Origin of the sequence: Streptomyces sp. KMM 9044 (genome assembly GCF_024701375.2) — a bacterium.
In the GTDB taxonomy this organism is placed as follows: domain Bacteria; phylum Actinomycetota; class Actinomycetes; order Streptomycetales; family Streptomycetaceae; genus Streptomyces.
On sequence record NZ_CP113910.1, the window covers coordinates 4,190,262 to 4,247,276 of the forward strand.

The 57,015-nt window shown below is 72.7% G+C and carries 47 protein-coding genes and 5 pseudogenes (2 of these 52 running past the window's edge); 29 read left to right on the forward strand and 23 right to left on the reverse strand.

Annotated features, from left to right (window positions below; genetic code table 11):
- Positions 1–340: the 3' portion of an aldo/keto reductase gene (locus tag HUV60_RS18940; protein ID WP_257850151.1), read on the forward strand. It extends 650 nt beyond the left edge of the window; the window shows 340 of its 990 coding nt (coding positions 651–990); its start codon lies off the left edge, out of view; the stop codon is at positions 338–340.
- 135 nt (positions 341–475) lie between these two features.
- On the opposite strand, the pseudogene HUV60_RS18945 reads toward HUV60_RS18940, so the two are convergent.
- The 3 genes and pseudogenes from HUV60_RS18945 to HUV60_RS18955 form a co-directional block, all read right to left on the reverse strand.
- Positions 476–628: pseudogene (locus HUV60_RS18945) on the reverse strand (aldo/keto reductase); the annotation flags it as partial.
- 60 nt (positions 629–688) lie between these two features.
- Positions 689–1,276, reverse strand: coding sequence for a Uma2 family endonuclease (locus tag HUV60_RS18950; protein WP_257848444.1), 588 nt, complete (start codon positions 1,274–1,276; stop codon positions 689–691).
- A 114-nt stretch (positions 1,277–1,390) separates the two neighbouring features.
- Positions 1,391–2,068: a GDSL-type esterase/lipase family protein gene (locus tag HUV60_RS18955; protein ID WP_257848445.1), complete on the reverse strand. Its 678-nt coding sequence runs from the start codon at positions 2,066–2,068 to the stop codon at positions 1,391–1,393.
- Between the two features lie 198 nt (positions 2,069–2,266).
- Between HUV60_RS18955 and HUV60_RS18960 the strand changes: the two genes are divergently transcribed.
- Positions 2,267–3,271 (forward strand): WD40 repeat domain-containing protein, encoded by a 1,005-nt coding sequence (locus HUV60_RS18960; protein WP_257848446.1) that lies wholly within the window; start codon positions 2,267–2,269, stop codon positions 3,269–3,271.
- On the opposite strand, the pseudogene HUV60_RS18965 reads toward HUV60_RS18960, so the two are convergent.
- Positions 3,245–3,709, reverse strand: a pseudogene (locus HUV60_RS18965) (TetR/AcrR family transcriptional regulator C-terminal domain-containing protein); the annotation flags it as partial. The gene HUV60_RS18960 and the pseudogene HUV60_RS18965 sit on opposite strands and share 27 nt — an antisense overlap.
- On the opposite strand from HUV60_RS18965, the pseudogene HUV60_RS33965 reads away from it, so the two are divergent.
- Both HUV60_RS33965 and HUV60_RS18970 read left to right on the forward strand, forming a co-directional pair.
- A pseudogene (locus tag HUV60_RS33965) lies at positions 3,688–3,837 on the forward strand (ABC transporter permease); the annotation flags it as partial. The pseudogenes HUV60_RS18965 and HUV60_RS33965 sit on opposite strands and share 22 nt — an antisense overlap.
- 175 nt (positions 3,838–4,012) lie before the next feature.
- The gene (locus HUV60_RS18970; RefSeq protein WP_257848447.1) at positions 4,013–5,548 is read left to right on the forward strand and encodes a cellulase family glycosylhydrolase; all 1,536 of its coding nucleotides are present in this window, start codon (positions 4,013–4,015) and stop codon (positions 5,546–5,548) included.
- Positions 5,549–6,080: 532 nt separating this feature from the next.
- Here the strand turns inward: HUV60_RS18970 and HUV60_RS18975 are convergent.
- Positions 6,081–6,458, reverse strand: a complete 378-nt coding sequence (locus tag HUV60_RS18975) for an ATP-binding protein (RefSeq protein ID WP_257848448.1) — start codon at positions 6,456–6,458, stop codon at positions 6,081–6,083.
- Between the two features lie 182 nt (positions 6,459–6,640).
- Here HUV60_RS18975 and HUV60_RS18980 point away from each other — a divergent pair, with 182 nt between their 5' ends.
- Together HUV60_RS18980 and HUV60_RS18985 are read left to right on the forward strand one after the other, a co-directional pair.
- Complete coding sequence (locus HUV60_RS18980; protein ID WP_257848449.1) at positions 6,641–7,510, forward strand: helix-turn-helix domain-containing protein; 870 nt, start codon at positions 6,641–6,643, stop codon at positions 7,508–7,510.
- Positions 7,507–7,689 (forward strand): DUF397 domain-containing protein, encoded by a 183-nt coding sequence (locus tag HUV60_RS18985; RefSeq protein ID WP_042169081.1) that lies wholly within the window; start codon positions 7,507–7,509, stop codon positions 7,687–7,689. Before HUV60_RS18980 ends, HUV60_RS18985 begins: the two co-directional genes overlap by 4 nt.
- 69 nt (positions 7,690–7,758) lie before the next feature.
- Here HUV60_RS18985 and serC read toward each other — a convergent pair whose 3' ends face one another.
- The 7 genes from serC to HUV60_RS19020 all read right to left on the reverse strand — a co-directional run bounded on the left by serC (position 7,759) and on the right by HUV60_RS19020 (position 15,143).
- Positions 7,759–8,877, reverse strand: coding sequence for a phosphoserine transaminase (gene serC, locus HUV60_RS18990; protein ID WP_257848450.1), 1,119 nt, complete (start codon positions 8,875–8,877; stop codon positions 7,759–7,761).
- A gap of 128 nt (positions 8,878–9,005) precedes the next feature.
- Complete coding sequence (locus HUV60_RS18995) at positions 9,006–10,259, reverse strand: cytochrome P450 family protein (RefSeq protein ID WP_257848451.1); 1,254 nt, start codon at positions 10,257–10,259, stop codon at positions 9,006–9,008.
- On the reverse strand, positions 10,256–11,491 hold the full coding sequence (locus tag HUV60_RS19000; protein ID WP_257848452.1) for a cytochrome P450: 1,236 nt from the start codon (positions 11,489–11,491) through the stop codon (positions 10,256–10,258). Before HUV60_RS19000 ends, HUV60_RS18995 begins: the two co-directional genes overlap by 4 nt.
- Positions 11,488–12,123, reverse strand: coding sequence for a GTP-binding protein (locus HUV60_RS19005; RefSeq protein ID WP_042169088.1), 636 nt, complete (start codon positions 12,121–12,123; stop codon positions 11,488–11,490). Before HUV60_RS19005 ends, HUV60_RS19000 begins: the two co-directional genes overlap by 4 nt.
- Positions 12,104–12,451, reverse strand: coding sequence for a DUF742 domain-containing protein (locus tag HUV60_RS19010; RefSeq protein WP_042169091.1), 348 nt, complete (start codon positions 12,449–12,451; stop codon positions 12,104–12,106). Before HUV60_RS19010 ends, HUV60_RS19005 begins: the two co-directional genes overlap by 20 nt.
- Complete coding sequence (locus HUV60_RS19015; RefSeq protein WP_042169093.1) at positions 12,448–12,855, reverse strand: roadblock/LC7 domain-containing protein; 408 nt, start codon at positions 12,853–12,855, stop codon at positions 12,448–12,450. Before HUV60_RS19015 ends, HUV60_RS19010 begins: the two co-directional genes overlap by 4 nt.
- On the reverse strand, positions 12,852–15,143 hold the full coding sequence (locus HUV60_RS19020) for an ATP-binding protein (protein ID WP_257848453.1): 2,292 nt from the start codon (positions 15,141–15,143) through the stop codon (positions 12,852–12,854). Before HUV60_RS19020 ends, HUV60_RS19015 begins: the two co-directional genes overlap by 4 nt.
- 417 nt (positions 15,144–15,560) lie before the next feature.
- Here HUV60_RS19020 and HUV60_RS19025 point away from each other — a divergent pair, with 417 nt between their 5' ends.
- On the forward strand, positions 15,561–18,461 hold the full coding sequence (locus HUV60_RS19025; protein WP_257848454.1) for an FAD-binding and (Fe-S)-binding domain-containing protein: 2,901 nt from the start codon (positions 15,561–15,563) through the stop codon (positions 18,459–18,461).
- A 66-nt stretch (positions 18,462–18,527) separates the two neighbouring features.
- Here the strand turns inward: HUV60_RS19025 and HUV60_RS19030 are convergent, their stop codons facing one another.
- Entirely contained in the window at positions 18,528–18,980 is a 453-nt protein-coding gene (locus HUV60_RS19030) for an NUDIX hydrolase (protein WP_257848456.1), read from the reverse strand.
- Positions 18,981–19,115: 135 nt separating this feature from the next.
- Between HUV60_RS19030 and HUV60_RS19035 the strand changes: the two are divergent.
- The 11 genes and pseudogenes from HUV60_RS19035 to HUV60_RS19085 all read left to right on the forward strand — a co-directional run.
- Positions 19,116–19,397 (forward strand): annotated as a pseudogene (locus HUV60_RS19035) (STM4015 family protein); the annotation flags it as partial.
- Positions 19,398–19,617: 220 nt separating this feature from the next.
- Positions 19,618–20,580 (forward strand): EamA family transporter, encoded by a 963-nt coding sequence (locus HUV60_RS19040; RefSeq protein WP_257848457.1) that lies wholly within the window; start codon positions 19,618–19,620, stop codon positions 20,578–20,580.
- A gap of 769 nt (positions 20,581–21,349) precedes the next feature.
- Positions 21,350–22,156, forward strand: coding sequence for a hypothetical protein (locus tag HUV60_RS19045; RefSeq protein WP_257848458.1), 807 nt, complete (start codon positions 21,350–21,352; stop codon positions 22,154–22,156).
- A complete protein-coding gene (locus HUV60_RS19050; protein ID WP_257848459.1) occupies positions 22,135–22,959 on the forward strand; it encodes a TIGR03084 family metal-binding protein in 825 nt (274 codons plus the stop codon). Before HUV60_RS19045 ends, HUV60_RS19050 begins: the two co-directional genes overlap by 22 nt.
- Complete coding sequence (locus HUV60_RS19055; protein ID WP_257848460.1) at positions 22,956–24,644, forward strand: acyclic terpene utilization AtuA family protein; 1,689 nt, start codon at positions 22,956–22,958, stop codon at positions 24,642–24,644. Before HUV60_RS19050 ends, HUV60_RS19055 begins: the two co-directional genes overlap by 4 nt.
- The gene (locus HUV60_RS19060) at positions 24,641–26,239 is read left to right on the forward strand and encodes an acyl-CoA carboxylase subunit beta (protein ID WP_257848461.1); all 1,599 of its coding nucleotides are present in this window, start codon (positions 24,641–24,643) and stop codon (positions 26,237–26,239) included. The genes HUV60_RS19055 and HUV60_RS19060 overlap by 4 nt, the downstream gene beginning before the upstream one ends.
- 10 nt (positions 26,240–26,249) lie before the next feature.
- On the forward strand, positions 26,250–28,172 hold the full coding sequence (locus HUV60_RS19065) for an acetyl/propionyl/methylcrotonyl-CoA carboxylase subunit alpha (protein WP_443047532.1): 1,923 nt from the start codon (positions 26,250–26,252) through the stop codon (positions 28,170–28,172).
- Positions 28,169–29,338 (forward strand): acyl-CoA dehydrogenase family protein, encoded by a 1,170-nt coding sequence (locus HUV60_RS19070; protein ID WP_257848463.1) that lies wholly within the window; start codon positions 28,169–28,171, stop codon positions 29,336–29,338. The genes HUV60_RS19065 and HUV60_RS19070 overlap by 4 nt, the downstream gene beginning before the upstream one ends.
- A gap of 146 nt (positions 29,339–29,484) precedes the next feature.
- Entirely contained in the window at positions 29,485–31,068 is a 1,584-nt protein-coding gene (locus tag HUV60_RS19075) for a 4-coumarate--CoA ligase family protein (RefSeq protein ID WP_257848464.1), read from the forward strand.
- A complete protein-coding gene (locus tag HUV60_RS19080; protein WP_257848465.1) occupies positions 31,065–31,799 on the forward strand; it encodes an enoyl-CoA hydratase family protein in 735 nt (244 codons plus the stop codon). The genes HUV60_RS19075 and HUV60_RS19080 overlap by 4 nt, the downstream gene beginning before the upstream one ends.
- A complete protein-coding gene (locus tag HUV60_RS19085) occupies positions 31,787–32,419 on the forward strand; it encodes a TetR/AcrR family transcriptional regulator (RefSeq protein WP_257848466.1) in 633 nt (210 codons plus the stop codon). The genes HUV60_RS19080 and HUV60_RS19085 overlap by 13 nt, the downstream gene beginning before the upstream one ends.
- A gap of 76 nt (positions 32,420–32,495) precedes the next feature.
- Here the strand turns inward: HUV60_RS19085 and pdxH are convergent, their stop codons facing one another.
- Positions 32,496–33,182, reverse strand: coding sequence for a pyridoxamine 5'-phosphate oxidase (gene pdxH / locus HUV60_RS19090; RefSeq protein WP_257848467.1), 687 nt, complete (start codon positions 33,180–33,182; stop codon positions 32,496–32,498).
- Between the two features lie 355 nt (positions 33,183–33,537).
- On the opposite strand from pdxH, the gene HUV60_RS19095 reads away from it, so the two are divergent.
- Together HUV60_RS19095 and HUV60_RS19100 are read left to right on the forward strand one after the other, a co-directional pair.
- Positions 33,538–34,644, forward strand: coding sequence for a citrate synthase 2 (locus HUV60_RS19095; RefSeq protein WP_257848468.1), 1,107 nt, complete (start codon positions 33,538–33,540; stop codon positions 34,642–34,644).
- An 898-nt stretch (positions 34,645–35,542) separates the two neighbouring features.
- Complete coding sequence (locus tag HUV60_RS19100; RefSeq protein ID WP_257848469.1) at positions 35,543–36,970, forward strand: PAS domain-containing protein; 1,428 nt, start codon at positions 35,543–35,545, stop codon at positions 36,968–36,970.
- A gap of 35 nt (positions 36,971–37,005) precedes the next feature.
- On the opposite strand, the gene HUV60_RS19105 is transcribed toward HUV60_RS19100, so the two are convergent.
- Positions 37,006–37,761 carry an SIS domain-containing protein gene (locus tag HUV60_RS19105; protein WP_257848470.1) on the reverse strand — a complete coding sequence of 252 codons (756 nt, stop codon included), beginning with the start codon at positions 37,759–37,761 and terminating at the stop codon, positions 37,006–37,008.
- Between the two features lie 263 nt (positions 37,762–38,024).
- Here HUV60_RS19105 and HUV60_RS19110 point away from each other — a divergent pair, with 263 nt between their 5' ends.
- Positions 38,025–38,717, forward strand: a complete 693-nt coding sequence (locus HUV60_RS19110; protein ID WP_257848471.1) for a metal-dependent transcriptional regulator — start codon at positions 38,025–38,027, stop codon at positions 38,715–38,717.
- Positions 38,718–39,224: 507 nt separating this feature from the next.
- Complete coding sequence (locus HUV60_RS19115; RefSeq protein WP_257848472.1) at positions 39,225–40,088, forward strand: alpha/beta fold hydrolase; 864 nt, start codon at positions 39,225–39,227, stop codon at positions 40,086–40,088.
- 702 nt (positions 40,089–40,790) lie between these two features.
- Here HUV60_RS19115 and HUV60_RS19120 read toward each other — a convergent pair.
- Positions 40,791–41,450: pseudogene (locus tag HUV60_RS19120) on the reverse strand (bifunctional DNA primase/polymerase); the annotation flags it as partial.
- Between the two features lie 339 nt (positions 41,451–41,789).
- Between HUV60_RS19120 and HUV60_RS19125 the strand changes: the two are divergent.
- Together HUV60_RS19125 and HUV60_RS19130 are read left to right on the forward strand one after the other, a co-directional pair.
- Positions 41,790–43,175, forward strand: coding sequence for a transcriptional regulator (locus HUV60_RS19125; protein ID WP_257848474.1), 1,386 nt, complete (start codon positions 41,790–41,792; stop codon positions 43,173–43,175).
- A gap of 283 nt (positions 43,176–43,458) precedes the next feature.
- A complete protein-coding gene (locus HUV60_RS19130; protein WP_257848475.1) occupies positions 43,459–45,180 on the forward strand; it encodes a hypothetical protein in 1,722 nt (573 codons plus the stop codon).
- A 39-nt stretch (positions 45,181–45,219) separates the two neighbouring features.
- Here HUV60_RS19130 and HUV60_RS19135 read toward each other — a convergent pair whose 3' ends face one another.
- On the reverse strand, positions 45,220–46,530 hold the full coding sequence (locus HUV60_RS19135; RefSeq protein ID WP_257848476.1) for an ABC transporter substrate-binding protein: 1,311 nt from the start codon (positions 46,528–46,530) through the stop codon (positions 45,220–45,222).
- Between the two features lie 172 nt (positions 46,531–46,702).
- Between HUV60_RS19135 and HUV60_RS19140 the strand changes: the two genes are divergently transcribed.
- Positions 46,703–47,149, forward strand: coding sequence for an SCO4402 family protein (locus HUV60_RS19140; RefSeq protein ID WP_257848477.1), 447 nt, complete (start codon positions 46,703–46,705; stop codon positions 47,147–47,149).
- Positions 47,150–47,195: 46 nt separating this feature from the next.
- Positions 47,196–48,077, forward strand: a complete 882-nt coding sequence (purU, locus tag HUV60_RS19145) for a formyltetrahydrofolate deformylase (RefSeq protein ID WP_257848478.1) — start codon at positions 47,196–47,198, stop codon at positions 48,075–48,077.
- Positions 48,078–48,353: 276 nt separating this feature from the next.
- On the opposite strand, the gene HUV60_RS19150 is transcribed toward purU, so the two are convergent.
- Together HUV60_RS19150 and HUV60_RS19155 are read right to left on the reverse strand one after the other, a co-directional pair.
- Positions 48,354–49,748: a maleylpyruvate isomerase N-terminal domain-containing protein gene (locus HUV60_RS19150; RefSeq protein ID WP_257848479.1), complete on the reverse strand. Its 1,395-nt coding sequence runs from the start codon at positions 49,746–49,748 to the stop codon at positions 48,354–48,356.
- On the reverse strand, positions 49,745–50,326 hold the full coding sequence (locus HUV60_RS19155) for a sigma-70 family RNA polymerase sigma factor (protein ID WP_257848480.1): 582 nt from the start codon (positions 50,324–50,326) through the stop codon (positions 49,745–49,747). The genes HUV60_RS19150 and HUV60_RS19155 overlap by 4 nt, the downstream gene beginning before the upstream one ends.
- A 363-nt stretch (positions 50,327–50,689) precedes the next feature.
- On the opposite strand from HUV60_RS19155, the gene HUV60_RS19160 reads away from it, so the two are divergent.
- The 3 genes from HUV60_RS19160 (at position 50,690) to HUV60_RS19170 (ending at position 52,892) form a co-directional block, all read left to right on the forward strand.
- Entirely contained in the window at positions 50,690–51,070 is a 381-nt protein-coding gene (locus HUV60_RS19160) for an STAS domain-containing protein (protein ID WP_257850153.1), read from the forward strand.
- Positions 51,071–51,190: 120 nt separating this feature from the next.
- Positions 51,191–51,709, forward strand: a complete 519-nt coding sequence (locus tag HUV60_RS19165) for an EF-hand domain-containing protein (protein ID WP_257848481.1) — start codon at positions 51,191–51,193, stop codon at positions 51,707–51,709.
- Between the two features lie 739 nt (positions 51,710–52,448).
- Complete coding sequence (locus tag HUV60_RS19170; RefSeq protein ID WP_257850154.1) at positions 52,449–52,892, forward strand: ATP-binding protein; 444 nt, start codon at positions 52,449–52,451, stop codon at positions 52,890–52,892.
- A gap of 619 nt (positions 52,893–53,511) precedes the next feature.
- On the opposite strand, the gene HUV60_RS19175 is transcribed toward HUV60_RS19170, so the two are convergent.
- The 4 genes from HUV60_RS19175 to HUV60_RS19190 form a co-directional block, all read right to left on the reverse strand.
- Positions 53,512–54,714: a flavin-containing monooxygenase gene (locus HUV60_RS19175; protein ID WP_257848482.1), complete on the reverse strand. Its 1,203-nt coding sequence runs from the start codon at positions 54,712–54,714 to the stop codon at positions 53,512–53,514.
- A gap of 185 nt (positions 54,715–54,899) precedes the next feature.
- Entirely contained in the window at positions 54,900–55,568 is a 669-nt protein-coding gene (locus tag HUV60_RS19180; RefSeq protein ID WP_257848483.1) for a pyridoxine/pyridoxamine 5'-phosphate oxidase, read from the reverse strand.
- Positions 55,569–55,632: 64 nt separating this feature from the next.
- Complete coding sequence (locus tag HUV60_RS19185) at positions 55,633–56,058, reverse strand: pyridoxamine 5'-phosphate oxidase family protein (RefSeq protein WP_257848484.1); 426 nt, start codon at positions 56,056–56,058, stop codon at positions 55,633–55,635.
- A 486-nt stretch (positions 56,059–56,544) separates the two neighbouring features.
- Positions 56,545–57,015 carry the 3' portion of a TetR/AcrR family transcriptional regulator gene (locus HUV60_RS19190; protein ID WP_257850155.1) on the reverse strand. 165 nt of this gene lie beyond the right edge of the window, so 471 of the gene's 636 nt are visible here — the last part of the coding sequence; its start codon lies beyond the right edge, outside the window; it ends in the stop codon at positions 56,545–56,547.

The window sequence follows — 57,015 nt, forward strand, 5'->3', positions numbered from 1 at the left end:
GCACGGCGGGCTGCTCGGCGGAGTCCTCAAGAAGGAGGCCACGGAGGGGCGCCGGGCGAGCGGACGGGCCGCCGACGCCCTCAAGGACGCCCGCACGCGCGAGCAGATCCAGGCGTACGAGAACCTGCTCGACAAGCACGGCATCGAACCAGGCGAGGCCGCCCTGGCCTGGCTGCTCACCCGTCCCGGCGTGACAGGACCGATCGTCGGCCCACGCACGCAGGAGCAGCTTGACTCAGCGCTGCGCGCCCTCGATCTGGACCTGGGCGCGGAGCTCCTTGTGGCTCTCGACGAGATCTTCCCGGGGCCGGGACCGTCCCCCGAAGCTTTCGCATGGTGAAGTAACAAATCTGCATGTGGACCGCTGCCTCCTGCTCTGCGTGCAGGGCGATTTGGGGGTGGCGGTCGGCGCTCTCCGTGGTGCCACATGCGCGCTGGTGACACGCTACGATGCAGTTCGGCATCAAAATTGCTGATTGGCGGTGTCGAAGAGGTTGACGCCGGCGTCCAGCGCCGCGTCCATGATGGCGTGGCCGTCGGCCTCGTCGGTCTGCGGACCGAAGTTCATCGTCCCGAGGACGAGCCGGCCGACCTTGAGTCCCGTGCGTCCCAGCTGCGTGTACTTCATGCCCCAAGCCAACGTCCTGGAGTGCCCTCCAGGCAAGCGGGCCGGGGCGGGGGAGCGGGATCAGTCGCGGGGGAAGTCGTCGGTCCCGAGGGTCAGGTCGGCCACGGTGCCCGTCAGGTCGACGGTGTCGCCGAAGTCCACCCTCGTCCTCGTGACGTAGTCGCCGTTCTTGGGGTCGGTGTAGACGTAGCACCGTCCCTGGTACGGGTCGGCGATGACGTAGAGAGGGAGCCCGGCGGTCGCGTAGGCGGCCTTCTTCGGACCGTAGTCGTTGGCGGCCGTGCCCTCGGAGATGACCTCGAAGACGCACTCGACATCCTCGTACCGCCAGCGGCCCTCGTCGTCCTTCTCGGCGGAGGCTCGGAGCACGGCCACGTCGGGACAGAGGCCGTTCTCGTGCCCCGGGAAGTCGATGCGGACGTCCGAGAAGACCTTGGCACCCTTCCCGAACCGGTCTTCGACAGCCCTTGCGATCTTGAAGGTGATCCCCCAGTGAGTGTCCCGCTGCGGTGTCATGTAGACGTTGCCCCCGACGATCTCGACCCTGAATCCTTCGGGGACGGGCATCCGCTCCAGCCGCTCGAACCACTCGTCCAAGCGCTGCGTGTTGGCGTCGGCCATGGCGATCCTGTCGTCTACGACGGTCATCGTGGCACTCCTCCCCGGCCGCCCCATGGACGAGTGCGGCCGCGCGGTACAACGATACGCACGGTGGTCGGGACATGGGGCTGTGCGCAGGTGCCGGGTCTTCCCTGGCGGCGGCTACGCCGCGGTGTACGGCCCGCCCAGCTCCCAGCCCCGGTGCATCGCCTCCGCGAAGGCCTCCGCGATCCTGTGTTCGCCGTTCGCGTTGGGATGGGTGCCGTCGTACGTGTCGGTGTGGATGTCGTACGCGGACGGGAGGGTGGCCAGCAGGACGGGGGAGGCCGGGGTGTCGAGGTCGGCGGCCGCCTTCGCCAGGAGTTCGTTGAAGCGGGTGACCTGGGCGGCGAAGTCCGGGTCGGCCTCCGCCCGGATGTTGGGGATCACCGGGAGCAGGACCAGGCGGACGCGCCGGTTGGCCGTCCGTGCCTCGGCGACGAAGGAGGCGACGTTGTCCGCGGTCTGTTCGGCGTTCGTGTAGAAGCCGAGGTCGATCAGGCCCAGGGAGACCAGGAGGACGTCGGCGCGCAGGGTCCGGACGGCCTCGCCGATCAGCGGTGCCATGTGGTGCCAGCCCTCGCCCCAGCCGGCCAGGTGCCCGCGCGGGAAGTCCGGGTCGGCGTAGGCGTACGACGTGGGGGCGTCCGTCTGCTGGTCGTGCAGCGTCTCGCGCGGGCCGACGAGGGTGAACGGGCCGCCGTACTCCGCGCACAGGTGCTGCCACAGGCGGTAGCGCCAGGTGTGTTCACCCGCGCTCCCGATGGTCATCGAGTCGCCGACGGGCATGAACCTGAGCATCGGATCATCATGGATGATCCGCCCCGCCACCGCGATGTGAGTCCGGCCACCCGCCGTGGACCGCTCGGTCCCCCGGCGCGGACCGCTCGGTCCCCCGGCGCGGACCGCTCGGTCCTCCGCCGCGGACCGCCTGGTCCTCCGCCGCGGACCGCCTGGTCCCCCGCAGTGAACTGCGCGGCGTGGTGGCAGTCTTGGGTCATGCGCCGACCCTTCGCACTGCTCGCCGCGACCCTCCTCCTCGGGGCGGGTGCCGCACCCGCCTCCGCCGCCGACGGCGACGACGTGGGTGCCGGGAACGAGTCCTTCACGATCCGGGACCCGCGGATCACCGAGTCCAGCGGGCTCGCCGCCTCCCGGCTCCACCAGGGCGTCTACTGGACCCACAACGACAGCGACGACGGCGCCCACCTCTACGCCGTCGACAGCGCGACCGGCGAGACCGTCGCCCGGATCACCTTCACCGGGGTCGGCAGTCCCCGGGACGTCGAGGGCATCTCCATCGGGCCGGACAACCGGATCTTCGTCGGGGACATCGGCGACAACCTCGGCGGCACCTGGCCCCACGTGTGGATCTACGAGCTGCCCGAGCCGAAGGAGCTGCGGGACCAGACCGTGCGGGCCACGCAGTACGTCGTCACGTACTCCGACGGGGCCCGCGACGCCGAGTCCCTCGTCGTGCACCCGAAGACCGGGCGCGTCTACATCGTCGACAAGAAGGAGGAGGGCGGGCACCTGTACGAAGGGCCCGCCGAGCTCTCCGCCTCGGGTGGCAACGTCTTCCGGCCGGTCGCCCCCGTCGACCTGTGGGCCACCGACGCCGCCTTCTCCCCCGACGGCCGGGAACTCGCCGTCCGGTCGTACTTCGGCGGCATCCAGTACGCCTGGGACGACGCCACGGACGGGAAGATCGAGCGCAAGGGGCGGCTCAGCGTGCCGCTCGCGGGGCAGGGCGAGTCCGTCAGCTACTCCGCCGACGGCTCCCGGCTGATGTACGGGAGCGAGGGCGAACAGAGCCCGGTCGAGTCCCGGGAGGTGCCCGGCGGCGGCGCCGGTGGTGGGGGCGGGGAGTCGTCCGGGGGCGGGGGCTCGGCGGCGGACGGGGAGGACGGGGCCGGTGGGGACGGGCTCGGGGTCGGGGTGGTCGGGGTGGTCGTCGTGGGGGCCGTCCTGCTCGGGCTACGCCGGCTGTTCCGGCGGAGCTGACCGGTCCGGCCCGGCCGCCGGGGCGGACGGCGGGGCGCCCTTCGCGGTGCGGGCGGTCACGAGGACTTCCAGGCCGTCCAGGATGCGTTGCAGTCCGAACTCGAAGTGGTCGAAGTCGGAGCCGAAGGTGTCCTCGGAGAGCGAGGCCAGGACGGGGTAGCGTCCGCTGAGCATGGCCTTCTCCAGGGCCGGCCGCTGTGCCTCCCAGAACTGCGCGTCCGTCACTCCCGAGCGGTGCTCGGCCTCCGCCCCGTACAGCTGGGTGCGGGCGGCACCGACGACGTATCCGTCGATCATGACGATCGCCGACACCAGTTCGGGGTCGGACAGGTTCATCGGCTTGATCCGGGTGAGTACCTTCTCCATGCCGTCGAGCGCGCTCGGGCCGAGGATCGGGCGGGACTGGTTGACCTCCAGCAGCCACGGATGGCGGCGGTACGCCGGTCGGCGGCGGCGACTCCTGGGTCGAACAGCACGCGCTGCTGATGGCGGGGGTGTGGCCGCTCGTCCTGACGGCGGTCTTCCTGCCGCTCGCGGTGCGGAGGTTCCAGCGGCTCAGCCGGTGAGCGGCTGACCGGGTGTGACGCGGGCATGAGGCGGACACGGGGCGGGCGGTGTTCGAGAGGTGAATACCGTCCGCCTTCTTGACGTGTTCATGTGGCATGGCTTGCATGGAGGACGCGGGGTAGTGGGAGCGCTCCCATTCGTTCCGGGCCCGCCCCTCCGAGAGGAAGCAGCGACATGTTCCGCAGCTTGCGAAGAGTGCTGTGCGTGGCCGTGGCGGCGTTCCTGTTACCGCTGGCGGGTGTGCAGTCGGCCGGCGCGGCGGAGCCGGGCGACGGCACGGCCCGTACGGCGGCGGCCGGTGAAGGGTACTGGCACACCGACGGCCGTCGGATCCTGGACGCGTCCGGGCAGCCCGTACGCCTCGCCGGCATCAACTGGTTCGGCTTCGAGACCGACGTCCACGTGGCCCACGGCCTGTGGGCCCGCGACTACAAGGGCATGCTCGACCAGATCAGGTCCCTCGGCTACAACACCGTCCGCGTCCCCTACAGCGACGACATCCTCAGGCCGGGCACCCTGCCCGACAGCATCAGCCACGACGGCATCAACACCGACCTGCGGGGCCTGACCTCGCTCCAGGTGCTGGACCGGATCGTGGCGCACGCGGGGCGGGCGGGCCTGAAGATCGTGCTCGACCGGCACCGTCCGGACGCGGCAGCCCAGTCCGCGCTCTGGTACACCGACGCGGTCCCCGAGGCGACGTGGATCACCAACCTCAAGGCACTCGCCGCCCGTTACGCAGGCGACCCGACCGTCATCGGCATCGACCTGCACAACGAGCCCCGCGACCCCGCCTGCTGGGGCTGCGGCGACACGGCGCGCGACTGGCGGCTGGCCGCCGAGCGGGCCGGTAACGCGGTGCTGTCCGTCAACCCCGAACTGCTGGTCTTCGTCGAGGGCGTGCAGTCGTACAACGGGGTCAACGGCTGGTGGGGCGGCAACCTGATGGGCGTCGCCGAGCACCCGGTCCGCCTGGACGTGCCGGACCGGCTCGTCTACTCCGCCCACGACTACGCCACCAGCGTGGCCCAGCAGCCCTGGTTCGGCGACCCCTCCTTCCCCGCCAACATGCCGGGGATCTGGGACAGGTACTGGGGCTACGTCTTCAAGCAGGACATCGCCCCCGTCTGGCTCGGCGAGTTCGGCACGACCCTCCAGTCGGGCGTGGACCAGCGGTGGCTGTCCGCACTGGTGTCGTACCTGCGGTCCACCTCGGAGCACGGGGCCGACAGCTTCCACTGGACCTTCTGGTCCTGGAACCCCAACTCCGGTGACACCGGCGGGATCCTCAAGGACGACTGGACGACCGTGGACACGGTGAAGGACGGGTACCTCGCGGGCATCAAGGCGCCGGGATTCGCGGCGGGCGACCCCGGCGATCCGGGTGACCCCGGCGACCCCGGTGACGGGGCCGAGTGCGCCGCCGCCTACACCGTCAGCAGCGACTGGGGCGGCGGCTTCAACGCCGAGGTGAAGGTCACCAACACCGGGACCTTGCCGCTGAGTTCCTGGAAGGTGACGTGGACCTGGAGCGGGAGCCGGCGGGTCACCAGCATGTGGAACGCCTCCTACACCCAGTCCGGGGCGACGGTCACCGCCGTCAACGCCGGACACAACGGAGCGCTCGCGGCGGGTGCGTCGGCGAGCTTCGGCTTCGGGGGGACACCCGGCGGCGGGAGCGTACCGGGCGTGAGCTGCGAGGCGACGTGAGCGACGTCTGATCAGGACCCGGCACAGTATTCCGTACACGGTGCCGGGTTTCCTGCCGACGCAGGCCGTACGACTGATGCCAGGGGGCGTGAGTTCCAGGAAAGGTCCGATTCACCCGTCGCCGATACGCTGCCTGTATGGGGCAGCTGGTGCTTCCACCTGCGGATTTCCGGCTCTACGGGGAAAGTGGTCCTCACGGAGGGGGAGCTTTCGGTCACGTGTCCACACGGTGGCTGGATGGCTTGCTGTCTGGCTCAGGTGGCGCGACGCTGGGCAGGCAAGGTCCTATGCGTTCTCTGGAGAGCACTCAAAGGATCTTGCTCTCATAGTCCCCCGGTGTGCCGGGGGTTTCTGCGTTTCCAGGCACCATCCGTGTCGAGCCACACGATGCCATCGGTACCGTGCTCGGGAAGCCAGTGCTGTGACAACCGCCGGTAGGACTTCGCCACAGCCCCCACTGGATTCATCCACGGGGTCCCGGTCGTTCACCTCGTTCAGCGGCGCGCTCCGGGAGCGCCGACGGGGGAGTGCGTCAAGAAGTCGCCGGAGCATGAGCCCTCGTTGTCTCCGGGAGTGTGAAGCGGGCCCACGCGCACTTCGTGTACGGCTCCTGCCGGCATCCCCACGCGTCGGCCAGCGCCTCCACGAGGGTCAGTCCGCGTCCGCCTTCTCCGCCGGGTGCCGGGCGGTGCGGCCGGGGGAGCCGGTCCCGGTCGGGGTCGGTGACCTCGAGGACCAGTTCGGCTCCGTCCAGGGTGAGGGTGACGCGGACCTGCGCGCAGGAGACACGGCAGTGGAGCACGGCGTTCGTGACCAGCTCGCTCGTCAGCAGGACGACGGTGTCCGTGAGTTCCTCCGCGACGCCCCAGTCCGCGAGGGCTTCGCGTAAACGCCGCCGAGCCGCTGACACGTGTCACCTGTGCTTGGGGATGCGGAAGGTGTCGGTTGAGGGCATGGCGTGAAGGTAGGGCTGAAATCAGGGCGGATGCAATGCTCTCAAGTGAATGCATTCAGTTGTCCACTCGATCGAGTGATGGAATTTCGGAGCTGACGGCCCGTGTGGCATCGTTGCGTTCGGATGAGGGAGGTCTCATGCCCGCAGGTGGACGGCCGACGGTGCGCAGCAGGCGCCTGGGTACGGCGCTGAGGCAGTACCGGCTGGCCACCAAGCTCGACCAGCCGCAGGCCGCCGAGGTCATCGCGTCAAGCCAGGCCAGAGTCAGCCGACTTGAGACCGGACACGTCACCGCGCGCGTCATCGAGGTGCGGCTGCTGCTGGACGCGTACGGTGTCACGGACCCGGAAGCGCGAGCGAAACTCGAGGAGTTGGCCAAGCACTCCAAGGAACAGGGCTGGTGGCTGGAGCACGCGGCGCACCTGCGCCCGGACTACCTCGACCACATCGCGCTGGAGGACGACGCGACGTACATCCGGGAGTGGCAACCGGTGCTCGTCCCAGGGCTCTTGCAGACCCCGGCTTATGCCGAGGAGATCACGGCGGGAAGCCCCAACTACATCGCCCCGGACCGGGTTGCCCAGTTGCTGAAGGTCCGGGAGGCACGGCAGTCGAAGATCGAGGAGGGTGGGGCAACCTACTCCGCCATCCTCTGGGAGTCAGTCGTCGCACGTCCGCTGGTGCGCGTCGAGATTCATCGGGAGCAACTCGCGGCGATCCTGGAGATCGCCCAGCGGAAGAACGTCACCGTGCAGGTGCTGCCGTCCAGTACGGGCGTGCTCGGAGCGGTGACGTCTGCCTTTTCCACGTTCAGCTTCGACTCCGAGCCGGTGGTGGAAGCGGTGGCCCTGGAGAACCTGAGAGGGACGCCGGTCCTCGAGGGTTCGGAAGACCTCACCGCTTACGCCAATATGTACGACCTACTACGATCGTCGGCACTGGCGCCGGACGCGAGCGCGAGGCTCATCCGGAGCCTACTGCGGAGTTTGAAGGAAGACGCATCGTGACCGAGGTTATAGGCCCCTTCCGGAAGTCGTCCTACTCCCAGGCGGAGAGCAACTGCGTCGAGGTCGCCGAAACGGCCCCAGGCGGCCCGGCCGTCCGTGACAGCAAGCAGTGTGAAGGCGGCCCCCTGCTCACCGTCTCCCGCGAGAGCTGGCAGGCTTTTCTCCGCCAGTTCGCGTAGGCATCGGGTACACGCAGGGCGCCCGGCGGATCACCGCCGGGCGCCCTGCGTCGTTGTGCCGGGGAACGGCTACAGCTGTCCGATCACATAGTCGACGCACTTCGTCAGGGCCTCGACGTCCGCCGGGTCGACCGCCGGGAACATCGCCACGCGGAGCTGGTTGCGGCCGAGCTTGCGGTACGGCTCGGTGTCGACGACGCCGTTGGCGCGCAGCACCTTGGCGACCGCGGCGGCGTCGATCTCGTCCGTGAAGTCGATGGTGCCGATGACCTGGGAGCGCTTCGCCGGGTCGGTGACGAACGGGGTCGCGAACTTCGACTCCTCGGCCCAGCCGTACAGGCGGGTCGACGAGTCCTTGGTGCGGCCGGTGGCGAAGTCCAGGCCGCCCTGGCCGTTGAGCCACTTCAGCTGCTCGTTCAGCAGGAACAGGGTGGCCAGCGCCGGGGTGTTGTACGTCTGGTTCTTGCGGGAGTTGTCGATCGCCGTGGGCAGCGAGAAGAACTCCGGGACGTGGCGGCCGGACGCGTGGATCCGCTCGGCACGCTCGATCGCGGCCGGGGAGAACACGCCGATCCACAGGCCGCCGTCGGAGGCGAAGGACTTCTGCGGGGCGAAGTAGTAGACGTCCGTCTCGGCGATGTCCACGGGCAGGCCGCCGGCGCCGCTGGTCGCGTCCACGAGGACCAGGGAGCCCTCGTCGGCGCCGGGCACCCGCTCGATCGGCATGGCGACGCCGGTGGAGGTCTCGTTGTGCGTGAACGCGTAGACGTCCACGCCGGCCTCGGCGGCGGGCGTGGGGTGCGTGCCCGGGTCGGCGGCGACGACGGTCGGCTCGGCGAGCCACGGGGCGAGCCTGGCCGCCTGGGCGAACTTGGAGCTGAACTCGCCGAAGGCGAGGTGCTGCGACCTGTTCTCGATCAGGCCGTGGGCCGCGACGTCCCAGAACGCGGTGGAGCCGCCGTTGCCGAGAACGACCTCGTAGCCGTCGGGGAGCCGGAACAGCTCGCGGACGCCCTCGCGCACCTCGCCGACCAGGTTCTTCACCGGGGCCTGGCGGTGGGAGGTGCCCATCAGGGACGTGCCGGTCGCGGCCAGCGCGTCCAGCGCCTGTGTCCGCACCTTGGAGGGACCCGCACCGAAACGACCGTCGGCGGGCTTGATGTCAGCAGGAATCCGGATCTCAGCCACGACGGGAGCCTAGCGGCTCCGGGAAACCCCGGTGAAACCTCGTCCGTCGGCTGAGACGCGGATCCGAGGGGCGGTCGCACCGCTGGACGGGCGGGAAACGTCCGTCCAGCGGTGCGGCCCCGGGCGGGTCAGCCCAGCGTGACCGGAAGCTCGTACAGGTCGTTCTGCGTGACCATCGGCTTGTTGCGCAGTTTCTCCGCCCCGACGGCCAGGTCCAGCTTCGGGAAGCGCGCGTACAGGGCCGGCAGGGCCACGCCCGCCTCCAGACGGGACAGGGCCGCGCCGGGGCACACGTGCGGGCCGTGTCCGAAGGCGATGTGCCGGTTGGCGCTCTCGCGGGTGATGTCGAAGACGCCGGCGCTCGGGCCGTGCGCCCGCTCGTCCCGGCCGATCGCGGCGTACGACACGATCAGCGCCTCCCCGGCCGGGAGGACGGCGTCGCCGACCGGTACGTCCTCGGTGGCGAAGCGGATCAGTACGTGGGAGGTGGGCGTGGAGTACCGCAGGGTCTCCTCGACCACCGCCGACCAGTCCACCTCGCCGGACAGCACCCGGGCCCGCTGCTCGGGGTGGAGGGAGAGGTTGACCACCGCGTTGACGATGAGCGAGATCGTCGTCTCGTGACCGGCCGCGATCATCAGCTGGAGCGTGGAGACGATCTCCTGGTCGGTGAGCCGGTCGCCGTTCTCGGACGCCGCGATGAGCGCGGACGTCAGGTCGTCGCCGGGGTTCTCCCGCTTGTGCGCGACCGTCTCCGTCATGACCTGCGCCAGTTCGGTCAGTGTCGCGACGACCTCCTCGGGCGGGGTCTGCGTCGAGAAGAACTTCTCGAACAGTTCCTTCAGCCGCGGCAGCCGCTCCTCGGCGAGCCCCATCAGGTCGGCGACCACGTACATCGGCAGCGGGTAGGCGAACAGGGCCTTCAGGTCGACCGTCGGGCCCCGCTCCTTCGCCACCCGGTCCAGCAGGCCCTCGGTCAGCTCCGTGATCCGCTCGCGCATCCGCTCCACCCGGCGCACGGTGAGCGCCTGGGCGACCAGGGTGCGCAGGCGGCGGTGGTCGGCGCCGTCCACGGTCAGCATGGAGCGGCCCGGGTTCGCCAGTCCGATCAGCGGCCAGTCGTTCGCGATCTCGCCGCGCTGCCAGGCGCCCCAGACGCCGATGTCCTTCACCACCCGGGGGTCGGTGAGCAGTTTCTTCGCCTCGGCGTGGTGCGTGACCGCCCACACCGGCACGTCGCCCGGCAGCACCACCCGGGCGAGGGGGCCCGCGGCCCGTAACGCCGCGCTCTCCGCGTCGAGGTCGGTGACGAACGGGTCCAGGGGGATCGGGTTCCCCCCGGTGCCGGGCGCGGGTGTCTGTGTGTCCGTACCAGCCGTCATAGGTGCGAGCCTCCATGGGCGGGAGTGGGTGTGAACGTGACCGGGAGTTCGGACAGCCCGCGCAGCCACGGCGACGGGCGGCGGGTCAGGGACGCGGCCGGCACCGTGAGGTCGATGTCCGGCAGCCGGTCCAGGACCACCTCGATGCCGGTCCGCGCGATCACCTCGGCGATCTCCTGTGCCGGGAACGGGCACCGGTGCTCCCCGTGGCCGAAGGAGAAGTGCGCGCTGTTCCCGCCGGTCAGGGCCGAACCGTCGGGCCGCACCTGGGGGTCGGAGTTGGCGCCCTGGAGACCCAGGAGCACCAGGTCGCCGGCGCGGATGCGGCGGCCGCCCAGCAGGGTGTCGCGGGAGGCCCAGCGGCCGGCCACGTTCTGCGAGGGAGTGTCCTCCCACAGCACCTCGTTCATCGCCTCGGCGACGCTGTTGCGGCCGCCGAACAGGGACGCGGCGAACCGCTGGTCCGTCAGCATCAGGTGCAGGGAGTTGCCGATCCAGTCGGCGGTCGGCTGGTGCCCGGCCGCCATCATCACCATCAGGTCCTGGACGATCTCCTCGTCGGTGAACCCGGAGGCGTCGGCGAGCATCCGCGACGCCACGTCCTCGGCGGGTTCCTTCCTGCGCGCGGTGACCAGTTCGGTCATCGACGTGAACAGGTGGGTCTGCCCCGCCAGCGCCCGCTCCCGCCCGTCGATCATGTCGTTGAGGGCGGTGACGAGCGCCGGCCCCTGCTCGTCGGAGAAGCCGTAGAGCCGGGCCAGGACGCGTACCGGCAGCAGCATCGCGAACTCGCCGATGATGTCGGCAAAGCCCTGGGGACAGATGCCGTCGATCAGTTCGTCGGCGAACCTCTCCGTGTACCCGCGCAGTTCGAACGGGTCCACCGCTTCCAGCGCGTGGGCCAGCATCCCGGCCCGCTCGCGGTGCCGCTCGCCGACGGTGTAGAGGATGGAGGGCTGCTTACGGCCGATCATCGGAAGCAGCGGCCAGTCGTCGGGGATGACGTCCCACTGGTTCCACAGCTCGGAGTCGCGGCTGAACAGCACCGGGTCCCCGGTGATCTGGTGCAGTTCGCGGTAGCCGAGCACCAGCCAGGCCGGTACGCCGCCGTCGAGCAGCACCGGGACCACGCTGCCGTGCTCGCGCCGCATCTTCCGGTACGCCCCGGCCGGGTCGTTCTGGAGCAGGGGGCCGCCGAAGTGGACGACGTTGGGGACGGAGGCAGGGCTCACACCAGCTCCTGACGGGAGACTCGGGCCTGGTCGGCGTAGAGGGCCTGGACGTGCTCCACCAGCGTGATCAGCACCAGCTTGCTGGACTCCCGGGACCGCGCGTCGCAGGTGACCAGCGGTACGTGCGGGTCGAGGTCGAGTGCCTCGCGGATCTGCTGCGGGGCGAAGGCGGGACCGCCGAAGTCGTTGCAGGCCACGATGAACGGCGTGCCGTGCTTCTCCAGCCGGTCGATGGCGTACCAGGAGTCGTCGATGCGCCGGGTGTCGACCAGGACGACCGCGCCCAGCGTGCCCGAGAACAGCCGGTCCCACAGGAACCAGAAGCGCTCCTGCCCCGGTGCCCCGAACAGGTACAGCACGTTGTGCCGGTCCAGGGTGATGCGGCCGAAGTCGAACGCCACGGTGGTCGCGGTCTTGCCGCTCACCGCGCTGATGTCGTCGACGGCCTCTCCGGCCCTGGTCATCGTCTCCTCGGTGCTGAGCGGACGTATCTCGCTCACCGAGCGGACCATCGTCGTCTTGCCGGCACCGAAGCCGCCCACGACCACGATCTTGAGGCCGTTGTCGGCCGACGCGCCCAGCGGCGTACGTGTCTCGGACGGCGTACACGTCTCAGAGGTTGCGGAGTCCAACGAGCACCTGCTCCAGGATGTCGGGGTCGGGTAGGGCCGCCTTGCGGGGGTGACGGGCGCTGACGCGACCCGACGCCTGGAGGTCGGCGAGCAGGACGCGGGTGATGCTCACCGGCAGCTTCAGCTCGGCCGCGATCTCCACGACCGCCGTGGGCCGTTCGGTCAGCCGCAGGATCGCGGCGTGCTCGGACTGCATGCCGGGCACCGGATCGCACTCGGCGACGACCAGGGTGACCAGGTCGAAGGGGTTGTCGGCCCCGGACCGGCTGCGCCCGCCTGTGACGGTGTACAGACGATCGGGTGCGTCGTCCCTGCCCGGCCTGCTCATGAGCTGCGCGGGGGAGCGGTCAGGTGGTCCCCGAGTTGCTCCACGAGCTCGCTCATGTTGTGCCCGATGAGCCCGGCGTCGGCGTCCTCGCTGGTGACCAGGGCCAGATGCGCGCCCTGGCCGGCCTCCACGATGAACAGCACGCCGCCGTAGAACTCGGTCATCGCCGAGCGGACGCCTCCGCTGCCGTCGCCGAACTCCACGGACGCGCCGTGCGACAACGACTGGATGCCCGCGGCGATCGCGGCGAGCTGGTCGGCCTGGTCGGCGGAGAGTTCGGGGCTGCGGCACAGTTTCAGGCCGTCCCTGGACAGGACGAGCGCGTGCCGCGCGCCCGGCGTGCGCTCCAGCAGGCCCTCTATCAGCCAGGTGAGCTTCTCGTCGGCGGTCGTCGTGCCGGTCATGAGGTGGTGTCGCCTTCCGGGGTCGCGGGAGTGGTGGGGGTGGCGTGCGGGGTGGCCCCGGACGGGGCGTCTCCGGTGGCTTCGACGGCTTCGGTTCCCGGGGCTGCGTCCGGGACCGTGGCATGCGTGGCCGTGCCGTGTGCGGGGGTGGCGCGTACGGCCTGGCGGAAGCTGCTGAAGCGGGCCGTGCGGGCCTTCGTCTCCTCGGCGCTGGGCGGCGCCTGGCGCGGGGAGGCGGTACGGCTTTGGGAGCGGGCGCGCTCGGCCTCGGCGAGGGCCCGGCCGCGGCTGCGACGGGGGAGGACGAGCGGGGGTTCGGCCGTGTCCGCGCCGGCGCCGGTGGCCTTGCCGGTGCCCGGGGACTCGTGGGTGGGCACCGGGTCGGGGTCGAGGTCGGCCGCCGCGCGGGACGCCGCGTACGAGTGGCTGGGCGTGGAGGAGGGACCGGGCGCCTCCCGGTCCGTCTCGGTCCGGGGCACGGCGTGCGTGTCCCGGACGTCCCGGACCTCCTGGGTGCCGGGCCCCTCGCGCGGGGTGCTGCGGTCCGTCTCCGGGGCCGTCCCGTCGGCGGGGTGGGCCGCCGGTGTGCCGGCCGGCTGGGCGCGACGGCGCTGCGGTAGGCCGTCCGCGGTGGAGGGCCCGGGGCCCGTGGCCGTCGGAGTCCGCGGCTGCCCGGCCACGGGGGTCTCCGGCCCGGCGGCGGTGGGCGGCTGGGCGGACCGGGTGTGCGTCGCGGTGCCGGACGGGGTGCCGCTGCCGGTGGTGGCCGCCGTGGCGGTACGGGCCGCCGGGACCGTCGTGCGGGGGAGCGAGGGCTTGGGCGCGTCCTGCTGTACGAGGAGGTCCTGCGGTACGAGCACCAGGACGCCCGTGCCGCCGCGGGCCGAGGGGCGGTACGAGACCCGGAGTCCGTACCGCCGGGACAGCCGGCCCACCACGGCCAGACCGAGCCGTGTGCCGGTGAGGCCGCCGAGCCCGGCCGTCTCGCCGGCGACCGCGCGTTCGGCGCGCCGCAGCTGGGCCTCGCCCATGACGAGCCCGCTGTCCTCGACCGAGACGATGACCCCGGCCGGCACCTCCTCCACGTAGACGTGGACCTCGGCGGTCGGCGGCGAGAAGTTGGCCGCGTTGTCGAGGAGTTCGGCGAGCGCGTGCATCACGCCCTCGGCGGCGTGCCCGGCGACGGCGACGTCGGTGGCGGAGTGGACGCGGACCCGCCGGTAGCCGCTGATCCGGCCCATGGCGCCGCGCAGGATCGACTCCATGCTGATCGGCCGGGCCCAGCGGCGCCCGGAGCGGGCGCCGGTGAGGACGGCGACGGAGTCGGCGAGCCGGCCCGCCTGCGCGGTGCGGTGGTCGAGGTGGAGGAGGTCGGCGAGGATCTCCTCGTCGTGGTGCTTGTCCTCCATCGCGCGCAGGTCCGCGAGCATGCCGGTGGACAGGGCCTGCATCCGGCCGGCCGCGTTGGCGGTCGCGGACAGTGCGGCCGCGCGGGCGCTGTTGGCCTCGCGCAGCCGGACGGCGAGCCGGGCGTTCTCGTCGATGTGGCGTTCCCGGTCCCGGGACAGCCGCTCCCGCTCCTCGCCCAGCCGGTCACGTTCCTCGCGGAGCCGGTCGCGCTCGGCGGAGTGCTCCTGAAACAACGCGGCGGTGTGGGCGGCGTGTTCCTCCTCGCGTCGGCGCAGTTCCCCGGCGTGCTCGTCGGCGAGCCTCGCGAGCGAGGCCGCGTGGTCGTCCGTGAGCCGGGTGATCTCGGCGGTGTGCTGCCCGGTGAGCCGGGCCCGTTCGGCGATGTGGTCGTCGGTGAGCCGTGCCCGCTCGGCGGCGTGATCCTGCGCCAACCGGGCGGTGGCGATGTCGTGGTGTTCGTTCAGTCGATCGCGTTCCGCGGCCAGGGACTGTGCGAGGTGGGCCCGCTCCTGGTCCAGTTCGGCCGACAGGCGGGCCCGTTCCCGGGTCAGTTCGCCGGTCAGCCGCTCGTGCTGGCGGCGGTACTCCTCGGCCTGCCGGGTGCGTTCCTGGATCAGCCGGTCGACGTCCGCGTGGGCCGTTCCCAGCCGCGTGCGGAGCGCTCGCGCGGACAGGACGGCGTGGGTGGCCCAGGTGACCGCCGCACACAGCAGCAGGGCCGCCACCGTCCCGGTCGTCCCGACGGCGCCGCGTGCGGGTTCCGGTCCCAGCGTCACCGCGACGGCGACCGTGCCCGCGGCGAGCACCAGGGTAAGCAGGGGGACGGGCAGCAGGCTACGGGGCGTGGGCCGGTCGCCGGGGAGCAGGGGGGAGGTCATCAGTCAGGTCCTCGGTCGGGTCCTCGGTCGGTCCGCGGTCCGTTCGTGGTCGTGTGCCGTTCGGCCTGCGCGGCCTTCGGGCGGTTCGGCGGTTCCGGCAGCACACGGCCTCCGGCACCCGGGTCGCCGGGCATCCGCTCGCCCGTGTAGCCGCCCGACCACGTGCTCGGCCGCACGCGAGCGGCCGTCCACGTGCTCGACTGCCCGGCCCCGCTCGAACGCCACTGTACGAACAGGAGCCGTCACGGGTGCACAACCCGCGGTCACTATAGGGGAGTTCGTGATCCATTTGGGAACACTCCTGTTCCGTTTCCAGGATTTGACCCGACCTCGGGACAAGCGCGCCGTCGGCCGGCGGGCCGCGCGGTACGCCGCGCGGTCACCGCGGGGCCGCCCTTACGGGGGCATCCTGAAGGCATGACGGATCTCCGGGAACTGCGGGCCGGGCTGCGCGCGGACGTGCGTGGCGAGGTGGATTTCGGCACCACCGCGAGGGCGCTCACTACCATGGACGCCTCCAACTACCGCCGGGTGCCGCTGGGTGTCGTGTCCCCGAGGGACGCCGACGACGTGGCGGCGGCCCTGGCGGTGTGCAGGGCGCACGGAGTCCCCGTGGTGCCGCGCGGCGGCGGCACGTCGATCGCGGGGCAGGCGACCGGTTTCGGCGTGGTGCTCGATTTCACACGGCACATGAACCGTCTGCTGAGCCTCGACCCGAAGACGCGCACGGCCGTCGTCCAGCCCGGCCTCGTCCTCGACCGGCTCCAGGAGGCCGCCGCCCCGCACGGTCTGCGCTTCGGCCCCGACCCCTCCACCCACAGCCGCTGCACCCTCGGCGGCATGATCGGCAACAACTCCTGCGGCTCGCACTCCGTCGCCTGGGGCACGACGGCGGACAGCGTCCGCGAGCTGTCGGTCGTCACCCCGCGGGGCGAGCGACTGCGCCCCGGCCGGGGATGGGCCGGGGCGCCGGAGGGACTGCGGGAACTGGTCGGCGGCGAACCGGCCCGCCTGCGCACCGGTTTCCCCGAGCTGCCCCGCCGTATCTCCGGATACGCCCTGGACGCCCTGCTGCCCGAGAACGGTGCCGACGTCGCCCGCTCCCTCTGCGGCTCGGAGGGCACGCTGGGCGTACTGACGGAAGCGGTCGTGGACCTCGTACGGGCGCCCCGCGCGCGTGCGCTCGCCGTGCTGGCGTACGCCGACGAGACCGGGGCCGCCGAGGCGGCGGCCGGACTGCTGGAGCACGGGCCGCTGACCGTGGAGGGCATGGCGGCCGACCTGGTGCCGTCCGCGGCGGACCTCCCGCGCGGGGGAGCCTGGCTGTTCGTGGAGACCGGCGGGGACACGGAAGGGGAGGCACGCGCGCGTGCGGAGAGGATCGTCCGCGCGGCGGACGTCTCGGACTCCCTCGTGGTCACCGGCCCGGCCCGGCAGCGCACGCTGTGGCGCATCCGGGAGGACGCGAGCGGCACGGCGACCCGGATGCCGGACGGGACCGAGGCCTGGCCCGGCTGGGAGGACTGCGCGGTGCCGCCCGCCCGGCTCGGTGCCTACCTGCGGGACTTCCGCGGCCTGCTGGCAGCCCACGGGCTGCGCGGCGCCCCGTACGGGCACTTCGGGGACGGCTGCATCCACGTCCGGATCGACTTCGACCTGCTGACCACGCCGGGCATCACCCGTTTCCGGAGCTTCTCCGGGGAACTCGCCGACCTGGTCGTCGCCCACGGCGGATCGCTCTCCGGCGAACACGGCGACGGGCAGGCGCGCGCCGAACTGCTGCCGCGCATGTACGGCCCGGACATGGTGGCCCTCTTCGAGCGGGTGAAGGGCGTCTGGGACCCGGACGACCTGCTCAACCCGGGGATGCTGGTGCGCCCCCATCCCCTGGACGCGAACCTCCGCTTCTCCGTCCTGCCGAGGGAGCCGGTCGACGTCGCCTTCGGGTATCCGGCCGACGGCGGTGACTTCTCGGCGGCCGTCCGCCGCTGCGTGGGCGTCGCCAAGTGCCGTACGGCCTCGGCGTCGGGGCCGGCGGTGATGTGCCCCTCCTTCCGGGCGACGGGCGAGGAGGAGCACTCCACGCGCGGCCGGGCCCGCCTGCTGCACGAGATGCTCGCCGGCGAGCTGGTGACCGACGGCTGGCGCTCCGCGGAGGTGCGGGACGCGCTGGACCTGTGCCTGTCCTGCAAGGGCTGCCGCTCGGACTGCCCGGTCGGGGTCGACATGGCCACCTACAAGGCTGAGTTCCTCCACCACCACTACGCCGGCCGTCGCCGCCCGGCCGCGCACTACGCGATGGGACGGCTGCCGGTGTGGCTGGGCTGGGTGGCGCGGACCAGGTCGGCGGGGGTGGTCAACGTCCTGGCCTCGGTGGGCCCGCTCGCCCGGGTGGCGAAGCGGCTGGGCGGGATCGCGGGGGAGCGGGAGATCCCGCGCGTGGCAGGGGAGACGTTCACGCGGTGGTGGCGGGGGCGGGGAACCGCCGTGTCCCCAGGAGGAACCGCCGTGTCTCCCGGCGGCGACGGAACCCTGGTGGTCCTGTGGCCGGACACCTTCAGCGAGCACCTCTCGCCCTCCGTGGGCCGGGCCGCCGTACGGGTCCTGGAGGCGGCGGGTCTGCGGGTGTCCCTGCCTCCGACGCTGCGACCGGACGGGCGCCCGGTGGGGGACGGCCGCTCACGGTCGGCGCTCCGGCTGCTGGTGGCCCGCAGGGGCCGGGTCTGCTGCGGGCTGACGTACATCTCCACGGGCCAGCTCGACCGGGCCCGCGCGGTGCTGCGCCGCACCCTCGACCTCATGGAGCCGGTCCTGGCCACGGACGCCCCGGTCGTCGTCCTGGAACCGAGCTGCGCGGCGGCCCTGCGCACGGACGCACCGGAACTGCTGCACGACGACCCCCGCGCGGCACGGCTCGCCGCGCGGGTCCGCACCTTCGCGGAGACCCTGGAGCAGTACGCCCCCGACTGGACCCCGCCGGACCTGAGCCGCCCCATCACCGGCCAGACCCACTGCCACCAGCACGCGGTCCTGGGCGAGGGCCCCGACCGCCGCCTGCGCGAGGCCGCCGGCCTCACCGGCGGACTGTCCGGCGGCTGCTGCGGCCTGGCGGGCAACTTCGGCTTCGAGGAGGGCCACTACGAGGTGTCCGTGGCCTGCGCGGAGGATCAGCTCCTGCCCTCGGTACGGGAGGCACCGGACGGGACGGTGATCCTGGCTGACGGCTACTCGTGCCGGACGCAGCTGGAGCAACTGGCGGGGGTGCGGGGCAGGCACCTGGCGGAGGTGCTGGCGGAGGCACTGGAGGAAAAACCGTGAGCACTCGCGGCCGGTCCGTCCCGGGAGTGCTCGGACGAGCCGGTGCGGTGGGCACGACGGCGGCCGTCAGGGCGTGGTCTCGCCCCGTACCAGCGGCAGGCACACCGGCTGGATGTCCTCGGGCAGGTCGTCCGGGCGGCACCAGCGCGCCTCCAGGATCTCGAAGGGGTCGATGCGCAGCTCGCCGCCCAGCAGGCGGGCCTCGTAGGCCACTTCCAGGCGGGTGCGGAAACCGCTGTTCAGCATCACGAGGCGGCCCGCCTCCACGTCGAGGTTGGTCTCCTCCTTGACCTCGCGCACCACGGTCTGCCGGAAGTCCTCGTCCCTGTGCGCGAAGCCGCTCGGCAGGCCCCACTGGCGGCCCGGTGGCCACATCCGGTGCCGGAGCAGCAGGACCCGCCCCTCGTCGTCGCGCACGACGCCGGTCACCCCGACCACGAACTTGGCGTTCAGGAACCACATGACGCGGCTCTGAACGGGGCGCAGAAGCCGCCAGAGACGGGCAAGAAGTCGTCGCACGGGGCCTCGGGAGGTAGGAGCGGGGCGGAGAAGGGCTTCGCCGGTGGGGACGGTACCCGCCCTGGTGCCCGCCCCTCGCCCGTCGACACCTCCGACGCCTCGGCCGGAACCTCCCGGACGGGGCGTCTCCGCCCGGTGGCACACGCTCCGGCGGTGGCCCGGCTCGTGTCCCTCCGGCTGTCGACGGGCGCGCTCGGCGACGAGGGTGCCGCGGCCCTGCTGAGCGGTCAGCCGCTCACCCACCTGCGCGCTCTCGACCTGCACCACCACCTCGGCGACGCCATGGTGCTGCGGGTCCGGGAGGCCCTCGAACCGGCGGGCGTACGGGTGGACCTGTCCGGACAGGAGAAGGGCGACGAGGAGGACGAGGAGGACGAGGAGGACGAGGACACCCGCTACGTCGTCGTCGCCAAGTGACTTCTCCTTCCCGCCCCGCCCCGGCTGCTCCCCGATGCCCCGGAGGTACTCGGTCCGCATGACGGACGGAGTTGACCCGGGCGGGGCGGGGGACGCATCGTCAGGTACGTGGGCGTGTCACGGTGCTGACCATGGTCATGCCCTGGACCGGGAAGTCCACCGCGATGCAACGTTGCCGAAGGGGCCCTCCGCTCCCTTCGCCCAGCCCGAGGAAGGCGCCGTGACGACGTCGAGTGCTGCCAGCCCGTCCACCCCGGCCGCCGTCCCCGGGGCGGCTCCGGGGTGTGCGCCGGAAGCGGCGGGCGCCCCGCGCGGGCGCGGCTCCCTGGGGCCGGTCGGGCTGGTGCTCGCCGGGGGGATATCCGTGCAGTTCGGCGGGGCGCTCGCGGTGACGCTGATGCCGAGGGCCGGTGCGCTCGGCGTCGTGACGCTGCGGCTGCTGGTGGCCGCGGTCGTGCTGCTGGTGGTGTGCCGGCCCCGGCTGCGCGGGCACTCGCGTGCCGACTGGACCACGGTGATCGCCTTCGGCATCGCCCTGGCCGGGATGAACGGCCTCTTCTACCAGGCCGCCGCCCGCATCCCCCTCGGCGCGGCGGTCACCCTGGAGGTGCTCGGCCCGCTCGCCCTCTCCGTCCTGGCCTCCCGCCGCGCGATCAACCTCCTGTGGGCCGGACTCGCCCTCGCCGGCGTCGTCCTGCTCGGCGGCAAGGGCTTCGACAGTCTCGACCCCCTGGGCGCCGCGTTCGCCCTGGGCGCCGGTGTCATGTGGGCGGCCTACATCGTCTTCAGCGCGCGGACCGGACGCCGCTTCCCCCAGGCCGACGGGCTCGCCCTGGCCATGGCGGTGGCGGCGGTCCTGTTCCTGCCGCTGGGCATCGCCGAGTCCGGTACGAAGCTCCTCGATCCGACGATCCTCGCCCTGGGCGCGGCGGTCGCGGTGCTCTCCTCCGTCCTCCCGTACACCCTGGAACTGCTCGCCCTGCGCCGCCTGCCCGCCTCCACGTTCGCCATCCTGATGAGCCTGGAACCGGCCATCGCCGCGACCGCCGGCTTCCTCGTCCTCAGCCAGGCCCTCACCCTCACCGAGGCCGCCGCCATCGCCCTGGTCGTCGCGGCGAGCATGGGCGCGGTACGGACCCAGGTGGGACGGGGGCGGGCGAAGGTGCCGGGGGACGATTCCTGACGATCGCGGCGACGGGGCGGGGCGCTCCGGTACCAGAGGGTTCCTCTGGATGATCACGCCCCGCTCGGAGCCTGGCGCCATCTGGCAGGTCACGCCCGACCCGCTTCCCTGACAGTCCGCGCAGGCCGATGCGGCCGCCCCGGCGCGGGCGCGGGGAAGCGACGCGGTCGCGCGCACCTCGCCGGCTGCCCGCGCCGCACCGGTCCCATGCCCCTCCCCACCCCGCCTCGTCCCTTCACTCCTGAACCGCCGGTGGACACGCCGGGATTCCAGAGCGGGCGGGAGGGCCACTCCGAGGCCGCCCGCCTACGCCCTGCTCCCCCTGCCCGGCGCACCCGGCGCACCCGGCGCACCCGGCGCACCTGACGTGTCCGACGCGCCCGGCCGCGACGGTCCCGACGCTCCCGAGGGAGGTGCCGGCGGCTCCCCCGGCCCCGTACCGGGGACTTCCGGCCCCGCGGAGCCGCTGACGGCGGGGGACCCGGCGACGGGCGGTCCTCCCGCGGGTGACACGGCATCCGGCGGTCCGGCATCCGGGGATGCCGCGGGAGGCGATTCGATGACCCTCTTCGGGGAGCAGCTCCTGGTCATCGCCATGTCCGAGATCCGCGACCTCATTCGGCGCAAGCCGGCGGAAGGGGGTGGCACACCCGGATGGGCACGGTGCACTTACCGGGAGGACGGGAGAACACCATGCTGGCCGGGGCGATCGGCGATGTCGTGCTGGAACTGCTGGCCAGTTGCCTGAACGGCCTGAACGGCCTGAGCGGTGTGGCTGTGGCAGCGCGGCAGACACGGCCGGGGCCTCCGGGCGCGGATGCGCGTCGTCGGCGCCCGCCCCGGCGACACCCGCCTGATCGTGATGAACAACAAGTACGGCGCTCCGGGCACCACCCCTCACTACGATGTGCAGGCGATGATCGAGGCAGCCGTCCTCAGCCACAGTCTGGAGTGCGAGGTCGAGACCGTCCGCGGCGACGACCTCCGGGGCAGCAACGGGAACAAGCCGGAGTTCTGCATAGGGGGCCCGCTCGGCTCGAACGTGCGGAGCGCGGGCCATCTCGCCCACAGCCTCCCCGGCGTCACGTTCCCTCCCTACACCCACCCGGACCATCCGCCGGCCATCGAGGCGGGCGGTGAGTTCTGCCACCGGGACCGCGAGAACCAGGGGTACGCGCTGCTCGCGAAGTTCACCGCTCCGGGAGGGTCCCGTCCCGTCATCCTCATCTGCGGGCAGAGCGCCGTCACCCACCACGCCGCCGCATACTTCCTCCGCCACTCGTACCGCCGGATAGCGGACGCCGTCTCCTCCACCGAACGCTTCTGCCTGATCCTGAAGATCCCCTCGGTCCGCACCTACGGCTTCCAGGGGGCCACCCTGGAACGCGACCTCACCGACGCGGTCTTCGCACCCGGGCCGTGGCGATCCCCGCGCACACGGCGCGTGGAGAGCGGCCGCACAATTCATGCAAGCACGCTTGCTTGTTTCTCGGTCCGCTGCCATGCTCCACGCAACCGCGCCGCACACCGTCGTGCCCCGAGGGGAGCGCCATCGTGTCCGATCCGTCGTCCGTGATCGACGATCTGCGTGAGGAGAGCGAGGAGGCCGACCGGCTCGTGGCCCGGCTCGGGCCCGAGGGGTGGGGGCTGGCGACGCCCGCCGCCGGGTGGAGCGTCACTCATCAGATCGCCCACCTCGCCTGGACCGACCGGTCGGCGCTGCTCGCCGTCACGGACCCGGAGGGGTTCCGTGGGCTGGTGGAGCGGGCGCTCGCCGCCCCGCACGCCTTCGTCGACGAGGGGGCCGAGGAATATGCCCGGCTCGCGCCCACCGAACTGCTCGCGCGGTGGCGCGAGGGGCGTGCGGCGCTGGAGAAGGCGCTGCGCTCGGCGCCGCCCGGGGCCCGCTTCCCCTGGTACGGGCCCCCTATGGCGGCGGCCTCCATGGCGACGGCCCGGCTCATGGAGACCTGGGCCCACGGGCTCGACATCGCGGACGCGACCGGTGTGGCGCGGCCACCCACCGGGCGGCTGAGACACGTGGCCCGGCTCGGGGTGCGGACCCGGGACTTCGCCTACGGAGTCCATGGCCTCACCCCGCCCGCCGAGCCCTTCCGCGTCGAACTCGTCGCACCGGAGAGCGCGGGCGGCGAGCTGTGGGGTTACGGGCCCGAGGACGCCCCGCAGCGGGTCACCGGGCCGGCGCTCGACTTCTGTCTCCTGGTCACCCGGCGCGCCCACCGCGCCGATCTCGCCCTCACCGCCGACGGGCCCGACGCCGACCGCTGGCTCGACATCGCCCAGGCCTTCGCCGGGCCGCCCGGGGGCGGACGTCCGCCGAAGGAGGAGGGCAGGGGCGGCCAGGGGCACACCCCGTGACGGCGGACCTGCGCATCGGCAACGTCTCCGGCTTCTACGGGGACCGCTTCGACGCCCTGCGCGAGATGCTCACCGGCGGTGAGCTCGACGTCCTCACCGGGGACTATCTCGCCGAGCTGACCATGCTCATCCTCGCCCGCGACCGGCTCAAGGACCCCTCAGCCGGGTACGCCCGCACCTTCCTGCGGCAGCTGGAGGAGTGCCTCGGCCTCGCCCACGAACGGGGGGTGCGCATCGTCGCCAACGCCGGTGGGATCAACCCCGCAGGACTCGCCGGCGCGGTACGGGAGCTGGCCGGGCGGCTCGGGATCCCGGTGCGGGTCGCGCACGTCGAGGGCGACGACCTCACCGGCCGGTACCCGGGGAGCCTCGCCGCGCACGCCTACCTCGGAGGCTTCGGCATCGCCGCCTGTCTGCGCGAGGGCGCCGATGTCGTCGTCACGGGGCGGGTCACCGACGCGGCCCTCGTCACCGGGCCCGCCGCCGCCCACTTCGGGTGGGCGCCGACCGATTACGACCGGCTCGCGGGGGCCGTCGTCACCGGGCACGTGCTGGAGTGCGGGACCCAGGCCACCGGCGGCAACTACGCCTTCTTCGAGGAGCGGCCCCCCGGCGACCTCCTGCGGCCCGGCTTCCCGCTCGCCGAGGTGCACGAGGACGGCAGCAGCGTCATCACCAAGCATCCCGGCACCGGCGGCTTCGTCGACATCGGCACCGTCACCGCGCAGCTGCTCTACGAGACCGGCGGCGCCCGGTACGCCGGGCCCGACGTCACCGCGCGGCTGGACACCGTACGGATCGGCCGGGAGGGGCCCGACCGGGTGCGGATCGAGGGGGTGCGGGGGGAGGCGCCGCCGCCCACGCTCAAGGTCGGGCTCAACCGGCTCGGCGGATTCCGCAACGAGGTCGTGTTCGTCCTCACCGGGCTCGGCATCGAGGCCAAGGCGGACCTCGTGAAGAGACAGATGACCGGCGCGCTCGCCACGTCGCCGCCCGCCGAGGTGCGCTGGGAGCTCGTACGTACCGACCGGGCCGACGCCGGTACGGAGGAGACCGCGAGCGCGCTGCTGCGGCTCGTCGTGCGGGACCCGGGGCAGGACGCGGTCGGACGGGCGCTGAGCGGGGCCGCCGTCGAGCTGGCGCTGGCCAGCTACCCCGGATTCCATGTGGTGGCGCCACCGGGAAAGGGCGCGCCCTACGGGGTCTTCGAGGATGTGTACGTCCCCCATGGTGCCGTCGGCCATGCGGCCGTCCTCCATGACGGACGCCGCCTTTCCGTGGCTCCTGCGCGGGAGACGGCCGTACTCGAGGAGGTGCCCCAGCCACAGCTTCCCGAGCCGCTGCCCGCAGGGGTCACCAGGCGCGTCCCGCTCGGGCTCCTCGCCGGTGCCCGCAGCGGGGACAAGGGCGGCAACGCCCACGTCGGGGTGTGGGTCAGGAGCGACGACGCCTGGCGGTGGCTCGCGCACGAACTGACCGTCGAGCGGCTGCGCGAGCTGGTCCCCGAGGCCGCCGGCCTGCTCGTCACCCGGCATGCCCTGCCCCGCCTGCGCGCCCTGAACTTCGTCGTCGAGGGCATCCTCGGCGAGGGCGTCGCCGCGCAGGCCCGTTTCGACCCGCAGGCCAAGGCGCTCGGCGAATGGCTGCGCTCCCGCCACCTGGACATCCCGGAGGCCCTCCTGTGACCGTCCTCGCATCCGCCCTGGACACGGCGGGCCCCGACTACCGGGCCCACCGCGAGACCATGCTCGGCAAGCTCGCCGCACTCGGCACCGAACACGCCAAGGCCCTCGCGGGCGGCGGCGAGAAGTACGTCGACCGGCACCGCGCGCGCGGCAAGCTGCTCGCCCGCGAACGCGTCGAACTGCTCCTCGATCCCGACACCCCGTTCCTGGAACTGTCCCCGCTGGCGGCCTGGGGCAGCGAGTACACGGTCGGCGCGTCCCTGGTCACCGGGATCGGGGTCGTCGAGGGCGTGGAGTGTCTGATCACGGCCAACGACCCGACGGTGCGCGGCGGCGCCAGCAACCCGTGGAGCCTGAAGAAGGCCCTGCGCGCCAACGACATCGCGCTCGCCAACCGGCTGCCCGTGATCAGCCTGGTGGAGTCCGGCGGCGCCGACCTGCCGTCCCAGAAGGAGATCTTCATCCCGGGCGGAGCCATCTTCCGCGACCTCACCCGGCTGTCGGCGGCCGGCATCCCGACCGTCGCCGTCGTCTTCGGCAACTCCACCGCCGGAGGCGCGTACATCCCCGGCATGTCCGACCACGTGATCATGGTCAAGGAGCGGGCGAAGGTGTTTCTCGGCGGCCCGCCGCTGGTGAGGATGGCCACCGGGGAGGAGAGCGACGACGAGTCCCTGGGCGGCGCCGAGATGCACGCGCGCGTGTCGGGCCTCGCCGACCACTTCGCCGTCGACGAGCCGGACGCCCTGCGCCAGGCCCGGCGGATCGTGGCCCGCCTGGGCCACCGCAAGGCGTACCCCGATCCAGGGCCGGCCGAGCCGCCCAAGTACGACCCGGAAGAACTCCTGGGCGTCGTGCCCGGCGATCTGAGGACCCCCTTCGACCCGCGCGAGGTGATCGCGCGGATCGTCGACGGCTCCGACTTCGACGCGTTCAAACCGCTGTACGGCACCAGCCTGACCACCGGCTGGGCCACCCTGCACGGCTATCCGGTCGGCATCCTCGCGAACGCCCAGGGGGTGCTGTTCAGCGAGGAGTCGCAGAAGGCCGCCCAGTTCATCCAGCTCGCCAACCAGCGCGACATCCCGCTGCTCTTCCTGCACAACACCACCGGCTACATGGTCGGCAAGGAGTACGAACAGGGCGGCATCATCAAGCACGGTGCCATGATGATCAACGCGGTCGGCAACTCGAAGGTCCCCCACCTGTCCGTGCTCATGGGCGCCTCCTACGGCGCCGGGCACTACGGCATGTGCGGGCGGGCGTACGACCCGCGGTTCCTGTTCGCCTGGCCCGGTGCCAAGTCCGCCGTCATGGGCCCCCAGCAGCTCGCCGGGGTGCTGTCCATCGTCGCCCGCCAGTCCGCGGCGGCGAAGGGACGGCCGTACGACGACGAGGCGGACGCGGCACTGCGCGCCATGGTCGAGCAGCAGATCGAGTCCGAGTCGCTGCCCGTGTTCCTGTCGGGGCGGCTGTACGACGACGGCGTCATCGACCCCCGCGACACCCGCACCGTCCTCGGCCTGTGCCTGTCGGCCGTCCACACGGCGCCCTACCAGGGCGTGCGCGGTGGCTTCGGCGTCTTCCGGATGTGAGGGGAACATGGTGATCAGTACTGTCCTCGTCGCCAACCGGGGCGAGATCGCCTGCCGGATCGCCCGCACCTGCGGCGAACTCGGCATCCGGACGGTGGCCGTGCACTCGGACGCCGACGCGAACGCGCTGCACGCGCGCGTCGCGGACGAGGCCGTACGCCTTCCGGGGGCGGCGCCCGCCGACACGTACCTGCGCGGCGACCTGATCGTGAAGGCCGCGCTCGCGGCCGGTGCGGACGCCGTGCACCCCGGCTACGGCTTCCTCTCCGAGAACGCAGGCTTCGCGCGCGCCGTACGCGACGCCGGCCTGGTGTGGATCGGACCGCCCCCGGACGCCATCGAGGCGATGGCGTCCAAGACACGTGCCAAGGAACTCATGGGCGTCGCGCCCCTGCGCGAGGTCACCGAGGCCGACCTGCCGGTCCTGGTGAAGGCGGCGGCGGGCGGCGGCGGACGCGGAATGCGCGTCGTACGGAGCCTCGCCGACCTGGACGCCGAACTGGCCGCCGCGCGCACGGAGGCCGCGAGCGCCTTCGGCGACGGCGAGGTGTTCGTCGAGCCGTACGTGGAGGAGGGCCGGCACGTGGAGGTGCAGGTCCTCGCCGACACGCACGGCACGGTGTGGGCGCTCGGCACCCGGGACTGCTCCCTGCAGCGCCGCCACCAGAAGGTGATCGAGGAGGCGCCGGCACCCGGTCTGACCGGCGAACTCACCGAGGAACTGCACACCGTCGCCGTACACGCAGCCCGCGCGGTGGGCTACACCGGCGCCGGGACCGTCGAGTTCCTCGTCGCCGGGGGCCGGGCGCACTTCCTGGAGATGAACACCCGGCTCCAGGTGGAACACCCGGTCACGGAGGCCGTGTTCGGCCTCGACCTCGTCGCCGAGCAGATCCGCGTCGCCGAGGGACACGCCCTCGGGGACGACCCGCCCCCCGTGCGCGGTCACGCCGTGGAGGCCCGCCTGTACGCCGAGGACCCCGCCCACGACTGGGCGCCGCAGACCGGCCGCCTGCACCGCCTCGCCGTCCCCGGCGAGGTCCGCCTGGACACCGGGTTCACCGACGGCGACGACATCGGCGTCCACTACGACCCGATGATCGCCAAGGTCGTCGCCCACGCCCCCACCCGCGCGGAGGCCGTCCGCAAGCTGGCCGCCGCCCTGGAGCGGGCGGCGGTCCACGGCCCCGTCACCAACCGGGACCTGCTCGTCCGCTCCCTGCGGCACCCGGAGTTCACCGACGGCCGCATGGACACCGGCTTCTACGACCGTCACCTGTCCGGGCTGACCGCACCGGCCCCCGACCCGTACGCTCCGCTCGCCGCCGCGCTCGCCGACGCCCACGGCCGGTCCCGGTTCGGCGGCTGGCGCAACCTGCCCTCGCAGCCGCAGGCCAAGCGGTACGCCGTGGCGGGCGAGGAGCACGAGGTCCGTTACCGGTACACACGGGACGGGTTCGTGGCGGACGGGGCGCGGGTGGTGCGTGCCGACGCCGGTCTCGTCGTCCTCGAAGTCGACGGCGTCCGGCGCCGCTTCGAGGTCAGCCGCTACGGCGACCGGGTGTGGGTCGACGGCACCGCCCTCACCGCCCTGCCGCGTTTTCCCGACCCCACTGCCCAGCCCGCCCCCGGCTCCCTCCTGGCCCCCATGCCGGGCACGGTCGTCCGCGTCGCCGACGGCCTGACCGAGGGAGCCGCCGTACGGGCCGGAGAGCCCCTGCTCTGGCTGGAGGCGATGAAGATGCAGCACAGAATCACGGCGCCGGTCACGGGGACGCTGAGCGCCCTGCACGCACAACCGGGACAGCAGGTGGAGGTCGGTGCCCTTCTGGCCGTCGTGGAGACGGACGCCCCCCGGGGCCTGCCCGACATGCGGATCCGCCGCGTGAGCGCGACCGGTCACACACCGCCCGCAGCCGAAGGAGACGCATGACCACCCTCATGGAATCCGAAGAGCACAAGGCGCTCCGGGAAGCCGTCGCCGCACTCGGCAACCGCTACGGCCGCGCCTACCTCACCCGCACAGTCGCCGAAGGCAACCACCCCGCCGAACTCTGGTCGGAGGCCGCCGAGCTCGGCTACCTCGGCGTCAACCTCCCCGAGGAGCACGGAGGCGGAGGCGGCGGCATCGCGGAACTCTCCATCGTCCTCGAAGAGCTCGGCGCCGCCGGCTGCCCGCTCCTGCTGCTGGTCGTCTCGCCCGCCATCTGCGGCACCGTCATCGCCCGTTTCGGCACCGGGGAACAGAAACGGGAGTGGCTGCCGGGTCTCGCCGACGGCACCCGCATCATGGCCTTCGGCATCACCGAACCCGACGCCGGGTCCAACTCCCACCGCATCACCACCACCGCGCGGCGCGACCCCGGCACCGGTGACTGGCTGCTCACCGGCCGCAAGGTCTTCATCAGTGGCGTCGACGTCGCCGACGCCACCCTCGTCGTCGGCCGCACCGAAGACGCCCGCACCGGACGTCTCAAGCCCTGCCTGTTCATCGTCCCCCGCGACACCCCCGGCTTCGAGCGCCGTCAGATCGACATGGAACTCCACGCCGCCGAGAAGCAGTTCGAGTTGACCCTCGACGACGTACACCTGCCCGCCGACGCACTCGTCGGTGGGGGAGAGGACGCCGGACTGCTCCAGCTCTTCGCCGGCCTCAATCCCGAACGCATCATGACCGCCGCTTTCGCGATCGGCATGGGCCGTTACGCGCTCGCCCGCGCTGTCGAGTACGCGCGTGAGCGCACGGTGTGGAAGGCGCCCATCGGTGCGCACCAGGCCATCGCGCACCCTCTCGCCCAGGCGCACATCGAGCTCGAACTGGCCCGCCTGATGATGCAGAAGGCCGCCCACCTCTACGACGCCGGCGACGACGCGGGCGCGGGCGAGGCCGCCAACATGGCCAAGTACGCCGCTGCCGAGGCCTGCGTGAAGGCCGTCGACCAAGCCGTGCACACCCTCGGCGGAAACGGCCTCACGCGTGAGTTCGGCCTTGCCTCGTTGGCAACCGCCGCGCGCGTGTCCCGTATCGCCCCGGTGAGCCGGGAGATGATTCTCAACTACGTCTCCCACCAGACCCTGGGCCTGCCCAAGTCGTACTAGTGTCCCGCGCCAGTGGTCCGGCGATGGATCCACCTCGTCCTGGCGGCCGAACTCCGTTCGCCGGACAAGCATGTTGACCGTCCGCAACTCAGCCAGAACTACCTGGGAATTCCAGGCGCAGGACACCGGGACGTCTTGGAGGAACCATGTTCCGAAGCGAGTACGCAGATGTTACGCCCGTCGAACTCCCCATTCACGAAGCTGTGTTCGCGCGCGCCGCCGAGTTCGGGAGCACCCCGGCACTCATCGACGGCACCGACGGCACCACCCTCACGTACGAGCAGGCGGACCGGTTCCACCGACGTGTGGCCGCCGCCCTCGCGGAGGCGGGCGTGCGCAAGGGTGACGTGCTCGCCCTGCACAGTCCCAACACGGTCGTCTTCCCCCTCGCCTTCTACGCGGCCACCCGCGCGGGTGCCTCGGTCACCACCATCCATCCGCTCGCCACCGCCGAGGAGTTCGGCAGGCAACTGGCGGACTCCGGGGCCCGCTGGATCGTCACCGTGTCACCGCTGCTCCACACCGCGCGCAGGGCGGCCGAACTCGCGGGCGGCGTCGAGGAGATCCTCGTCTGCGACAGCGCGCCCGGCCACCGGTCCCTGATCGACATGCTGGCCTCCACCGCCCCCGAGCCGCAGGTCGCCATCGACCCCGCCGAGGACGTCGCCACCCTGCCGTACTCCTCCGGCACCACCGGCACCCCCAAGGGCGTGATGCTCACGCACCGCCAGATCGCCACCAACCTCGCCCAGCTCGAACCGCTGATCACCGCCGGCCCCGGCGACCGCGTCCTCGCCGTGCTGCCGTTCTTCCACATCTACGGTCTGACGGCCCTGATGAACGCACCCCTGCGCCAGGGCGCCACCGTCGTCGTCCTGCCGCGCTTCGACCTGGAGACGTTCCTGGCGGCCATCCAGAATCACCGCATCACCGCCCTGTACGTGGCCCCGCCCATCGTCCTGGCCCTCGCCAAGCACCCCCTGGTCGCCGAGTACGACCTCAGCTCCCTGAAGCACGTCATCAGCGCCGCCGCTCCCCTGGACGCGAGCCTCGCCGCCGCCTGCTCGCAGCGGCTCGGCCTGCCGCCCGTCGGCCAGGCGTACGGCATGACGGAACTGTCGCCGGCCACCCACGTCGTCCCCCTGGACGCCATGGCCGACGCTCCACCCGGCACCGTCGGCAAGCTCGTCGCCGGCACCGAGATGCGCATCGTCGCCCTCGACGACCCGGCCAGGGACCTCGGCCCCGGTGAGTCCGGGGAGATCCTCATCCGCGGCCCCCAGGTCATGAAGGGCTACCTCGGCCGCCCCGACGCCACCGCCGCGATGATCGACGAGGACGGCTGGCTGCACACCGGCGACGTCGGGTACGTCGACGGTGGGGGAGGGTGGCTGTTCGTCGTCGACCGGGTCAAGGAACTCATCAAGTACAAGGGCTTCCAGGTCGCCCCTGCCGAACTCGAGGCGCTGCTCCTGACCCACCCCGGCATCGCCGACGCCGCCGTCGTCGGCGTCTACGACGACGACGGCAACGAGGTCCCGCACGCCCACGTCGTCCGCGGGCCGTCCGCCCCCGGGCTCTCTCGGAGCGAGGTCATGATGTACGTCGCCGAACACGTCGCCCCGTACAAGCGGGTCCGCCACGTCACGTTCATCGACGCCGTCCCCCGCGCGGCCTCCGGGAAGATCCTGCGCCGCGAGCTGCGGGCACAGTCCAAGGAGCCCTCGTGACCCTGATCGGCCGCACGCGCGCGCGGGGCGTCGAGACCCTCAGCCTCGACGCCCCCGAGCGCCGCAACGCCCTGTCCGCCGCCCTCGTCACCGAGCTGGCCGACGCGCTCACCGACGCCGGCGAGGACGGGGACGTCCGCGCGGTCGTGCTCACGCACACCGGGAACACCTTCAGCGCGGGCGCGGACCTGCGCCATCCGCCGGCCCCGCAGGCGCTGACCGGGCTGTTGCGGCAGCTCGTCGAACTCCCGAAACCGGTCGTCGCGCGGGTCACCGGGCACGTCCGCGCGGGCGGCCTCGGCCTGCTCGGCGCCTGCGACGTCGCCGCTGCCTCGGACACGGCCACATTCGCCTTCACCGAGGTCCACATCGGGGTCGCCCCGGCCGTCGTCTCCCTGCCGCTGCTGCCCCGCACCGACCCGCGCGCGCTGGCCCGCTACTACCTCACCGGGGAGCGCCTCGACGCCGCGGAGGCCGTCCGCACCGGCCTGCTCACCGCGTCGGGCAAGGACGTCGACGAGGTCCTCGCCCCGGTCCTCGACGGGCTGCGCCGGGCCGCACCCGAGGCCCTGGCCGAGACGAAGCGGCTGCTCACGGCTAGGGTGCTGGAGACCTTCGACCGGGACGCCGCCGACCTGACCGCGCTCTCGGCCCGTCTCTTCGCCTCCGCCACCGCACGTGAGGGGATGACGGCCTTCCTCGAACGACGGGACCCGCAATGGGCGGTGTGAGCACGACCGACCGCAGCGACCGCAGTGACCGTGCCGAGCGCGTCCCCAAGCAGGACCGCAGCAGGGTCACCCGGCAACGGCTCCTGGAAGCCGCCGTGGCCTGCCTCGCCGAACGCGGCTGGGCGGGCTCCACGGTCCTCGTCGTCGCCGAACGCGCGGGCGTCTCACGGGGAGCGGCCCAGCACCACTTCCCGACCCGCGAGGACCTCTTCACGGCCGCCGTCGAATACGTCGCCGAGGAACGTTCCACCGCCCTGCGCGCCCTCTTCCCCGACGGCACGGCCGCCGGCGACCGCCGCGCGGTGGTCACCGCGCTGGTCGACCTCTACACCGGGCCCCTGTTCCGCGCCGCCCTCCACCTGTGGGTCGCCGCCTCCAACGAGGAGCAGCTGCGGCCCCGTGTGACCGAGCTCGAGTCCCGCATCGGACGCGAGAGCCACCGCGTCGCCGTGGACCTCCTCGCCGCCGACGAGACCCGCCCCGGCGTCCGCGAGAGTGTCCAGGGACTCCTCGACATGGCCCGCGGCCTGGGTCTCGCCACCCTCCTCACCGACGACGCGGCCCGGCGCGGGCGGGTGGTGCGACAGTGGGCGACACTGCTGGACGAGGTGCTGGACTGAGGCACCGGGGCGAAGCGCCGCGGACGGGGCCGGCCGGGCAGGGGCCCCACGGTGGTCCGCGGCTCCGCTCACGCGCTCACGGGCTCAGCCGCTCCACCGTCCAGCCGGCGTCCGGCCGGGCCGTGTAGCGCAGGCGGTCGTGGAGGCGGTTCTCGCGGCCCTGCCAGAACTCGACCGCCCGCGGGGCCACCCGGAAGCCGCCCCAGTGCGGCGGGACCGGCACCTGCTCGCCCTCCGGGTACCGGGCCGCCAACTCCGCGTACGTCGCGTCCAGGCCCGTACGGCCGGCCAGTACCGACGACTGGCCGCTCGCCCACGCGCCCAGCTGCGAGCCGCGCGGGCGGGTGCGGAAGTAGGCGGCCGTCTCGTCCCGGCCGGTGCGCCGCGCGACGCCGGTGACGATGACCTGCCGGGCCATCGGATGCCATGGGAACAGCAGCGAGACGTGCGGGTTGGCGGTCAGTTCGCGCCCCTTGCGGGAGTCGTAGTTCGTGTAGAACACGAACCCCCGCTCGTCGAAGTGCTTCAGCAGCACCGTGCGGGAGCTGGGCCGGCCCTGCGTATCCGCCGTGGACACGACCATCGCGTTCGGCTCGAACAGGCCGCCGTCCGTCGCCGCCTGCCTGAACCAGCGCGCGAACTGCTCGACGGGGGTGGCGGCCAGGTCGGTCTCGGAAAGCCCCTCGGCCCGGTACTGCTTGCGCATCGAGGCGGGATCGAAGGGAACGGAGTCTCGGGCGGTCACATGGTCATCCTGCCGCATGAGCGGACCCCGTGGGCGGTGAGTCCGCAGGTCCGTACGGGCAGGGCCCGTAGGGCGCGCACGCGCGGGGGGCCGCCCGGAGTTCAGTGGCACTGAGTGCCGCAAGCACTCCCCAAAACTGGCACTCAGGGATATCGTTGCTGGGCAACTGCTCCGGTTGGGTGGCCGTCGACCGGGCATCACAGGGGTGACGTCCCGGACCGCGAGTCCTCGCGATGACGACCGTGGATCCACCGGACGCGCACTCACCTCAGCAGACCGACCGGTCACCGACCGGCCGACTCACCGACCGGCCGGCGCGTGGCCGTCCCACCCACACGGCCATCCGCCGCCCATCATCATGAGGAGCCGCCTGATGTCCGACTTCGTACCCGGGCTCGAAGGAGTCGTCGCGTTCGAAACGGAGATCGCCGAACCGGACAAGGAGGGCGGTGCACTCCGGTACCGGGGCGTCGACATCGAGAACCTGGTCGGGCACGTCTCCTTCGGGAACGTCTGGGGCCTTCTCGTCGACGGCGCCTTCAACCCCGGTCTGCCGCCCGCCGAGCCCTTCCCGATCCCCGTCCACTCCGGTGACGTCCGTGTCGACGTCCAGTCCGCGCTCGCCATGCTGGCACCGGTCTGGGGCCTGAAACCGCTCCTCGACATCGATGCCGAGCAGGCCCGCGACGACCTCGCGCGGGCCGCCGTCATGGCCCTCTCCTACGTCGCCCAGTCCGCGCGCGGCCAGGGCCTGCCCATGGTCCCGCAGAGCGAGATAGACAGGGCGCGGTCCGTCGTCGAACGCTTCATGATCCGCTGGCGCGGTGAACCCGACCCCAGGCACGTCGCCGCCGTCGACGCGTACTGGACCTCCGCCGCCGAGCACGGCATGAACGCCTCCACCTTCACGGCCCGCGTCATCGCCTCCACCGGCGCGGACGTGGCCGCGGCCCTCTCGGGTGCCGTCGGTGCCATGTCGGGTCCCCTGCACGGCGGCGCGCCCTCGCGCGTCCTCGGCATGATCGAGGAGATCGAACGCACCGGGGACGCCGAGGCGTATGTGAAGGGTGCGCTCGACCGGGGCGAACGCCTCATGGGCTTCGGCCACCGCGTCTACCGCGCCGAGGACCCCCGCGCCCGTGTGCTGCGCCGCACCGCCCGCGATCTCGGTGCCCCGCGCTTCGAGGTCGCCGAGGCGCTGGAGAAGGCCGCCCTGGCCGAGCTCCACGCACGCCGTCCCGACCGCGTCCTGGCCACCAACGTCGAGTTCTGGGCCGCCATCGTCCTGGACTTCGCCGAGGTGCCGGCCCACATGTTCACCTCGATGTTCACCTGTGCCCGTACCGCGGGCTGGTCGGCCCACATCCTCGAGCAGAAGCGCACCGGCCGCCTGGTCCGCCCCTCCGCCCACTACACAGGCCCCGGCAGCCGCGACCCGCACGAGATCGAGGGGTACGCGGACATGGCCGGCCGGGCCTGAGAGCGGGCTTCCGGAAAGGCACGGAAACGCAGACGACCCGCGAGCCTGGTCCTCCAGAGGAGGGGCCGGCCGGACGTACCGGCGACTCGCGGGTCGGGCGACTGCGTTGGATTGGGCCGGCTGCGTGCCTCACGCACACGCTGGTCCGGCGCCGAACCGAGTACGGCGACGGGCTACTGGCCCGCAGCCACCTCTTCCGTCCGGTATGCGTACATCTGCCGAACCACCTCCTTTCCGGAATGCCACCACCCTAGGAAACGCCCCGCCGTCCGATCAACCGCTTTTTCGAGATACTGACCGTCGGCCGTGTCGCCGCTGGTCACCTGCCGTGCGGCGGACGGGAGACACGGGGCGGCGGGCGATCGAGGGCGGGGCGGTGTCCGAGGAGCGGATCGGCTGCGCGCGGGTCATGGCGGACGGGGACCGGGCGTACGTGTGGGACCACCGGGTTCGACTGCGCCACCATGACGATCCCCGACGACGTGGTCGACCAGACCGGGCAATGCCGGCGGAACCTCGGGGCGGCCCCGGACGGGGCGGGGCGCACCTTCCCGCAGTGGTGCTGCGGGTGCGGTGCCCGCTGCCCGCGCGGGAGGACTCCGGGCCGAGCCGTGACGGCCGGTGCCGAGGGCTGCTTCGGCGGGACCCGCCCCGCGGCCACCACGCAGGTGTGCGGGCTCGCCGACCCGCGGACGAGGATCGAGATCGAGGTGGACGCCCGGCGGGGGAGCGGCGGCCGAGCGGCTGCCGAGCGGAAACGGGCGCGAAATGCCGGTGGGGTACAACGATTCCCTCAATGTTGCGGGAACCCGGTGTGCGCTGAGTCACGTTCAAGTTGAATGATGGCAAGTGGGTGGACCGACGTGCCGTACGTAGGACGCAGCTGCAGGGGGTCCAGGTGAGTGCTTCCCGACGTAGTGGGACCACTGACGAAGTGGGGCCCGACGAGCCCGGGCGGGAGAGTCCGGGCGGTTCCGATCTGCTGGCCGCGTTGCTGGACGGCATGGACGCCGCCCTGTGCGCCTTCGACGCGGACGCGGTGGTGACGCACTGGAACCGCGAGGCCGAGCGCATCCTCGGGTGGACCGCGGCCGAGGCCGTGGGCCGGCGGGGCTTCGCCGGATGGGCGGTGCGCGGCGCGGACGCGGCGGAGGTGGAGGCCCGGCTGACGTCGGCCATGGAGGCCTCGGGCCGGCAGGTGCACGAGTTCGCGCTGCTGACCAAGGACGGCGGCCGGGTGCTGGTGCGGACCCAGTCCGCGGCCGTACGCGGGCCCGACGGGAAGCCGGCGGGTGTGTACTGCGCGTTCAGCGAGGTGCACACGCAGATCGACCTGGAACGGTCGATCGCGCTGAGCGAGGCGCTGCTGGAGGAGGCGAGCTGGGGCGTCGTCCTCGTGGACGCCGACCTGCGGCCCACCGTGGTGAACGCGCACGCGGCGAAGGCGCTCGGCACCGGGCGCACCTCCGTGCTGGGGCGGCCGCTCGGGGAGCTGCTGGCGCAGGGGGTGGAGGAGCTGGAGAGCGCGCTCACCCATGTGCTGGCGGAGGGTGCTCCGCCCGCGCCCGCCGAGATCTGGGTAAGTGTGCGGGAGCCGAAGGGCGAACGGCGGCGGTGCTGGCGGTGCGGCTTCGTGCGGCTGGCGTCGCCGCTGGCGGAGGAGCCGGTGCCGCTCGGTGCGGGCTGGCTGTTCCAGGACGTGACCGAGGCCCGGCAGAGCGAGCAGGAGGCGTCGCTGGTGCGGTTCCGGGCGCAGCAGCTGCACCGGGCGGCGCGGGCGGCGGCCGAGTGCGAGGACCCGGCCGAGGCCGTCACCGTCCATCTGGACTTCGCGCTCGCCGGATTCGCCGACCACGCGCTGATCGACCGTGTGGCGGACCGGGCGGCCGACGCGGCCGACGCGGCCGACGAGGCGGAGGGCGCGGAGAGCGCGGGCCGGGTCCGGCTGGTGCGGATCGCGGCCACGCCGTCCGGGGCGCCGGGACCGAGCCGGCTCGCCGGGCAGGCGGGGCTGCCGGTGCGGTACGGCCCGGGCCACCCCGCCCTGCGGTGTGTCGAGCGGGCCGGTTCCGTACGGGCCGACTCGGGGGCGGTGACGGCACCGGAGGCGCGCGCGTGGGCGGTGTCCCGGCAGTGGCCCGCGGACGCGGCGCACGCCCTGTGCACGGTGCTGCGCAGCCGCGGACGGACGCTCGGTGCCGTGACGTTTCTGCGCGGCCCGGGACGCAACGCCTTCGAACGCCCCGACGCGATGTACGCGGAGGACGTGGCCCTCCGCATCGCCACGGCCCTGGACCTGGCGGGAGTGACCGGGCAGCCGGAGTGACGGCGGGGCCCGGTGCCGGGCTTCAGCGCCGGAATTCAGTGCCGGTAGAAGATCCGGTCGGCGTACTGCTCCAGGATGCGGCCGTTCCAGTCGTGGCCGCCGTCGACGTTGCCGGAGCGCAGGAGGGGCGGCTCGATGCCGCGGTCGGCCAGGGTGGCGGCCGCGGTGGCCATGACCGCCTGGAGGAGGGCCGCGGTGACGACGGTGGAGGCGGGGGCGAAGGGGGCGGGGACGTTGTCCAGGGTCAGCTCCGCGTCACCGACCGCGATCTTGGAGTCCAGGACGAGATCGCAGTGGTCCTTGAGGTAGGTCCCCGACGCGTGCCGGGACGTCGTCCTTGTCGCGTACGCCACCGAGGTCACGCCGATGACCTTCAGACCCAGGGCGCGGGCGTTCATGGCCATCTCCACGGGCAGCGCGTTGCGCCCGGACAGGGAGACGATCACCAGCGCGTCGCCCGCGCGGGCCGGGGACGAGTCGAGCACGGCGCCCGCGAGCCCGTCGACGCGTTCGAGGGCCGAGCCGAGGGTGGCCGGCATGACGTCGACGCCGACGACGCCCGGGACGGCCAGCAGGTTCATCAGGGCGAGTCCGCCCGCGCGGTAGACGACGTCCTGCGCGGCGAGCGAGGAGTGGCCGGCGCCGAAGACGAAGAGGCGTCCGCCGCCCGAGACCGTGTCGGCGAGCAGGGTGCCCGAGGCCGCGACGGAGTCGGCCTCCTCGTCGCGGACCCGGTGCAGCAGGTCGATCGCGGCGTCGAGGAACCGGCCGGCCGGCGTGCGGTCGCTCATGCGGCATCCCTTCGGGGTGGACTGCTGCCGATCACCGTGCGGTCCGGACCAGCGCCGTGTCAATATGACGGCCCGAGGGTCCGGGAAGCCCTTCGCGGCGGTCCTGCACCCCCCCTGTACCACCCCGCGCATACCCTTCGTTTCCACGGTGCGCCCCGATTGTCGGCGCCATGCGTCAGAATTGGGTTCAGGGCCAGCGCATGCGCCGGATGAGCCGTCCAGCCTCCGGCAGAGCCAATCGCAGATCTCATCGAGGGGCACGTATGTCCGGACTGATCGACACTACGGAGATGTATCTCCGCACCATCCTCGAGCTGGAAGAGGAAGGCGTGGTCCCCATGCGCGCCCGGATCGCGGAGCGGCTCGACCAGAGCGGGCCGACGGTCAGCCAGACGGTGGCGCGGATGGAGCGCGACGGCCTGGTGTCCGTCGCGGCCGACCGCCACCTGGAGTTCACCGACGAGGGCCGCCGGCTCGCCACCCGCGTGATGCGCAAGCACCGCCTCGCCGAGTGCCTGCTCGTCGACGTGATCGGCCTGGAGTGGGAGCAGGTGCACGCCGAGGCCTGCCGCTGGGAGCACGTGATGAGCGAGGCCGTCGAGCGCCGCGTGCTGGAGCTGCTGCGGCACCCCACCGAGTCGCCCTACGGCAACCCGATCCCGGGCCTGGAGGAGCTGGGCGAGAAGGACGGCGCCGACCCGTTCCTGGACGAGGGCATGGTGTCCCTGGCCGAACTCGACCCCGGCCTCGAGGGCAAGACGGTCGTGGTGCGCCGTATCGGCGAGCCGATCCAGACGGACGCGCAGCTGATGTACACGCTGCGCCGGGCGGGCGTCCAGCCCGGTTCGGTGGTCAGCGTGACGGAGTCGGCGGGCGGTGTGCTCGTGGGCAGCAGTGGTGAGGCGGCCGAGCTGGAGAAGGACATCGCCTCGCACGTGTTCGTCGCCAAGCCGTAGTTGTATCCGTGTCTGTGTCCGGTCGACTCGACCGGCGTGGAAGGAAGGTGCGGAGCCGGTGCGATCGCGCCGAATCCGGGACCGAGTGCGTCGAAGCGCAGCGCTCGCCCGGTTCGCGTGCGAGGCTGGCGCGTGAGGCATATGGCCTGAGGGGCTCTTGGCCGGGCCGGCAGCGCTGCCATCCGGCCGGGGAGGGGCGGGAGGATGTGCCGTGACCACGTGAGGAGCCCCGGCGCCGCACGGCGCCGGGGCCTGTCCTCCCCTGTGCTGACCCGGAGCCCCGAGCTCCCAGGGTCATCCCCTGCGGACCGGTTTCCCCGAGTGGTCCGCCCCCCTCGTTGAAGATCTCCCCCCGGCCGTGGCGACCAATCCTCGAACAGGGTCACTCGAACGAGGGGTATTGGCGACTGGAACCGCATTCTCGAAAGCGCATTCGATAGTCTGTGGGGCGGCAACAGCAGGCAGGGCAAGCAGCACGGCAGGCAGCGAGCTGGGGGTGCCAAGACGATGGCGCGACGCATCGACGTGACGGGGGCGGACGGCATACGTCTCGCCGCCTGGGAGTTCGGCGACCCGCCCAAGACCGGCAGCGACCCGGCGGAGCGCACGAGCGTGCTGTTACTCCACGGGCTCATGGGCCGCGCCTCGCACTGGGCGTCCACCGCCCGCTGGCTCTCCGCGCGGTACCGGGCGGTCGCCCTCGACCAGCGTGGCCACGGTCGCAGCGACAAGCCCGCGCAGGCCTCGTTCACCCGGGACGCCTACGTCGACGACACCGAGGCGGCCCTCGAACAGCTGGGCCTCGGCCCGGCCGTCCTCGTCGGCCACGGCATGGGCGCGCTCACCGCCTGGCAGTTGGCCGCCAAACGACCCGACCTGGTGCGCGGGGCGATCATCTGTGACATGCGGGCCTCCGCGCTCGGGGCCGCCTCGCAGCGCGAATGGGCGCAGTGGTTCAAGGCCTGGCCCGTCCCCTTCGCCACGCTCGCCGACGTCCGCAAGTGGTTCGTCGAGGACGACCCGTGGGTGGAGCGTCCGAACCCGGCCCGCGGCGAGTTCTACGCCGAGGTGATGGCCGAGTCCCCGGACGGCTGGCGGCCGGTCTTCGACCCCGGCCAGATGCTCCGTTCCCGCGAGACCTGGGTGTACGACGCGCACTGGGAGGAGCTGGCCCAGGTGCGGTGCCCGACCTTGGTGGTCCGCGGCCTCGACAGCGAACTGGGCCGTGCGGAGGCCCAGGAGATGGTCCGTGTCCTGCCCCGCGGCCGGTACGCGGAGGTGGCCGACGCCGGCCACCTCGTCCACTACGACCAGCCCGACGCCTGGCGCACGGCCATCGAACCCTTCCTGGACACCCTCCGGGACACCTGAGCCCCGGGCGTCCCCGGCCCTCGCCGGGTCCACAGGCCGTGCCGCGTACGCCGCCGCGGGTCACAGGCCCCGTGCCGGCAGGCCCGCCGCGTGCCCGCCCCGCCCGGCGGGCCCGTGTCCCCGCCCGGTTCCGGTGCTGTGTCGGCCCGAGGCGGTGTGCCGCCTGCCTGCCTGCCGTGGGTGCCGTGTACGCCGTCCCGTATCCGGCCGTCGATGCCGACGCGTCCGCGGGAAGTCCGCCTCGCGGCTCGTCGGCCAGGCCGCCCGGCGCCGCCCCGGTCCGCGCCCCGCCCGGCGGGTCCGTGTCCCCCGCTCAGCTCCCGGGCGTCTCCACCGCGTGGTGGTGGGCCGCAGACGACCGCAGGCCGCCGCATGCCGTGCATGCCCGTTCCGCGCCCACGGCCCCGTGCCCGTTTCCCCGCCGGCCACCCGGAGCCACCCCGGCCGCACCCCGTTCCCGTGCCGCCCGGTGGGCGCCCTCAGCCCTTGCTGACCGTCGTGAGGATCTCCGGCAGGCGGTGCCGTGCTCGGGGCCGCGCGGCACAGGCCGAGGACGGGGGGACGAGTCGTGCGCGCCGCGACCCTCTCCCGCCGCGTGCGCCACCGCTTCCACCGTTCCTACCGCTTCCGCTGATCCCGGCGGTCCCGGCGGTCCCGGCGGTCCCGGCGGTCCTGGCGGTCCTGGCGGTCCTGCCGGTCCTGCCGGTCGCGGCCGCACGCGTACGCCAGCGGCGGGATCAGCTCCGCGGCGTCCGGCAGCCACCGGTTCGCAGGTGTGGGTCTGCTGGCCCACTGCACGGCCCCCTTGGACCCGAACCGCGTGGGCGGGGCCGCCACGTACATCCCCTCACCCCGCACGGTCAGATCGAGCGGGGACAGCGACCAGCCCAGGGAACGGATCAGGGCCGGCGCCTTCGCGGCGGCGCCGGGGAGCACGAAGAACTCCATGCGCCGGGCGGGCGTCAGGGTCACCGGACCGAGCGCCAGTTCCATCCGCTCCATCCGGGCCAGTGCCAGGAACCCGGCCGTCTCGGGAACGGAGATCGTGTCGAAGGAGTGGCCGGTGGGCAGCAGGATCGAGGCCGTCGGCCGCATCTGCCACATGCGGCGGACGGCGCTCGCACTGCCGGTCGCCTGGCCCGCCCAGTCGGAGCGCGCCGGGTGTGCGCCGGGTGCCGGGCACTCGACGACACCGCACGAGCAGCGGTGCACCCCGGCGACAGCCTCCAGCCAGGTGCCCGGAAACACGTCCCAGTGTCGCTCCTCGGTATAGCGAACCGCGGTGTCCAGCAGGGTTTCCCCGTGCTGCTTCGGGATCTGTCCGGCATCGGTCCCGGGGATCGTCTCTTCCACGGTGAACACAACTACGTCCGCCACCAGGGGTTACGCCCGTGCCCGTGCGCGGGGGAGGGGCACCTGCCCGTGGTCGGGGCGCATGGGTGCATGTGCGGGGGCGCGCGTGGGGATCGGTGCCCGCGGGTGGGTAGCCAAGGGTGGGTGGTCAGGACGGGGCCGACATCCGCTGTTACCTCGTCAATTCGTACATGCCTCGCATCTTCGGCACCTCGGCGGGGCATTGATCTTCCCGGCCGGAACTTTCGCCCCTTCACGAGGGGAGTTGTCAGGGGACGGGCGGGCTCGGCCGCCGAAGACACGTCAACTCGGTGCGCGGGCAGGCACCGCAGCCTCAGGGGGTATGCCATGGCCGCAAGGCCTCTCGTCGCGCGGCAGCCGAACGAACGACTGCAGGCGCTCATCCAGGAAGCCGGGTGCTCCAACGCCGGGCTGGCCCGCAGAGTCAACATGTGCGGTGCCGAACACGGCCTCGACCTGCGGTACGACAAGACGTCGGTGGCCCGCTGGCTGCGCGGACAGCAGCCGCGGGGCCGGGCACCGGTGATCATCGCGGAGGCGCTCGGGCGCAAGCTGGGCCGTACGGTCACGATCGACGAGATCGGCATGGCCAACGGCAAGAACCTCGCGTCGGGTGTCGGTCTCCAGTTCTCGCCGACGGTACTGGGGGCCATAGAGCAGGTCTGCGAGCTGTGGCGCAGCGACGTGGGCCGACGGGACTTCCTGTCCGGCTCCCCCGTCGCCGCGTCCGCGCTGGTGGAGCCGAGCCGGGACTGGCTGATCACCGCCCCCGACCCGCAGGTCGCGCGCTCGGCCGGGCCGCGGGTCGGCCGCTCCGACGTGGCGGCCGTACGGGCCATGACGCAGTCCCTGGTGGACCTGGACCACCAGTACGGCAGCGGGCATGTGCGCCCGGTCGTCGTGCACTACCTCAACAGCGTCGTCTCCGGGCTGCTCGCCGGATCGTACCGGGAGGCCGTCGGGCGCGAGCTGTTCGCGGCGGTCGCCCGACTGACCGAACTGGCTGGGTACATGGCCGTCGACACCGGGCAACCGGGCCTCGCCCAGCGCTACTACGTCCAGGCGCTGCGGCTGGCCCAGGCGGCCGGCGACCGGGGGTACGGCGGGTACGTGCTCGCCGCCTCCATGAGCCATCTGGCCGCGCAGCTCGGAAACCCGCGCGAGATCGCGCAGTTGGCGCGGGCGGCCCAGGAAGGCGCGCGCGGACGGGCGACCCCCCGTGCGGAGGCCATGTTCCGGGCCGCGGAGGCACGCGGGCACGCGCTGATGGGTGACACGTACGCCGCGCAGGAAGCGGCCGGGCGCGCGATCAGCGCCATGGAGGCGGCCGATCAGGCCTCGGGGGACGATCCCGTGTGGATCACACACTTCGACACGGCCTACCTGGCCGACGAGTTGGCGCACTGTCACCGGGACCTGGGCCAGGCCGAGGCCACCGCGCGGTACGCGCGCGAGTCGCTGGACGGGCATCCCGAGTCGCGGGCGCGGCGCCGGGCGATCGGCTATGTGCTGCTCGCCACGGCGCAGGTGCAGCAGCGGGAGGTCGAACAGGCCTGCAGCACGGGCCTGAAGGCGGTGGAACTGCTCGACGGGCTCAGGTCCGACCGGGGAGCCGAGTACCTGGAGGACTTCCAGCAGCAGTTGGAGCCGTATCAGGGGGAGGCGGTGGTACGGGAGTTCGGCGCGCGCACGGCCCTGCCCGCGGTGGCGTGAGCACGGCGGGGCGGCTGTACGGGACCGGTGGGGCACCGCAGGGGTGTGGCCGGAGGCCGGTCGTCGGGTGAACTCGGCGGCCGGTGACGGGTGAACGTGCGGGCAGCGCGGGGCCGACACGGGAACGGGGCGGAGGAGGCGACGTGAGCAGTGTGCGGTGACCCGGTTTTGTTACCGCGCTCACAGGGCATGAGATCAGGTCCTGTGCTGCGTGGCACCGGGCTCCGGGGACCCGGTAGCGTGAGCCGACGATCCACAAGGTTCCCCATGGGTAGGAGTCCCGGTGACGCAGAGTGGACAGGGCGAGGAGCCCTCGGCGCGCCCCGCGCGCGAAGGCATCGTGCTGCCCTCCGACGGCGGCGGGCCCTTGCTGCCGGGCATGACGGGTACCCCGGCCGGTCCGGTCCCGCCGGGCGGACGGGCGCCCGGCGGGACCGGACCGGCCGGCGGCCAGACCTGGGGCACGCCGTGGGGGCCCGAGCAGCAGACGCCGCCCGCGCCCGCGTCGCGGCCGCAGTCCGGCCAGGAATGGCAGTCGTCCCCGCCCGCCCAGCAGTGGGGCACGCAGGAACCGGCGCCCTGGGGCACACAGGGCCCGGCCCACGGCGGGACTCACGGTGCCCCCTCCTCGTACGCTCCGACGTACGCCCCGAACGCCGGCGGCCCTTCCGCGCCGATGCCGCCGCAGGCCACCGGCCGGGAACCCGGCCACGGCGGACACGGGAGCGGTGAGGCCCACGGCTCCGCCCCGGGGGAGACGGACGGTTACGGGCAGCAGGGCGAAGACGCTCCGCCGCCGCAGCAGGGTTTCGGGTACGGCGCGTACGGCTCCGGCGGGGCGGGCACGCCGCCCGACGGGTCGGAAGGGGCCACCCAGTTCATGCCGCCGGTGCCCGCCGCCCCCGCGGACGAGGGCGCGACCCAGTTCATACCCCCGGTGGGCCCGGGAGCGCTGCCTCCCGAGATGCCCGCCGCACACGACTCCGAAGCGACCCGGTACCTGGGTCTGCCCGCCCAGGGCGGGGCCGGCCGGGCCGGCGGGCCGCCACCGCCCGCGGGCAACCCCGACGCCGAGGCCACCCAGTTCATGGCACCGGTGACCGACCGGCCCCAGGGCACGCCGTACGTCGCCGCGCCCGGTACTCCCGCCGGTCTGCCCGCCGACGAGGGGAACCGGCAGCCGCCCGCCGAGTTCGACAACCTCTTCCGCGCCTCCGGCGGCGAGGACCCGGCCGGGTCCACCCAGCAGATGCCCCGTGTCGAGCACCAGCGGCCTTCCGCCCCTCCGCAGGCCGGACACGGCACCGGCGGTGGCCGGCGTGCCGCCCGTCAGAACGAGGGCGGAGGCAGGGGCGGCCGGGGCGGCCGTACGGGTTCGAAGGTGCCGCTGATCGCGGCGGTCGGCGTCGGTCTCGTCGTGCTCGGCGTCGGGGCGGGCGCCCTGCTCGGCGGCGGGGACGACGACGGCGACAGCAGCCGGGCGGTCTCCGCCGCCACGCCCGCGAGCGAGGCGCCGTCGGCCGAGCCGTCGGCCGAGCCGTCCGTCGACCCGGTCCGGCAGCAGGCCGTCGAGCTGGACAAGCTGCTGGCCCACAGCGGCGACAGCCGGTCCGCCGTGATCAACGCGGTGGAGGACGTGAAGGTCTGCAAGGACCTCCAGCAGGCGGCCAAGGACCTGCGGGACGCGGCCGGACAGCGCAACCAGCTCGTCACCGACCTGACCACGCTCTCGGTGGACGAACTGCCCGAGCACGCGGCGCTGACCACCGCACTCACCAAGGCGTGGCAGGCGTCGGCGTCGGCCGACAACCACTACGCGGCCTGGGCCGACCAGACCGCGGGCGAGAAGGGCTGCAAGAAGGGCCAGGCCCGTTCGACCGGCGAGACCGAGGCCGCCAACAAGGCCAGTGGCACCGCGACCGCCGAGAAGACCAGGGCCGCCGAGCTGTGGAACGCGATCGCCAGGCAGCACGGCCTGACCGAACGGCAGCCGACCCAGCTGTGACCGGCCCGGCTCCGGCCGGGTGGGCGTCCTGCCCGTGCGTCAGGCCAGATCGGCGTCCTGCAGGGTGTCCGTCACGTCGATGAAGCCGTCGCGGCCGGACACGAGCCGGCCGTCCTCGACCTCCTGGAAGGTCACGTTGGCGTTGACCAGCCGGGGGAAGCCGACGGCGGCCAGCTTGTCCTGGAACTGCCAGCGCAGGGTGGGGGTGAGCCCGCCCGTCTCGACCTTCAGTCCGTCGTCCAGCGTCCGGGTCACGGTGTCGGCGCCGACCTCGCCGTCGCCGAGCGACTCGACGACCTGCCGGAACACCGTGTAGGCGATCCAGGTGGTCTGCACACCGGCGTCGGCGGGGTCGATCCGGTTGTCGCCGAACGCCTCCTTCTTGATGACCTCCTTCATCGGGTCCCAGAGCTCGTCGCTCGACGCCGGGTACCAGCCGGTGACGTACGACCCCTCGTACGGACCCGACGCCCCGCCGGTCGCGTTGATCGTCGTCTGGTCGACGCTGCCCAGCACGGTCGCGGTGCGCACGTCCGGGTAGTCGGCGCGGGCGCGGCGGAAGGAGTCCATGAAGGTGCTGGTGCGGTCGCCGAGCGCGGGCACCACGCAGCCCTCGCCCTCCGGGTCGGCGGTGCTGGTCTCCAGGGCCCGCTTCGCCTGCCCGCCGTACTCGGTGGCCTCCTCCGCCGCCCGCTGGTCCGCGGTCGGCTCGTGGCCGCCCGCGGACAGGCCCGAGTCGAGCAGCGGGGGCAGCTGGTCGCCCGTGATGGTGTCAGGCCGGATCAGGGTGACCGGCCCGCAGGCGTCGGCGAGGGCGAGGCCGAGGCCCGCCAGCAGCGCCGGCTGGCCGCCGTTGACGGGATAGGACAGCGGGCTGGTGAACTCGTCGGTGGTGATGCCGTAGCCGCCTATGTACGGGATGCCGGCACCCTCGAGGGTCGGCAGGAACGCGTCGGCGTGCTGGCTGTACGAGCCGACCACCGCGACGACGTTCTCCTTGACCGCGGTCCGGGCGCACCGCGAGGCGGACACGCTGTCGTTGTGCTCGTTGCAGGTGATCACGTCGAGCTCGCGGCCGTTGATGCCGCCCCCGGCGTTCACCCAGCTCGCGTACGCCCGCGCGAAAGCGGGCATGCCGGGCTTGTTGGTGGCGCTGGTCCTCTCGGGTGCCCAGGTCATGACGGTGATCGGTTCGTCGTCGGTGCCTCCCGGGCCGGGGACGGCTCCGCATCCGGCGGTCAGCATCGTCGCCGTCAGCGCGCCCGCGGCCAGGGTGCCGGCTCTGGACGGCCGGGGGCTGCGGCGGGGGAGGGAGTGGCTGCGGCTGTGGTTGCGTGGACTGCCGGTCATGTTCACGCACGATTGCCCCCCACCGTCAACCGGTGGGTGACCTGTCATCAACGGAAAGTGACGTGGAGGTGAATTGCCGGGTCCGGTGTGACCGGTGGCGAGGCGAAACGTACGATCGACGACCGTGCAAGGTTCGGAGAACTCTTCCCGTCGCGGCCGTCGCTCCCTCACCATGGGCGGCATGCCACTCAACGACATGCCATGGTGGCGCTGGCGCAGCAACGTGCGCTCCGCGCTGCACATGCTTTCCGACCCCGGGTTCCAGCACGGCGTCTGGCTGGCGGGTGTGGACGGCTACGGCGACGTCACCGACGCGGTCTACCGGCTGGTCGAGGACACCTGGCTGGACAACTGGTCCGCCGAGAAGTACGTGGGCACGATCTTCCGCGACTCCCAGGAGGCGGCGCTCGTGGACACCGCGGTGCTGCGCGTGCTGCGGATCATGCACCAGGTCGGTCCGGACGCGCCCGTCACCGCCTACCTCGCGCACGAGGGGTGGCCGGACGCGGTGCGCGCCGCGCGGGACGCGCACGTACGGCTGGCGACCAGTGACGGGGAGGAGCCCGACACCCCGCCGCAGAGCCTCGAGGTGCTGAGCATCCTGACCCGGTCCGCGTAGCGGAACGGCCGCACGGCCGGGATCCGCGTATGGGACCCTTTTCCGCATGAGTGAGCAGCCCACCCGAGCAGAGGCCCCCGTCGACCAGTACGTCCTGACCCTGTCCTGCCCCGACAAGCAGGGCATCGTGCACGCCGTGTCGAGCTACCTGTTCATGACCGGCTGCAACATCGAGGACAGCCAGCAGTTCGGCGACCACGACACCGGGCTCTTCTTCATGCGGGTCCACTTCTCCGCGGCGGCCCCGGTGACCGTGGAGAAGCTGCGGGCGAGCTTCACGGCGATCGGTGACGCGTTCAGGATGGACTGGCGGATAAACCGCGCCGACAAGAAGATGCGCATCGTCCTGATGGTCAGCAGGTTCGGCCACTGCCTGAACGACCTGCTGTTCCGCGCCCGGACCGGTGCGCTGCCGGTGGAGATCGCCTCGGTGGTGTCCAACCACACCGATTTCGCCGAGCTGGTGGCTTCGTACAACATCCCCTTCCATCACATTCCGGTGACGAAGGACACCAAGGTCCAGGCCGAGGCGAGGCTGCTGGAGATCGTGCGCGAGGACGGCGTCGAACTCGTCGTGCTCGCCCGCTACATGCAGGTCCTCTCGGACGACCTGTGCAAGCAGCTCTCCGGGCAGATCATCAACATCCACCACTCCTTCCTGCCGAGCTTCAAGGGCGCGAAGCCGTACCACCAGGCGCACGCCCGGGGCGTGAAGCTGATCGGTGCCACCGCGCACTACGTCACCGCCGACCTCGACGAGGGCCCGATCATCGAGCAGGAGGTCGAGCGGGTGGCGCACGACGTCACCCCCGACCAGCTCGTCGCCGTCGGCCGCGACGTCGAGTGCCAGGCGCTCGCCCGTGCCGTGAAGTGGCACGCGGAGCGCCGCATCCTGCTGAACGGGCGCCGGACGGTCGTCTTCGCCTGAACCGCCGGCAACGCGGACGACGCGGGGGCAGGGCCGGGCCCGTCCGGCACGATCCACCGGACGAGCCCCGGTCACCGAAGAGCCCCGGTCACCGGACGAGCCCCGGTCACCGACGAGCCCCGGTCACCGACGAGCCCCGGTCACCGGACGAGCCCCGGTCACCGACGAGCCCCGGTCACCGGACGAGCCCCGGTCACCGACGAGCCCCGGTCACCGACGAGCCCCGGTCACCGGACGAGCCCCGGTCACCGGACGAGCCCCGGTTCCGGGCAGGCTCTAGATCCGGCTCATCGAGGCCGCCGCCAGCAGGACGTCCCGGATGGCAGCCTTGTCCCCGACCTGCCCGGCCGCCGCTTCCTGCGGAGACACATGGCCCGCGGCCAGGCGGCAGAACTCCGAGCCGTCGAGCGCGATGTGGGCCACCTCGTGCTCCGCGGACCCCTTGGCCGCCGGGGAGTCCAGCGGGATCAGCCACTCCCCGCCGCCGGACCCCTCGATCTCCAGCCGCAGGCTCCGCCCCGGCGCCCCGGCCGCGACCAGCCGCCGCCCGGTGGAGACCTCCTGACCGGCCTGCCGGCGGGCTTCGAGGACGGCCGGCAGCATCCGCGCGGCCAGGTCGACCATGCCGTGCAGATGCCGTCCGGTCGGCGGCTCGTACGGATAGTCCACCGCCTCGGCGATGTCCTCCCCGTGCACCCAGCACTCGAAGGCGCGGTCCAGCATCGCGTCGTGCAGCGGCAGCTCGTAGCCGCCGTACGAGACCGGCATCCGCCCCGCGCTGTGGTCCGTGAAGGACACCGTCCGTACCAGGTCGTGGCTCTGCGCGCGCCAGGGCGCCCGCACGGAGCGGGTCGGCGGGTGGCGGGCGCCGCGCCAGAACGCCTCGGTGCGGGCCGACGGAGTGGCCTGCCCGGGCGCGAGGTCGCCGAGCGGGTCGGCCAGGCCGAGGGCGGTCGCGACCAGCCCGTCGACCGCCATCAGATGCGCGATGACCCCGGCGATGGTGGTGCGGCGGGTGACCGCCTCGTCGGCCTCGTACCAGCGCAGCCGCACGGGTGCGTGCCACTCGGTGTCGCCGAAGTCCTGGAGCAGCGCGTCCAGCCGGGCCGTCTCGGCCTCGTAGGCGGCGGCCCAGTCCGGCACCGGAACGCGCGGCGGGCGCCGCTTGAGGCAGGACTCCAGGACGCGGGTGCGCAGCCCCGGGCCCAGGTCGAGGCTCTCGGACCGCTGCAGCAGCCCGACGGCGTCCCGAAGGCGCAGCGCCTCCTCGGCGCAGGCCCCGCAGCCGCAGAGGTGCTCCTCGACGGCCGTCGCCTCCTCCGGTGCACAGGCGGCCAGCGCCCACGCGCCCAGCAGTGACTTCAGCACCCGGTGCTCCAGCGTCAGAGACTCCGGTTCCGGTGCCACCGCGGGCAGGTGCTGTCCGGGGTCCTCGACGGAGGTGCGTGGCGGTACACGGGCGGGGCGGCCGGATCCGGCGGCCCTCTCCTGGCTGCCCGGAACGTCCCGCTCGGGCGTACCGTCCGCCCCGGTCCCCGAGCCCGCGCGTGGGCCCGCGTCCGTGTCGCCGTGGGGCTCCCCGCCCCCCTCCGGCTCCTTCTCCTGCTCCTTCTGCTCACGCTCGGGCTCGTGTTCATGGTCGTCGTACGGCTTGAAACGGTCGTCGCTCACGCCGCACCCCCGATGCCGGGCGGTGCGCCCGGGTCCTCGGCGTCGCGGGCCGTGGCCAGCAGCTGGAGGCCCAGCCGGAGGCGGCGGCGGGCCTCGTCCTCGGTGACGCCGAGGTCGGCGGCGGTCTGCTGGTAGTCCCGGCGCTGGAAGTACGCCAGCTCCAGTGCTGCCCGCAGCGGCACCGGCATGGCGTGCACGATGTAGTCCGCGCGGGCGGCCACCGAGGCGTGGCGCACCTGGTGCTCCAGGCCCTCCGCGCTGCCGGCGCCGTCCCGGGCGAGCGCGGCGGTCCCGCTGGCGCGCAGCCGCTCGACGGACAGCCCGTGCGTCAGCGCGGCGATCCATGTGCGCAGCGGGCCCTGCTGGGGGTCGTAGGCGTCCGGATGTTCCCAGACGTGGGCGAAGACGTCGCGCGTGACGGTGTCCGAGGCGTCCTCGTCCCCGAGGACGCGGTGGGCGAGGCCGTGCACGAGGGAGGCGAACCGGTCGTAGAGCTCACCGAGCGCGGCGGCCTCTCCGCGGGCGAGCCGCTGCTGCATCGTGCGGTCCCAGCGGAGCGGTACGTCCTGTTGTGTCATGAGGCTCCTTCACCCCCTGCTCCTTTCCCGGCGTCCCGGGGCGGGCGTGCCCGGTCCGGCGGGCGCCCGCCGACCCCACGAATGTAGTGGGCACATACGGGCTCGCACGCCCCTTTGCGGTAATGCGCGCCCCCTGCCGGGCCCCAGGTGGTAAAGGGCCGCCGGCACGCACACCGGATCGTCCGGTGTGCGTGCCTCCCCAGCCTTTCGCTGATCGGAACCGATTGAATGAGGACAAAGTCGACTGAAACAAGCCTTTTCTGTTCGGTTACCGTTTCCTGGGCCGTGTTTCAGGGCACGGCCGGTGGGCAGCCGCGCTGAAAGGAAGCGTAGGTGGTTCTTCCGTTTCGGCGAGCGAAGGGCGTGGTGGTGACCTTCAACGTGACCGACGGAGAGCAGGGCGACTGGGCCGTGCTCCAGGTGTCGGGCGAACTGGACCTGGTGACCTCGCCGGTGCTGCGCCAGCGCGTGCACGATGTCGTGGCCGACGGCAGACACCGCCTTGTCCTCGATCTCTCCGAGGTGTGGTTCTGCGACTCCAGCGGTGTGGGAGTGCTCATCGCCACCCGCCGGCTGCTCCGTTCCTGCCAGGGCAGCCTGCGGCTGATCCTCCCCGCCGAGGGTGCTGCCGAGGGCAGTCACGTCAACCGGGTGCTCGGCGCGCTCGGGGTGCGCCGGCTCTTCGACGTCCACCCGGACGTCCCGTCCGCGGTGGACGGGGACTCGCGCCCGCTGTCGGCCTGACCCGGACCCGGATCCGGCACGAGCGTCGTTTCCGGGCCCACGGAAGGCACCGCACGTCGTACGCTCCGAGCGAGACGATCCCACTGGGACCCCACTGACCTAAGGCGGCCTGAAAGAGACATGGTCACCAGCGAGTACGAGCGCAGGATCGCGGCCCGCTTCGCCACCTTCGACCAGGACGGCAACGGCTACATCGACCGCGAGGACTTCAGCGGAGCGGCCAAGGTGCTCCTCGCCGAGTTCGGCACCCGGGCCCGGTCCGACCGGGGCCAGGCGCTGTACGGCGGCGCCGAGGCCTTCTGGCAGGGCATGGCGGGCATCGCCGACCGCGACGGCGACCAGCGCATCACACGCGAGGAGTTCGTGAACGGCGCGGTCAAGCGCCTGCGGGACACCCCGGACCGGTTCGCCGAGATCGCCCGTCCCTTCCTGCATGCGGCCCTCGCCGTGGCCGGCGGTGGCGGCGACGGCGACGGCACGGTGGGCGTCGAGGAGACCGCCCGCGTCCTGAAGGTGCTCGGCGTCCCCGGGGAACTGGCCGGGTCCACCGCCGCCACGCTGGACACGGACGGCGACGGCAGGATCGGCGAGGAAGAGATCGTGAGCGCCTTCGCCCGCTACTTCACCGTGCCCGAGTAACGCTCCCGAAGCTCGCACGGTCGCCGCGGTGACGGGGACGGCGGCAGGGCCGCCGTCCCCGTCACCGCGGCCGAACAGCCGGGCCCGCCACGACCGCGTGCGAGCCGGCGGTGCAACACGCCGGGCCCCGTGAACAGTTCGGCCGGCCGGCCGGGAGCTTCCGGGCGGTGGCCCGGCTGCTCTCCGCCGAACGGCCCGCCGAAGACCGTCCGCACCGTCCCCTGTCTGTGGCGTTGTTTGTGCCCGCGGCGTCGTGGGCCGCCCCGCGCGGATGTCACGGATCGTGGCATCCGGAGATCACGGAGCGTTGAGACCGGGTTGTGTCCTGCGCGTGACTTGTCACAGCCCGGAGTCGGCTGTCCACTCCGGTACCTTGTGTGGGATGCGAGTGGTTGTGAGCACGCACCGCACCGGAGTCGCCCCCGAGGCGAGTCCGGAACGGCCGGTGCCTGCCGCCGTTCGTCGTGCTGTCAGACCGACTGCCACCCCCTGTTCGACTCGCCGGGGTGGGCGTCGCACAGTATGCCGCACGGGTACTCCTTCGCGCTGGAATATGCCCGAAGCGCTTGTTGATGTGACTGTACGTCAACCATGCTGTCCCGCAAGGGGTTCACGTTCCGTGATCCCTGTCCCGGCCGTTGTCCAGGCCATGCAGAGAATGGCTACGATCGTGGCCCTCGTGAGGCGCGAATCCAAGTGTCCGCCGGTTCGGATGGTGTGAGCGGTGCAGGTGCTTCAAGTGCAGTTGGAGATCCGGCCCGACCCCGCTGAGGTGGGACGGGCCCGTCGGTGGACCCGTTCACGTCTGGCCGGTTCGGGGATCGCGGCCGACGAGCCGCTCGCCGAGACGCTGATCCTGCTCGTCTCGGAACTCGTCACCAACGCCGTGGTGCACACCGGCTGTCCGGCCGTACTGAGACTCTCCCTGCCGGGTCCGGTGGCCGGGGAGGCCACCGTCCGACTCGAGGTCGCCGACCGGAGTGCCAGGGCGCCGGTGCCGCGCTGCGTGGGCGGCGACGCGACCGGCGGGCGCGGCCTCGCCCTCGTCGACGGCCTGGCCGACCGCTGGGGCTGGAGCACCGACGGCGCCGGCAAGCGTATCTGGTGCGAACTCGACCGCTGTGCGGCGGCCCGGGAGGCCGCGGCCCCGACCTGGGGCGGCTTCGCGTACGAGGCGGTGTAGGGAGCCGGGCCCCGGGGGCCCGACGGGCGCGGTTGTGGGAGTGCACCGGTGCACCGGTGCACGGCCGGACGGTCGTACGGACAGGGATGTGAGCCGGTGCGCCGGGTGTGCTTCCGCGCGTGGCACCGAATAACCGGGCATATGTCACAGATTCATTCATATCCCACCGAAACGACGTTGACGTGTCGTGACCGCGTGATCACGCTGTTTGTCAGCGATTCGCTGCGAGGGGACGCCGAGGACTTCGACGACGGGAGCCCTCGGCGAGTGTGGGTCGTGATTCCGGTGCCGCTTCTCTCGTGGCCGAGGGGAGCCGGGAGGGAGCGCCGGAGTCGGAAGGCGGTGTGGTGCCGTGCGCTCGGGACGCGCGGCACCGCACCGCCGTCATCGCCGACGCCGTCTTCCCGCGCTCCGCGGGGGCGGGCCCGGAAGCGCGCGGCGGCCGGTTCCTCCACAGGGTGTGGACAACTTTTCCGGATTCCGGCTCCGGTCCTGCGGCATGTCCGCTCCCACCGCTACGGCTCCTCCTCCCCCGGCGGTACGCCGCCCGGTACGCCGAGCCGTGTCGGCAGGCGGACCGACAGGGGGCCGCCCGGACCGGTACCGGAGGCGGTGGTTCTCACCCGGGGAGCCGGGAGACGCCCGGAGCCCCGCGGCGGGTCAGTGCCTTGGCGATCTTCTCCGCGTCGATGGCCAGTTCACGGAGGTTGCCGCTGATGGGGTTGGTGAAGCCGGTGAAGTACAGGCCGGGGGCGTCGGGCGGGGTGGCGGCGCCGCGGGCGAGGGGTCTGCCCCGGTCGTCGAGGACGTCGAGGTGGCCGACGAGACCTTCCAGGGCGCGCGTGTACCCGGTGGCTGCGATCACCGCGTCCGGGCCGACGCGGTTGCCGTCGGCGAGGACGACCTTCCCGTCCTCGAAACCCTCGACGGCGGCCACGATCTCCACCGTGCCCTTGCGCACGGCGTCGACCAGGCCGACGTCCTGCACGGGAACGGCGCCTTCCAGCACCCTGCTGTAGAGGCCGCTGTCCGGGCGCGGCAGGCCCTGGGCGGAGAGGTCCGGCATCGTCACCCCGGCCTGTATTCGGCACAGCCGGTCGACGAGCCCCACCGGCAGCCGGCGCACCAGGACGGCCGAGTTCTGGGCGGGCCAGCCCGCGGTCGAGCGGCGCACGAGGTGCGGGGCGGTACGGACCGACAGCCGTACCCGGGAGGCGCCGCCCTCCACCAGGTCGACGGCTATCTCCGCGCCTGTGTTGCCGACTCCCGCGACGAGGACGTCCTGGCCGGCGAAGGGCTGCGCGTTGCGGTACTCGCGGGCGTGCAGGAACGTGCCGGTGTAGGCGTCCAGTCCGGGCCAGTCGGGCAGCCGGGGTGTGTGGTTGAAGCCCGTCGCGACCACGACCGCGACGCCGGTCAGCTCGCGGCCCCCGGTGGCATGCAGCAGCCAGCCGGTGCCGTCGGCGGTGCGCTCGATGCGGGAGACCTCGACCCCGGTGACGATCTCCAGGCGGTGGTGCTCGGCGTACTTCTCCAGGTACCGGACCATGTCGTCGCGGGCGACCCACCGTCCGAACCGCCGCGGTATCGGCAGGCCGGGCAGCGCGGACAGGCGCCGGGTCGTGTGCAGTCGCAGCCGGTCGTAGTGGTGCCGCCAGGACGCGCCCACGCGGTCCGACCGCTCCAGGACGACGGCCCGCACGCCCCGGGCGCGCAGCGCGTACGCGACGGCGAGTCCGCCGGGACCACCGCCGATGACATAGACGGGACGGTCCTCCTGGTGCGGTGCCGCGGGGCTCGGGGAGGTGGTGGAGTCGGCCATGAGCGCGAGCGTAATCCCACACATGCTTGATGGGTCTCGGTCAAGACCGGAATTGGTTGCGGATTGATCACGTCTGCGGGATTCGGGTGGGGCCGGTGACATAGGGCGCCCGGATGTGAAGGGGGCACCCTGCGTGATGCGCCCCGGCCCGAACCGTCCGGCCTCGCGCCGCCGTTACCGCTTCCTCACGGCCAGAGGAGTTCCCTGGCCCACTTCTCCCGCGGCGACCGGCGGTAGCGCAGACGGGTGTGACGGCGGAGGGAGTCGCCCTGGAAGAACTCCACCTCGTCCGGGCGCAGGCGGTACAGGGTCCAGGACGGAGCCGGGGTGTCCGGCTCCCGCCGCGCCAGCTCCCAGGCGGCCTGTGAGGCGCGGGCCAGCTCCTCGGGGGAGCCGAGTGGCTCGCTCTGGCGGCCGGTGAGAGCGGAGGCCAGCGCCCCGGTCGAGTGGGCGCGCAGATCGGCGCGCGCCTCCTCGGCCGGGGCGGTGACGACGGGCCCGCGGACCCGGACCTGGCGGCCCAGCACCGGCCAGTAGAAGGCCAGTGCCGCGTACGGGCGGGCGGCGAGGTGGCCGCCCTTGCGGCTGTGGGTGTGAGTCGCGAAGGACCAGCCGTCCGCGTCCGCGCCGTGCAGTACCACGATCCGTACGTCGGGCAGCCCTTCCGCGTCCGCCGTGGCGAGCGACATGGTGTGCGGTTCGGGCTGGCCGGCCGCCACCGCCTCGGCGAACCACCGCGTGAACAGCGGCAGCGGTTCGGCGGGGGCGGCGGCCGGGTCGAGCACCGGAAGTTCGGTGGCCTCCGGGTCCCACACCCGAAGCGCCCTCAGCAGCTCGTGAAGATCGGTTCCCATGCCTCGGTTGTTCCTGTCCCTCGCGTCGTCGTACCGCCGTGCGGACCGTCGTCCGGATCCGCTCTCACACGGATCCGAGGTCGGACGACACCCAGCGCTCGGGCCGCATGCGCACGACGACCTGCTCGCCGTGGTCCTTCCAGGCGAAGGCGACATAGCCCTCGACCTTGTCGGCCGGGAGGTAGCGGGAAGCGAGCTCCCGCAGCTGCTCGACGGTCGCCGGGGTGGTCTCGACGACCGGCCCCTCGACCGAGACGTAGCGGATGGTGGGGTCGAGGCGGTCGACCATGAGGGAGAACCGGCCCGCCGCACCGATCAGCCGGTTCTTGCGGGAGTCCAGTCCCGTCATGATCCATACGTCTTCGCCGGGCGCGTACTGGTACCAGATCGGCACGGTGAGGGGCGCGCGCCCCTCACCCGAGTCGACGGCGATCGCGGCGACATGGGGCTCGGCCAGGAACTGTTCGCGCTCTTCTCGGGTCAGGGCCATTCCGGGTTCCTCCTGCGACGTCTGCGGCGTGCGGGCTGCCGTGGTTGCTGGGGTGTCACTCGGGCGTGCTCGTGCGCGGACCGGCCCGCATCCGCGCGGGCGGATCGTCGGCCGGCCTACGGAGTGCTCAACGGGAGCGCGCGCGGCCGTGTTCCCTTTTCCCGGTATGGACCTCTCGCCTCCGCTCGTGTCACCGGCGAGGGCGTCGGGCACGGTGCCGGCGGTCCGGCTGCCACGACTGCCTTGGCGGTCACACCCGTCGGTGCCCTCGTCGGTCAAGCCGCCTGCCACGGCGGGTGGTCGGAGGAGGGTGTGAGGGGAGAGGGCGGCGTCCGTGGCCCGTGTGTGCGTGGCCCCGGTGCGCGGGGCGGCCCGGCCGAGCGGCCGGAAAAGCGGCAGGCGGTGGTCCACCGGAGTGGACCACCGCCTGCCGGACAGGACGTGGGGCAAGTGAGGGATGAGAGGAAAGGGCTCGGGGCGTCCCGCTCACTTGGTCGGCTTCTTGCCGGTGACGCCCAGGTACACCAACAGGGCCAGGCTGGGCTTGAGTTCCGCCTGCTTCACACCCCAGGAGGTGAAACCTTTCTGGTGCGAGGCGGCGGCCGCGAGCATGGTGACCAGGGACCCGGCCATCGCGGCGGGACTGACGTCCTTGTCGACCCGTCCCTTGGCCTGCAACTCGGCGACGGCGTCCGCCAGGGAGCTGTTCACCGAGTTGAGGATCTTCATGCGGATCTTGTAGAAGCGCTTGTCGCCCTCGGCGGCACCGAGATCGACGACACGCAGGATCGCGTCGTTGCGCTTCCAGAAGTCCAGGAAGCCGTCCACGAGTTCCTGCGCGGTCTGCCAGCCGGCCTTGCCGACCCAGGACCGGCCCTCGATCAGCTCCGTCAACTCGGCGCCCCCGGAGGCCATGTGCTCCGCGATTTCCAGGACGGCGCCCTCGACGTCGGGGAA

Coding starts and splice junctions, on each gene's coding strand:
- HUV60_RS19105 (WP_257848470.1), bottom strand. CDS start 37,761: ATGAGCGACCGCACGCCGGCCGGCCGGTTCCTCGACGCCGCGATCGAC.
- HUV60_RS19135 (WP_257848476.1), bottom strand. CDS start 46,530: ATGACCGGCAGTCCACGCAACCACAGCCGCAGCCACTCCCTCCCCCGC.
- purU (WP_257848478.1), top strand. CDS start 47,196: ATGAGTGAGCAGCCCACCCGAGCAGAGGCCCCCGTCGACCAGTACGTC.
- HUV60_RS19165 (WP_257848481.1), top strand. CDS start 51,191: ATGGTCACCAGCGAGTACGAGCGCAGGATCGCGGCCCGCTTCGCCACC.
- HUV60_RS18995 (WP_257848451.1), bottom strand. CDS start 10,259: ATGACGGCTGGTACGGACACACAGACACCCGCGCCCGGCACCGGGGGG.
- HUV60_RS19185 (WP_257848484.1), bottom strand. CDS start 56,058: ATGGCCCTGACCCGAGAAGAGCGCGAACAGTTCCTGGCCGAGCCCCAT.
- pdxH (WP_257848467.1), bottom strand. CDS start 33,182: ATGCGGCAGGATGACCATGTGACCGCCCGAGACTCCGTTCCCTTCGAT.
- HUV60_RS19175 (WP_257848482.1), bottom strand. CDS start 54,714: ATGGCCGACTCCACCACCTCCCCGAGCCCCGCGGCACCGCACCAGGAG.
- HUV60_RS19125 (WP_257848474.1), top strand. CDS start 41,790: ATGGCCGCAAGGCCTCTCGTCGCGCGGCAGCCGAACGAACGACTGCAG.
- HUV60_RS19110 (WP_257848471.1), top strand. CDS start 38,025: ATGTCCGGACTGATCGACACTACGGAGATGTATCTCCGCACCATCCTC.
- HUV60_RS18970 (WP_257848447.1), top strand. CDS start 4,013: ATGTTCCGCAGCTTGCGAAGAGTGCTGTGCGTGGCCGTGGCGGCGTTC.
- HUV60_RS19075 (WP_257848464.1), top strand. CDS start 29,485: ATGTTCCGAAGCGAGTACGCAGATGTTACGCCCGTCGAACTCCCCATT.
- HUV60_RS19180 (WP_257848483.1), bottom strand. CDS start 55,568: ATGGGAACCGATCTTCACGAGCTGCTGAGGGCGCTTCGGGTGTGGGAC.
- HUV60_RS18960 (WP_257848446.1), top strand. CDS start 2,267: ATGCGCCGACCCTTCGCACTGCTCGCCGCGACCCTCCTCCTCGGGGCG.
- HUV60_RS19155 (WP_257848480.1), bottom strand. CDS start 50,326: ATGACACAACAGGACGTACCGCTCCGCTGGGACCGCACGATGCAGCAG.
- HUV60_RS18955 (WP_257848445.1), bottom strand. CDS start 2,068: ATGCTCAGGTTCATGCCCGTCGGCGACTCGATGACCATCGGGAGCGCG.
- HUV60_RS19115 (WP_257848472.1), top strand. CDS start 39,225: ATGGCGCGACGCATCGACGTGACGGGGGCGGACGGCATACGTCTCGCC.
- HUV60_RS19140 (WP_257848477.1), top strand. CDS start 46,703: ATGGGCGGCATGCCACTCAACGACATGCCATGGTGGCGCTGGCGCAGC.
- HUV60_RS19085 (WP_257848466.1), top strand. CDS start 31,787: ATGGGCGGTGTGAGCACGACCGACCGCAGCGACCGCAGTGACCGTGCC.
- HUV60_RS19020 (WP_257848453.1), bottom strand. CDS start 15,143: ATGACCTCCCCCCTGCTCCCCGGCGACCGGCCCACGCCCCGTAGCCTG.
- HUV60_RS19015 (WP_042169093.1), bottom strand. CDS start 12,855: ATGACCGGCACGACGACCGCCGACGAGAAGCTCACCTGGCTGATAGAG.
- HUV60_RS19010 (WP_042169091.1), bottom strand. CDS start 12,451: ATGAGCAGGCCGGGCAGGGACGACGCACCCGATCGTCTGTACACCGTC.
- HUV60_RS19025 (WP_257848454.1), top strand. CDS start 15,561: ATGACGGATCTCCGGGAACTGCGGGCCGGGCTGCGCGCGGACGTGCGT.
- HUV60_RS19070 (WP_257848463.1), top strand. CDS start 28,169: ATGACCACCCTCATGGAATCCGAAGAGCACAAGGCGCTCCGGGAAGCC.
- HUV60_RS18980 (WP_257848449.1), top strand. CDS start 6,641: ATGCCCGCAGGTGGACGGCCGACGGTGCGCAGCAGGCGCCTGGGTACG.
- HUV60_RS19095 (WP_257848468.1), top strand. CDS start 33,538: ATGTCCGACTTCGTACCCGGGCTCGAAGGAGTCGTCGCGTTCGAAACG.
- HUV60_RS18950 (WP_257848444.1), bottom strand. CDS start 1,276: ATGACCGTCGTAGACGACAGGATCGCCATGGCCGACGCCAACACGCAG.